The organism is Pseudomonas sp. PS01300 (genome assembly GCF_029960155.1).
Taxonomy (GTDB): Bacteria; Pseudomonadota; Gammaproteobacteria; order Pseudomonadales; family Pseudomonadaceae; genus Aquipseudomonas; species Aquipseudomonas palmensis.
Genome location: NZ_JASCPN010000018.1, coordinates 1 through 57,671 on the forward strand (window position 1 = coordinate 1; position 57,671 = coordinate 57,671).

45 protein-coding genes, 2 tRNA genes and 1 other RNA gene (1 of these 48 running past the window's edge) are annotated in these 57,671 nt (G+C 62.4%); 29 read left to right on the top strand and 19 right to left on the bottom strand.

What is annotated here, in order from left to right:
- On the top strand, window positions 1-904 hold a 904-nt coding region (locus QMX96_RS11585; protein WP_282361818.1), incomplete at its 5' end, for an IS3 family transposase.
- Window positions 905-1,046: 142 nt separating this feature from the next.
- On the opposite strand, the gene ssrA is transcribed toward QMX96_RS11585, so the two are convergent.
- The 5 genes from ssrA to QMX96_RS11610 form a co-directional block, all read right to left on the bottom strand.
- Window positions 1,047-1,438, bottom strand: a transfer-messenger RNA (tmRNA) gene (gene ssrA / locus QMX96_RS11590).
- Window positions 1,439-1,539: 101 nt separating this feature from the next.
- Window positions 1,540-1,821, bottom strand: coding sequence for a hypothetical protein (locus QMX96_RS11595; protein WP_043863844.1), 282 nt, complete (start codon window positions 1,819-1,821; stop codon window positions 1,540-1,542).
- A gap of 147 nt (window positions 1,822-1,968) precedes the next feature.
- The gene (locus tag QMX96_RS11600) at window positions 1,969-4,779 is read right to left on the bottom strand and encodes an FAD-binding and (Fe-S)-binding domain-containing protein (RefSeq protein ID WP_282361819.1); all 2,811 of its coding nucleotides are present in this window, start codon (window positions 4,777-4,779) and stop codon (window positions 1,969-1,971) included.
- A 74-nt stretch (window positions 4,780-4,853) separates the two neighbouring features.
- Window positions 4,854-5,999, bottom strand: coding sequence for an FMN-dependent L-lactate dehydrogenase LldD (gene lldD, locus QMX96_RS11605; RefSeq protein WP_043863842.1), 1,146 nt, complete (start codon window positions 5,997-5,999; stop codon window positions 4,854-4,856).
- A 68-nt stretch (window positions 6,000-6,067) separates the two neighbouring features.
- Entirely contained in the window at window positions 6,068-7,735 is a 1,668-nt protein-coding gene (locus QMX96_RS11610; RefSeq protein WP_043863841.1) for a lactate permease LctP family transporter, read from the bottom strand.
- 253 nt (window positions 7,736-7,988) lie between these two features.
- Between QMX96_RS11610 and QMX96_RS11615 the strand changes: the two genes are divergently transcribed.
- Window positions 7,989-8,756 carry a GntR family transcriptional regulator gene (locus QMX96_RS11615; RefSeq protein ID WP_043863840.1) on the top strand — a complete coding sequence of 256 codons (768 nt, stop codon included), beginning with the start codon at window positions 7,989-7,991 and terminating at the stop codon, window positions 8,754-8,756.
- Window positions 8,757-8,855: 99 nt separating this feature from the next.
- Here QMX96_RS11615 and smpB read toward each other — a convergent pair whose 3' ends face one another.
- The gene (gene smpB / locus QMX96_RS11620; protein WP_043863839.1) at window positions 8,856-9,338 is read right to left on the bottom strand and encodes an SsrA-binding protein SmpB; all 483 of its coding nucleotides are present in this window, start codon (window positions 9,336-9,338) and stop codon (window positions 8,856-8,858) included.
- 170 nt (window positions 9,339-9,508) lie between these two features.
- Between smpB and QMX96_RS11625 the strand changes: the two genes are divergently transcribed.
- Window positions 9,509-9,943: a type II toxin-antitoxin system RatA family toxin gene (locus QMX96_RS11625; protein WP_043863838.1), complete on the top strand. Its 435-nt coding sequence runs from the start codon at window positions 9,509-9,511 to the stop codon at window positions 9,941-9,943.
- Window positions 9,936-10,247 (top strand): RnfH family protein, encoded by a 312-nt coding sequence (locus QMX96_RS11630; RefSeq protein ID WP_282361821.1) that lies wholly within the window; start codon window positions 9,936-9,938, stop codon window positions 10,245-10,247. Before QMX96_RS11625 ends, QMX96_RS11630 begins: the two co-directional genes overlap by 8 nt.
- Window positions 10,248-10,304: 57 nt before the next feature.
- Here QMX96_RS11630 and QMX96_RS11635 read toward each other — a convergent pair whose 3' ends face one another.
- The gene (locus QMX96_RS11635) at window positions 10,305-10,829 is read right to left on the bottom strand and encodes an outer membrane protein assembly factor BamE (RefSeq protein ID WP_043863836.1); all 525 of its coding nucleotides are present in this window, start codon (window positions 10,827-10,829) and stop codon (window positions 10,305-10,307) included.
- 97 nt (window positions 10,830-10,926) lie between these two features.
- On the opposite strand from QMX96_RS11635, the gene fur reads away from it, so the two are divergent.
- Complete coding sequence (gene fur / locus QMX96_RS11640; RefSeq protein ID WP_043863835.1) at window positions 10,927-11,331, top strand: ferric iron uptake transcriptional regulator; 405 nt, start codon at window positions 10,927-10,929, stop codon at window positions 11,329-11,331.
- A 108-nt stretch (window positions 11,332-11,439) separates the two neighbouring features.
- Here fur and recN read toward each other — a convergent pair whose 3' ends face one another.
- Entirely contained in the window at window positions 11,440-13,113 is a 1,674-nt protein-coding gene (gene recN, locus QMX96_RS11645; RefSeq protein ID WP_054916543.1) for a DNA repair protein RecN, read from the bottom strand.
- 229 nt (window positions 13,114-13,342) lie between these two features.
- Between recN and grpE the strand changes: the two genes are divergently transcribed.
- The 8 genes from grpE (at window position 13,343) to QMX96_RS11685 (ending at window position 23,686) form a co-directional block, all read left to right on the top strand.
- Window positions 13,343-13,897, top strand: a complete 555-nt coding sequence (gene grpE, locus QMX96_RS11650) for a nucleotide exchange factor GrpE (RefSeq protein ID WP_043863833.1) — start codon at window positions 13,343-13,345, stop codon at window positions 13,895-13,897.
- 102 nt (window positions 13,898-13,999) lie between these two features.
- Window positions 14,000-15,916, top strand: a complete 1,917-nt coding sequence (dnaK, locus tag QMX96_RS11655) for a molecular chaperone DnaK (RefSeq protein WP_043863832.1) — start codon at window positions 14,000-14,002, stop codon at window positions 15,914-15,916.
- A 192-nt stretch (window positions 15,917-16,108) separates the two neighbouring features.
- Window positions 16,109-17,233 (top strand): molecular chaperone DnaJ, encoded by a 1,125-nt coding sequence (gene dnaJ / locus QMX96_RS11660; protein ID WP_043863831.1) that lies wholly within the window; start codon window positions 16,109-16,111, stop codon window positions 17,231-17,233.
- A gap of 13 nt (window positions 17,234-17,246) precedes the next feature.
- Entirely contained in the window at window positions 17,247-18,050 is an 804-nt protein-coding gene (dapB, locus tag QMX96_RS11665) for a 4-hydroxy-tetrahydrodipicolinate reductase (protein ID WP_058540555.1), read from the top strand.
- A 267-nt stretch (window positions 18,051-18,317) separates the two neighbouring features.
- Complete coding sequence (gene carA / locus QMX96_RS11670) at window positions 18,318-19,454, top strand: glutamine-hydrolyzing carbamoyl-phosphate synthase small subunit (protein WP_043863829.1); 1,137 nt, start codon at window positions 18,318-18,320, stop codon at window positions 19,452-19,454.
- A 107-nt stretch (window positions 19,455-19,561) separates the two neighbouring features.
- On the top strand, window positions 19,562-22,783 hold the full coding sequence (gene carB, locus QMX96_RS11675) for a carbamoyl-phosphate synthase large subunit (protein WP_043863828.1): 3,222 nt from the start codon (window positions 19,562-19,564) through the stop codon (window positions 22,781-22,783).
- Complete coding sequence (gene greA, locus QMX96_RS11680) at window positions 22,780-23,262, top strand: transcription elongation factor GreA (RefSeq protein WP_078481340.1); 483 nt, start codon at window positions 22,780-22,782, stop codon at window positions 23,260-23,262. The genes carB and greA overlap by 4 nt, the downstream gene beginning before the upstream one ends.
- Before the next feature lie 28 nt (window positions 23,263-23,290).
- Window positions 23,291-23,686: an MFS transporter gene (locus QMX96_RS11685; protein ID WP_282361836.1), complete on the top strand. Its 396-nt coding sequence runs from the start codon at window positions 23,291-23,293 to the stop codon at window positions 23,684-23,686.
- A gap of 12 nt (window positions 23,687-23,698) precedes the next feature.
- On the opposite strand, the gene yhbY is transcribed toward QMX96_RS11685, so the two are convergent.
- Entirely contained in the window at window positions 23,699-24,007 is a 309-nt protein-coding gene (gene yhbY / locus QMX96_RS11690; RefSeq protein ID WP_038606752.1) for a ribosome assembly RNA-binding protein YhbY, read from the bottom strand.
- Window positions 24,008-24,108: 101 nt separating this feature from the next.
- On the opposite strand from yhbY, the gene rlmE reads away from it, so the two are divergent.
- The 15 genes from rlmE to pnp all read left to right on the top strand — a co-directional run bounded on the left by rlmE (window position 24,109) and on the right by pnp (window position 39,450).
- Window positions 24,109-24,732 carry a 23S rRNA (uridine(2552)-2'-O)-methyltransferase RlmE gene (gene rlmE / locus QMX96_RS11695; RefSeq protein WP_043863826.1) on the top strand — a complete coding sequence of 208 codons (624 nt, stop codon included), beginning with the start codon at window positions 24,109-24,111 and terminating at the stop codon, window positions 24,730-24,732.
- A 212-nt stretch (window positions 24,733-24,944) separates the two neighbouring features.
- The gene (gene ftsH / locus QMX96_RS11700) at window positions 24,945-26,852 is read left to right on the top strand and encodes an ATP-dependent zinc metalloprotease FtsH (RefSeq protein WP_043863825.1); all 1,908 of its coding nucleotides are present in this window, start codon (window positions 24,945-24,947) and stop codon (window positions 26,850-26,852) included.
- A gap of 8 nt (window positions 26,853-26,860) precedes the next feature.
- Entirely contained in the window at window positions 26,861-27,712 is an 852-nt protein-coding gene (folP, locus tag QMX96_RS11705) for a dihydropteroate synthase (RefSeq protein WP_282361825.1), read from the top strand.
- Between the two features lie 20 nt (window positions 27,713-27,732).
- The gene (gene glmM / locus QMX96_RS11710) at window positions 27,733-29,073 is read left to right on the top strand and encodes a phosphoglucosamine mutase (RefSeq protein ID WP_054916542.1); all 1,341 of its coding nucleotides are present in this window, start codon (window positions 27,733-27,735) and stop codon (window positions 29,071-29,073) included.
- Between the two features lie 66 nt (window positions 29,074-29,139).
- A complete protein-coding gene (gene tpiA / locus QMX96_RS11715; RefSeq protein ID WP_282361826.1) occupies window positions 29,140-29,895 on the top strand; it encodes a triose-phosphate isomerase in 756 nt (251 codons plus the stop codon).
- A gap of 3 nt (window positions 29,896-29,898) precedes the next feature.
- Window positions 29,899-30,285 carry a preprotein translocase subunit SecG gene (gene secG / locus QMX96_RS11720; protein WP_078481335.1) on the top strand — a complete coding sequence of 129 codons (387 nt, stop codon included), beginning with the start codon at window positions 29,899-29,901 and terminating at the stop codon, window positions 30,283-30,285.
- Window positions 30,286-30,304: 19 nt separating this feature from the next.
- A tRNA-Leu gene (locus tag QMX96_RS11725) sits at window positions 30,305-30,390 on the top strand.
- A 98-nt stretch (window positions 30,391-30,488) separates the two neighbouring features.
- Window positions 30,489-30,565, top strand: a tRNA-Met gene (locus QMX96_RS11730).
- Between the two features lie 130 nt (window positions 30,566-30,695).
- Window positions 30,696-31,154 carry a ribosome maturation factor RimP gene (gene rimP, locus QMX96_RS11735; RefSeq protein ID WP_043863937.1) on the top strand — a complete coding sequence of 153 codons (459 nt, stop codon included), beginning with the start codon at window positions 30,696-30,698 and terminating at the stop codon, window positions 31,152-31,154.
- 59 nt (window positions 31,155-31,213) lie between these two features.
- Window positions 31,214-32,695, top strand: a complete 1,482-nt coding sequence (gene nusA, locus QMX96_RS11740; protein WP_043863821.1) for a transcription termination factor NusA — start codon at window positions 31,214-31,216, stop codon at window positions 32,693-32,695.
- Between the two features lie 26 nt (window positions 32,696-32,721).
- Window positions 32,722-35,226: a translation initiation factor IF-2 gene (gene infB / locus QMX96_RS11745; protein ID WP_043863820.1), complete on the top strand. Its 2,505-nt coding sequence runs from the start codon at window positions 32,722-32,724 to the stop codon at window positions 35,224-35,226.
- Between the two features lie 122 nt (window positions 35,227-35,348).
- A complete protein-coding gene (gene rbfA, locus QMX96_RS11750; protein WP_043863819.1) occupies window positions 35,349-35,750 on the top strand; it encodes a 30S ribosome-binding factor RbfA in 402 nt (133 codons plus the stop codon).
- Between the two features lie 3 nt (window positions 35,751-35,753).
- The gene (gene truB / locus QMX96_RS11755) at window positions 35,754-36,671 is read left to right on the top strand and encodes a tRNA pseudouridine(55) synthase TruB (RefSeq protein ID WP_043863818.1); all 918 of its coding nucleotides are present in this window, start codon (window positions 35,754-35,756) and stop codon (window positions 36,669-36,671) included.
- Window positions 36,672-36,824: 153 nt separating this feature from the next.
- Window positions 36,825-37,094, top strand: a complete 270-nt coding sequence (rpsO, locus tag QMX96_RS11760) for a 30S ribosomal protein S15 (protein WP_010222985.1) — start codon at window positions 36,825-36,827, stop codon at window positions 37,092-37,094.
- 250 nt (window positions 37,095-37,344) lie between these two features.
- Window positions 37,345-39,450 (top strand): polyribonucleotide nucleotidyltransferase, encoded by a 2,106-nt coding sequence (gene pnp / locus QMX96_RS11765; RefSeq protein ID WP_043863817.1) that lies wholly within the window; start codon window positions 37,345-37,347, stop codon window positions 39,448-39,450.
- A 75-nt stretch (window positions 39,451-39,525) separates the two neighbouring features.
- On the opposite strand, the gene QMX96_RS11770 is transcribed toward pnp, so the two are convergent.
- Window positions 39,526-44,598 carry a hypothetical protein gene (locus tag QMX96_RS11770; RefSeq protein ID WP_282361827.1) on the bottom strand — a complete coding sequence of 1,691 codons (5,073 nt, stop codon included), beginning with the start codon at window positions 44,596-44,598 and terminating at the stop codon, window positions 39,526-39,528.
- Between the two features lie 326 nt (window positions 44,599-44,924).
- Here QMX96_RS11770 and QMX96_RS11775 point away from each other — a divergent pair, with 326 nt between their 5' ends.
- On the top strand, window positions 44,925-45,278 hold the full coding sequence (locus QMX96_RS11775) for a BON domain-containing protein (protein WP_043863815.1): 354 nt from the start codon (window positions 44,925-44,927) through the stop codon (window positions 45,276-45,278).
- Window positions 45,279-45,415: 137 nt separating this feature from the next.
- Here QMX96_RS11775 and QMX96_RS11780 read toward each other — a convergent pair whose 3' ends face one another.
- The 9 genes from QMX96_RS11780 to QMX96_RS11820 form a co-directional block, all read right to left on the bottom strand.
- Window positions 45,416-48,352: a DUF748 domain-containing protein gene (locus QMX96_RS11780; protein WP_078481331.1), complete on the bottom strand. Its 2,937-nt coding sequence runs from the start codon at window positions 48,350-48,352 to the stop codon at window positions 45,416-45,418.
- Between the two features lie 101 nt (window positions 48,353-48,453).
- Window positions 48,454-49,470: a class I SAM-dependent methyltransferase gene (locus QMX96_RS11785; RefSeq protein ID WP_282361828.1), complete on the bottom strand. Its 1,017-nt coding sequence runs from the start codon at window positions 49,468-49,470 to the stop codon at window positions 48,454-48,456.
- A 59-nt stretch (window positions 49,471-49,529) separates the two neighbouring features.
- Entirely contained in the window at window positions 49,530-50,399 is an 870-nt protein-coding gene (locus QMX96_RS11790; RefSeq protein WP_282361829.1) for an oxygenase MpaB family protein, read from the bottom strand.
- Window positions 50,400-50,432: 33 nt separating this feature from the next.
- Window positions 50,433-52,367 carry an acetate--CoA ligase gene (gene acs / locus QMX96_RS11795; protein ID WP_282361830.1) on the bottom strand — a complete coding sequence of 645 codons (1,935 nt, stop codon included), beginning with the start codon at window positions 52,365-52,367 and terminating at the stop codon, window positions 50,433-50,435.
- A 132-nt stretch (window positions 52,368-52,499) separates the two neighbouring features.
- A complete protein-coding gene (gene pgi / locus QMX96_RS11800; protein ID WP_255001672.1) occupies window positions 52,500-54,164 on the bottom strand; it encodes a glucose-6-phosphate isomerase in 1,665 nt (554 codons plus the stop codon).
- Window positions 54,165-54,267: 103 nt separating this feature from the next.
- Window positions 54,268-55,125, bottom strand: a complete 858-nt coding sequence (gene panC, locus QMX96_RS11805) for a pantoate--beta-alanine ligase (protein ID WP_123753470.1) — start codon at window positions 55,123-55,125, stop codon at window positions 54,268-54,270.
- Window positions 55,122-55,922, bottom strand: coding sequence for a 3-methyl-2-oxobutanoate hydroxymethyltransferase (gene panB, locus QMX96_RS11810; protein ID WP_043863808.1), 801 nt, complete (start codon window positions 55,920-55,922; stop codon window positions 55,122-55,124). Before panB ends, panC begins: the two co-directional genes overlap by 4 nt.
- A gap of 250 nt (window positions 55,923-56,172) precedes the next feature.
- Window positions 56,173-56,649 (bottom strand): 2-amino-4-hydroxy-6-hydroxymethyldihydropteridine diphosphokinase, encoded by a 477-nt coding sequence (folK, locus tag QMX96_RS11815; RefSeq protein ID WP_282361831.1) that lies wholly within the window; start codon window positions 56,647-56,649, stop codon window positions 56,173-56,175.
- A 6-nt stretch (window positions 56,650-56,655) separates the two neighbouring features.
- A protein-coding gene (locus tag QMX96_RS11820) for a polynucleotide adenylyltransferase PcnB (RefSeq protein WP_043863806.1) crosses the window boundary here: on the bottom strand, window positions 56,656-57,671 show its 3' portion. It continues 370 nt past the right edge of the window; 1,016 of the gene's 1,386 nt are visible here — the last part of the coding sequence; the start codon falls outside the window, past its right edge; its stop codon occupies window positions 56,656-56,658.

The following is a 57,671-nucleotide window of genomic DNA, read 5'->3' on the forward strand; positions in this document are numbered from 1 at the left end:
AAAAGGCCACCGCGCTCTTGATGGCCGAGGAACACGAGCGTTCGCGTTAATCGATCCGCTCCGCTCTGAAGAGCCTGTTGATCTGTTGTGCTCGGTATTTGAAGTCACCCGATCTTGCTACTACGCGCACTGCCGAAAACGTCGAATTCCCGACGTTGAGCGGCTGGTTTTACGCAGTCGAGTGAACGAACTGTTCACCCAAAGCCGCAGCGCGGCGGGCAGCCGAAGCATCATGTTCATGATGCGCGAGGACGGCATAGAAATTGGGCGCTTCAAGGTGCGTAAGCTAATGAGCGAAATGAAGCTAATCAGTAAGCAACCCGGTTCACATGCCTACAAAAAAGCGACGGTCGAGCGACCAGATATCCCGAACGTGCTGGATCGAGCGTTCACCGTATCGGCACCAAACGAAGTTTGGTGCGGTGACATCACTTATGTCTGGGCTCAAGGTCGCTGGCACTATTTGGCTGCCGTCATCGATCTATTCGCCCGCCGCGTGGTGGGCTGGGCATTTTCAGCGAAGCCCGATGCCGACCTGGTGATCAAGGCATTGGACATGGCCTATGAACAGCGTGGTCGGCCACAGAGCGTGCTGTTTCACAGCGACCAAGGCAGCCAATACGGCAGCCGAAGCTTCCGTCAGCGGCTGTGGCGTTATCGGTTCAAACAGAGCATGAGTCGACGGGGAAACTGCCACGACAACGCGCCGATGGAGCGGTTGTTGCGCAGTTTGAAAACAAAATGGGTGCCAACAGGGGGATACATGAGTGCTTCCCTGGCACAGCAGGATATTGGTCGGTTTTTGATGCAGCGCTACAACTGGCAACGGCCACACCAATTCAACGGCGGACTAGCGCCCGCCGTGGCTGAAGAAAAACTTAACGCAGTGTCCGGGATTAGTTGACCACTACAGATACCACCTGGGATACCAAACCGCCTGGAACTCAGAAAACCTCGAAAGCCTCAAAAAAAAGCCCTTAAATCCCCGTATTTACTGGATTTCAGGCACAAAAAAAGACGTCCGTGGACGTCTTTAGATGTTGAATTGGTGGAGCCGGGGGGATTTGAACCCCCGTCCGCCAGTACTCCGCTGTCGGTACTACATGCTTAGCCGTGTCTATTGAGTTAATCCGCAGCCGCCCGACGGGCAGGGTGCTTTGGACGAGTTGGGTAAGTTTTAGTCGCTTTGCCCCCAACGTGCTACACGACGATCCTGTTCTGTATGACAATCACTTCGGGTTTACAGGCATCCCCTAGTGATTGCTGGAGCCGAAGCTACCAGGAGAGCGGGCTCGGCTGCTTACGCAGCGAGAGCGTAACCCTCGTAGTTTTCGTCATTGGCAACTATAGAAAGTTGCAACAGTGGATTTACGAGTTCTGTTACCAACTCGGCATGCACCTAGAGTTTCATCACCGGCGTCGAATCCTAATCGGCCCCATTTTTTACTGCTCTAGCGCTAGCACCGTTTCGGGTGCATGTGACGGAGTATACGCCATCGGTCGGGCGACGTCGACTACCGGTCCGGTCGCCCACCGAGGTTACTGACCGTTGCCGCCCTTGTCGGTCTTCTCGAGGCGCGACAGCACCTTGGCGCTGATGGTGATGCAATCCTTGTCGTTGCCCGCCGCCTGCGCGGCCTTGGCGTCAGCCACGTGCTGCTTCAGCGCATCGTCCAGCCCTTCGGAGGTCGCGCCCATGGTTGCCATCTGGTCGTCGATCTTCTGCAGGTTGCTGGTACACAGGTCTTTATCCGCCGCGAACACAGGCGAGGCTAGCAGTGCGGCGCTGAGGAACAGTCCGGTAATCGCAGTACGCTTCATGTGAATCTCCTTGGCTGGGAAGGCCTCAGGATAAGGGGCCTATTTGCATGGACTGCGGCCGATGCCAGGGGTTCAGACGGATGTTGTGGCAGATGGCCGGTTCGCCGGCAAGGCCAGCTCCTGCCGGTGTGCAGGAGCCGCCTTGGCTCACAGCGCCCTGGCTCTGGTCACCCGGTCCACCAGGTACACCAGGCCGTGATAGTCGATGCCGCCATGCTCGCTCAAGCCGATTTCACAGGTGCGGCTGGTGGAGATGCCTTCGCTGCAGTACTGCACGGCGTCCTTTAGGCTGCGCAGTGAATGTGCGTTCAGTTCGGGGGTGGTGAAGCCCTTGTCGCCGGCGAACCCGCAGCAGTGGATGCCCTCGGGTATCACCACCTCTTTGCTGCAACGCCGCGCCAGGTCGATCAGGGCCTGGCTCTCGCCCAGGTGCTGGGTGCTGCAGGTCACGTGCACGGCAATCGGTGCGTCCTGCGGGGTGAACTCCAGCTTGTCCACCAGGTGGGTGCGGATGAAGCGCACCGGGTCATACAGGTCCAGGCGCGAGTCCTTGAGGTCTTGCACCAGGCGCAAGGTGCACGGGCTGGTGTCGCAGTAGATCGGGTCTAGCCCGCCGCGGCTGGCATGCAGCAGCGCGCCGATCAGTTCCTGGCGCTTGTGCTCGGCCTGTTCGGCATAGCCCTTGGAGGCGAACGGCTGACCGCAGCACAGGCTGTCCTGGTTCTCGGGGAACACCACCTGGTAGCCGGCCTTTTCCAGCAGGCCGCGGGTCTTGTCCAGCAGCGAGGTCTGTTCGCGATCGCCAGCGGCCGGGCCCATGACGCGCGATACGCAGGCCGCCAGGTACACCACGCGGGGCCGCGCATCGTTGCTCGCCGGGCTGAACTGGATGGGCTGCAGGGGCTGCGGCATGGCCGGCGTCCAGAGCGGCAGGCGGCCGTTGCTGGCTTTGCTCAGCGATTGGCTGATGCGGGCCATACGGGGCGCGCCCAACAGGCGGCGGGCACCGTTGGCTGCGCGCAGGGTGAGGCGGGCGCCGCTTAGCGCGGTGTGGAAATGCTCCGCCAGCCAGTCGGCTGTCTTCACGTGGCTGGCAGCCTGGGCGCGCAGTTTCTTCACCAGTTCGCCGGTGTTGATGCCTACCGGGCAGCGCTGGGCGCACAAGCCGGTGGCGGCGCAGGTGTCGATGCCCTGGTACTGGTAGTCGCGTTCAAGCGCGGTGGTATCGACCCCGGCGCGCTTCTTGGCCTGGATGTCGCGCCACATCACGATGCGCTGGCGCGGGCTCAGGGTCAGCCCCTTGGACGGGCACACCGGTTCGCAGAAGCCGCACTCGATGCACTTGTCGACGATCTCGTCGGCGGCCGGCAACGGCTTGAGGTTTTTAAGGTGGATCTGCGGGTCGTTGCTGAGCACCACATCCGGGTTGAGGATACCGTTGGGGTCGAGCAGGCGCTTGAGCGTCCACATCAGCTGGTAGGCATCGTGGCCCCATTCCAGTTCGACGAACGGCGCCATGTTGCGCCCGGTGCCATGCTCGGCCTTGAGCGAACCGCCGAATTCGACCGCCACCAGGTGCGCCACGTCGTCCATGAACGCCTGGTAGCGGGCGACCTCTTCGGCACTGTTGAAACCCTGGGTGAACACGAAGTGCAGGTTGCCCTCCAGCGCATGGCCGAACAGGATGGCTTCGTCATAGTGGTGCCGCTCGAACAGCTCGATCAGGCGGTTGACGCCGATGGCCAGTTGCTCGACCGGGAAGGTCACGTCTTCGATGATGACCGTGGTGCCGGTCTTGCGCACGGCGCCGACGGCCGGGAAGGTGTCCTTGCGGATGGCCCAGAGCTTGGCGTTTTCCTTGGCGTCTTCGGTGAAGTCGACCTGTTTCTCGACCGGAAATTGCGCCAGCGAGGCCATGATCAGGCCCAACTGCTCGTGCAGCAGTGTCTGGGTGGCAGCGCGGGACTCGATCAGCAGGGCGCACGCACCCTCGGACAGCTGCTGCACGAAGGCCGGCATGCCGGGCTTGTCCTGCACCGAGCGCAGGCTGCGCCGGTCTAGCAGTTCCACGGCCGATACCGGCTGGCTTTTCAGCACGGTGACGGCGGTGCAACAGGTTTCCACGTCCGGGAACACGATCAGCGCCGACGCCTTGTGCGGGTGATCGATCACGGTGTCGTAGGTAACCGCGCTGATGAAGCCCAGGGTGCCCTCGGAGCCCACCAGCAGGTGGTTGAGGATGTCCAGTGGCTGGTCGTAGTCGACCAGCGCGTTGAGCGACAGGCCGGTGGTGTTCTTGAGCCGGTACTTGTGGCGGATTTTCGCGGCCAGTTCGGTGTTGGCGCGGGTCTCGCGACCCAGGCGCGCGAGCGATTCGAGCAGGTCGGCATGGCTGCTCTGGAAGGCCGCGACGCTGGCTGGGTCTTCGCTGTCCAGGCGGGTACCGTCGGCCAGCACCAGGCGCAGGCCGGCCAGGGTGTGGTAGGTGTTCTGGGCGGTGCCGCAGCACATGCCACTGGCATTGTTGGCAACGATGCCGCCGATCTTGCAGGCGTTGATGGACGCCGGGTCGGGGCCGATCTTGCGTCCGAACGGCGCCAGCCAGGCGTTGGCCTGGGCGCCGATCACGCCAGGTTGCAGGCGGATCTGCCGGCCTTGCTCGCGAATCTCGCGCCCGTTCCAGTTGTCGCCCAGCACGATCAGCACCGAGTCGCTGATGGCCTGGCCCGACAGGCTGGTGCCGGCGGCGCGGAAGGTCACCGGCACGCGGTCGCGCTGGGCCAGCTGGAGCAGGCCCACCACTTCGTCTTCGCTTTCCACGCGCACCACCAGCTTGGGGATCAGCCGGTAGAAGCTGGCGTCGGTACCGAAGGCCAGGGTAGACGTGGGGTCGTCGAAGCGGCGCTCACGGGGGATCAGGCGTTCAACCGAGTCGAGAAACGCGGTGGGCAGGCTCATGCAAACTCCTCGCGGGGCCACGGCGTCTATCGCGCCGCGTGCCCCGGACAATCAGGCGGTGATGGGGCAGGCGGTCAGGCGCCGAATTCGCGTACCAGCGAATCGCGAGTGATCTCGCTGATGGACTTGGCGCCGGTCAGCACCATGGCCACGCGCATTTCCTTTTCGAACAGGTCGAGCAGGTTCTTCACGCCGGCTTCGCCTGCGGTGGCGAGGGCATAGAGGAAGGCACGGCCGATCAGTACGGTGTCTGCGCCCAGAGCGATCATGCGCACCACGTCCAGGCCGCTGCGGATACCGGAATCGGCAAGGATCTTCAGGTCGCCCTTGACCGCATCGGCGATGGCCGGCAGGGCACGGGCGCTGGACAGCACGCCGTCGAGCTGGCGACCGCCGTGGTTGGACACCACGATGCCGTCGGCACCGAACTTCACGGCGTCGCGCGCGTCGTCCGGGTCGAGAATACCCTTGATCACCATCGGGCCATCCCAGAACTCGCGGATCCATTCCAGGTCTTTCCAGGAAATCGACGGGTCGAAGTTGGCGCCCAGCCAGCCGATGTAGTCGGCCAGGCCGGTGGGGCTGCCGCGGTATTTGGAGATGTTGCCCAGGTCGTGGGGCTTGCCCAGCAGGCCTACATCCAGCGCCCACTGGGGGTGGGTCATGGCCTGCCACATGCGCCGCAGCGGTGCGTTAGGGCCGCTCATGCCAGAGTGGGCGTCACGGTAGCGTGCGCCGGGTACGGGCATGTCCACGGTGAACACCAGGGTGGTCACGCCGGCGGCCTTGGCACGCTCCAGGGCATTGCGCATGAAGCCGCGGTCCTTGAGCACATAGAGCTGGAACCACATGGGCCGGTCGATGGCCGGGGCCACTTCCTCGATCGGGCACACGGACACGGTCGACAGGGTGAAGGGGATGCCCTTGGCCGCCGCGGCACGTGCCGCCTGCACCTCGCCGCGCCGGGCGTACATGCCGGTCAGGCCGACCGGTGCCAGGGCCACGGGCATGCTCAGGGTTTCATCGAACAGGCGGGTCTCGAGGCTGAGCTCGGACATGTTCTTCAGAACGCGCTGGCGCAGGGCGATGCTGGCCAGGTCTTCGACGTTGTGGCGCAGGGTGTACTCGGCGTAGGCGCCGCCGTCGGCGTAGTGGAACAGGAAGGGCGGCAGCTTGCGTTGGGCTGCGGCGCGGTAGTCGGTAGAGGCTGAAATGATCATGGTGTCTCGCAGCGTCGGTTGAAAGGGGCAGCTGCCGGGCGCCCTTGGGGCGCCCGGCCTCTTTCACTTTAGTGAACCAGCATGCCGGTCAGCCAGTACGCCTGGATCAAGGTGATCAGGCCGACGATGGTGGCGAAGAACAAGCTGTGCTTGAGGGTGAAACGGAACAGGTCCGACTCTTTGCCAACCAGCCCGGTGGCCGCGCATGCCACGGCGATGGACTGTGGCGAGATCATCTTGCCGGTAACGCCGCCGCTGGTGTTGGCGGCCACCAGCAGGGTGTCGTTGACCCCGATCTGGTGCGCGGTGGTGGCTTGCAGCGAGCTGAACAGAGCGTTGGACGAAGTGTCCGAACCGGTCAGGAACACGCCCAGCCAGCCAAGGAACGGCGAGAAGAACGGGAACGCTGCGCCGGTGCCGGCCAGAACCAGGGCCATGGTCGACGACATGCCCGAGTAGTTGGTGACGAAGGCAAAGGCCAGCACCATGCCGATCGACAGGATCGGCCAACGCAGTTCGAAGAAGGTTTCCTTCAGCGTGGTCAGGCCGGTCTTGAAGTTGATCTTCAGCACCAGCATCGACAGCAGCGCGGAGAAGAAGATCGCGGTACCGGTGGCCGAGATCGGGTCGAGCTTGAACACCGCCGGCATGGCGGTCGGGGCGGCGACGATCGGCGCGGTCTTGATCACCAGCTGGTCAAGGTGCGGGATGGCGAAGTTGAACACCCAGCTGTACATCGAACCACCGGCGGCAAAGGCTGCCTTGAATGGCTTGAGGGTCCAGATGGTGACCAGCACGGTGAGGATCAGGAACGGCGACCAGGCCTTGAAGATCTCGCCGAAGCTGTATGGCGAAGGCTGGCTGCCGCCACCGTTGACCACGGCTGCACCGACGCTGCCGGTGGCGGTGGTCATCGAGCGCTTGGGCTGCCAGACCTTGAGGAACAGGGTCAGGGAGATCAGGCTGGCCAGTGCCGAGGTGATGTCCGGCAGTTCCGGGCCGATGAAGTTGGAGGTGAAGTACTGGGTGACGGCGAAGCTCAGGCCGGCCACCAGGGCTGCAGGCCAGGTCTCCTTGACGCCGCGCAGGCCGTCCATCATGAACACCAGCCAGAACGGCACGAACAGCGACAGCAACGGCAATTGACGACCGGTCATGGCGCCGATCTTGAAGGCGTCGATACCGGTGACCTGGCCGGCCACGATGATCGGGATACCCAGGGCGCCGAAGGCCACCGGGGCAGTGTTGGCGATCAGGCACAGGCCGGCGGCGTACAGCGGGTTGAAACCCAGGCCCACCAGCAGTGCAGCGGTAATGGCCACGGGTGCGCCGAAGCCTGCCGCGCCTTCCAGGAAGGCGCCGAAGCAGAAGCCGATCAGCAGAACCTGCAGACGCTGGTCGTCGGTGATCGACAGCACCGAGCTGCGGATCACTTCGAACTGGCCACTCTTGACCGTCAGTTTGTACAGGAACACCGCCGCGACGATGATCCAGGCGATGGGCCACAGGCCATAGGCAAAACCGTACCCGGCAGCAGCCAGTGCCATGTCGGCGGGCATCTGGAAGGCGAAGATGGCGACCAGGATCGACAGCGCCAGCGTGATGCTGCCTGCCACATGACCCTTGAGGCGGAACACGGCCAGCGCCAGGAAGAAGAACACGATAGGGATGACTGCCGCCAGGGCGGACAGGCCGAGACTACCAAGCGGACTATAGAGTTGTTGCCAGGTTTGCATATGGGGTGGCCCCTAATTGTTGTTGGTCATGCAGTGGCATTGGATAATTGGTCATACCAATTTACAATGTCGAGCCGCTAGGTTAAGAGCCCTGTGGTGGGTGTGTCAATTTGCCCCGCTAAAACTTTCGTCGGACGGTTGAAAAAAGGTCGGCTGAGCGGCTTCGAAATTCGCCAACTGGTGGGTGTGACGTGGGCACCGATAGGCCAAAATAGGCGGCCCCGAACGAACTCGGGATTGTGGAGAGCATGTGATGGTTTTCAACCAGGTCCGCCAACGCCGTTTGTCCGACGATATCGTCGAGCGGCTTGAGGGGATGATTCTTGAAGGCACCTTGACCGCCGGCGAGCGGTTGCCGGCCGAGCGGCAACTGGCCGAGCAGTTCGGGGTGTCACGCCCGTCGTTGCGCGAGGCGATCCAGAAGCTGGTAGCCAAGGGCATGCTGGTGAGCCGACAGGGTGGCGGCAATTATGTTGCCCAGTCGATGGGGTCGACGTTCAGCGACCCCTTGTTGCAATTGCTGGAGAACAATCCGGAGGTCGAACGCGACCTGCTGGAGTTTCGTCATACGCTGGAGGCGTCGTGTGCCTATTACGCCGCATTGCGTGCCACCGCGGTGGATCGCGAGCGGTTGAAGGTGGCGTTCGATGCGCTGCAGGACTGTTATGCGCGTGCCGATGAGGTGAGCCGCGCCGAGGAAGGGGCGGCGGATGCGTCGTTCCACCTGGCGATTGCCGAGGCCAGCCATAACGCGGTGCTGCTGCATACCATTCGCGGGTTGTTCGACCTGCTCAAGCGCAACGTGGTGACCAACATCGGCGGTATGTACAAGCAGCGCAGCGAGACCCGCGACATGCTGATTGCGCAGCACCGGGACCTGTACCTGGCGATTGTCGAAGGGCGTGCGCAGGATGCACGGGAGGTGTCGAGCCAGCACATTCTGTATGTGCAGGAGGTGCTCGAAGAGGTGCGTCAGGAAGTGCAGCGGGTCGCGCGGGCAGAGCGGCGCAACGGGCGCTAGACAAGTGTTGCGGCTTTCGCCGGCAAGGCCGGCTCCTACAGGGTTTCGCTTGGCCTGTAGGAGCCGGCTTTGCTGGCAAAGTGGCTAGAGCAGGCGTGCCTACTCGTCGCGGCCCTTGCTGCGTACGGCGCGCTGCAACTCGCGATCGGAATCACGCTCGCGCTGGGTATCGCGCTTGTCGTATTCCTTCTTGCCCTTGCCCAGAGCAATCTCGCACTTGATCAAGTGCTTGCTCCAGTACATCGACAAGGCCACGCAGGTATAGCCCTTCTGCTGTACGCCCACGAACAGGCGCTCCAGCTCGCGGCGATTGAGCAGCAGTTTACGGGTACGGGTCGGGTCGGCGATCACGTGGGTGCTGGCTGCGGTCAGGGGGGTGATATGGCAACCCATCAGCCATGCTTCACCGTCCTTGAGCAGCACGTAGCTGTCCACAAGATGCGCCTTGCCGGCACGCAGACTTTTTACTTCCCAACCGGACAGGACCAATCCGGCCTCGAACTTGTGCTCGATGAAGTAATCGTGACGCGCCTTTTTATTCTGCGCGATGGTCCCTGTCGGATGCTTCTTTTGTTTAGCCATAGGGGCGGCATTATAGGCAGTCGTCGCGCTGTCGGCTACGGGGTAGCGGTACGCTTGAGCCGTTGGAGTGAATCCCGGACAATACGCGCTGTTTTTCCTCTTGATGCGCTATGTGGCGCCCCTCGGCATTCGCATCGTGTTTACCGCTCAGCTTTGGAAGTGACGCCTGGATGACTACCCATATTCAACGTTCGGCACTGTTGCCGTACCCCGCTCAGGCGCTGTATGACCTGGTGAATGACGTCGCCCGCTATTCGGAATTTCTGCCGTGGTGCTCCTCTAGCACGGTGCTGGAGCAGAGCGAGACCCTGATGCGAGCGCGAGTCGAGGCGGCCAAGGGCGGCATGAGCCAGAGTTTTGTAACGCGAAATGAGTTGGTGCCAGGGCAGTCCATCGAGATGAACCTTGAGGAGGGGCCGTTCAATCAGTTGCACGGGCTGTGGACGTTCAAGGCACTCGGTGACAAGGCCTGCAAGATCAGCCTGGACCTGTCGTTCGATTACGCCGGGCCGCTGGTGCGCGCCACCCTGGGGCCGATCTTCAACCAGGCGGCCAACACCCTGGTGGATGCGTTCTGCCAGCGGGCCAAGCAACTCAATGGCTGAGCCGATGCTGCCCATCGAAGTGGTCTACGCCACCGCCGAGCAGCAGCTGTTGCTGGCGCTGGAGGTGCCAGCGGGTACGTCGGTGAGCGAGGCGGTTCGCTTGTCGGGCATCGCCGGGCAGTTGCCGGGCGTGTCGATCGGGGATTGCCCGATGGGTATCTTTGGCAAGGTGGTTGCGTCGCAGCATCCGGTCGAGGCGGGTGATCGGATCGAGCTGTATCGGCCGCTGCTGATCGTCCCCAAGGAGGTGCGCAAACAGCGCGCGGCCAAGGTAGCCAGGGTGTTCAAGAAGGCCAAGCGGTGAAGCGCCGCGCATGAAAAAGCCCGGAATGATCCGGGCTTTTTATTGCCTGCGCCTTGCTTACTGCGGCGAGGTGTCCAGCGGTTCCGGCACTGGAACCGGAATGACTTCGATGGTATCGACGTCGCGCTGGATCGTGTCTTCCAGCGAGCCAGGCTTGGCGGGGGCTTCCTGCTTGGCAGGTGTCTCGCCTTCGGCAGGGCTGACAGTGGTGCCCGCTGCGCCGCCAAGGATTTCCTGATCGCGGCTCACACCCGGCATGAAGTCACCCGACAGGCTGGCGAGCTGGTCGTTCTCGTTGAAGAACACGCTCATCCGTTCCTGCTGGCGCTCGCCCCCACCTGGTTGCAGACTGTACAGGTAGTCCCAACGGTTGGTGTGGAAGGTGTCCTGGATCAGAGGGTTGCCCATGATAAACCGTACTTGCCGGCGGGTCATTCCCGGCCGCAATTGGTCTATCATGTCCTGCGTGACGACATTGCCCTGCTGGATGTCGATTTTGTAAACCCCGGGGAACGAGCAACCGGCGAGTGCGAGCAGTCCCACAAAGGTGAGGCTGGTTAGCAAGAGCTTGGTGTTTTGCATCGGTGGGCGACTTCCACTATCTTGGCTGGACAACGTAAACCCCGATCATACCCGTATTCAGAGAAGCTGCGAAGCAGCATCGGCGAGAAAGCTGACCATGGTTGAAAATAGCGAATTACGCAAAGCCGGTCTCAAGGTGACCCTGCCTCGAGTCAAGATTCTACAGATGCTCGACTCCACCGAGCAGCGCCACATGAGTGCTGAAGACGTCTACAAGGCGTTGATGGAGGCAGGCGAGGACGTCGGTCTGGCCACGGTTTACCGTGTTCTGACCCAGTTCGAGGCGGCAGGTCTTGTCGTTCGTCACAACTTCGACGGCGGTCATGCAGTGTTTGAACTGGCCGACGGCGGCCACCACGACCATATGGTCAACGTGGAGTCTGGCGAAGTCATCGAGTTCTTCGATGCCGAAATCGAAAAGCGTCAGAAGGAAATCGTGCTGGAGCACGGCTACGAGTTGGTAGATCACAATCTCGTGCTGTACGTGCGCAAGAAAAAGTAAGCACTTTGCTTTGAATTGCACGGCATTGAAGGCGACCCTGGGGTCGCCTTCGTGCTTTGTGGGGGCTGTAATGTTGTACGCCGGCAAAGCCGGCTCCTGCGGGGGCAGTCAGGCTTTGCTGGTGACGACCATCTTTCTGGCATGCGCCAGCGATTCCTTGGTCAGGTCGATGCCGCCCAGCATGCGCGCCACCTCTTCGACCCGCTCGCGTTTGCCCAGGCTCGCCACCGCCGTATGGGTCGCATCGCTGTTGCGCACCTTGTGCACGAACAGGTGATGGTGGCCCTGCGCGGCAACCTGCGGCAGGTGGGTGACCGTCAATACCTGCCCACGCTCGCCCAGGCGACGCAACAGCTGCCCCACGATTTCCGCAGTCGGCCCGCCGATACCCACGTCGACTTCGTCGAACACCAGGGTCGGAATGCGCGAGGTCTGAGCGGTAATGACCTGGATCGCCAGGCTGATCCGTGACAATTCACCCCCGGAAGCCACCTTGGCCAGTGCCTTGAGCGGCTGGCCGGGGTTGGCGCTGACCAGCAGTTCGACCTGCTCCAGGCCCTGGGGCAACAAGTCTTCGCCACTGTTGGGGCGAAGTTCGATGCTGAAGCGTCCGCCAGGCATGCCCAGGCGCTGAATCTCAAGCTCCACCGCGCCAGCCAGCTGGGTCGCGGCCTGCTGGCGCAGGCGGCTCAGCTCCGAGGCCTTTTCCTGGTAATGGCGGGCAAAGGCGGCAAGTTCGTCACCCAGTCGGGCAATGGACTCGTCGTTGGCGTTGAGGCCTTCGAGCTCCTCCATCAAGCGTTGCTGCAGGTCGGCCAGCTCGCTGGGGTGCACGCGGTGTTTGCGCGCCAGGGTGTACAGGGCGTCGAGACGTTCTTCCAGCTGCTGCAGCCGCGCGGGGTCGGCGTCGAAATGGTCGAGAAAGCGGTTGAGCTCGCCCACTGCTTCTTCTACCTGAATCTGCGCACTGGCGATCATGTTGGCCGCCTCGGCCAGCGCCTTGGGGGCATTCTGTACGGCGGTCAGGCGATTGAGGCTGACGGTCAGCGCACTGAGCACATTGCCCGAGTCGCTCTCGCTGCAATGGTCGATGACCTGGCGGCAGATACCGAACAGGGCCTCTGCATTGGTCAGGTTCTTGTGTTCCTGTTCCAGCAGCTCAAGTTCGTTTTCGCCCAGGTTGAGGTTTTCCAGCTCTTCGAGCTGATAGCTGAGCAACTGGTGCTGCGCGCGCTGTTCGTCCCCGGAGTTGCTCAGCCGCTCGAGCTCCTGGCGGGTCTGCCGCCAGCGCTGCGCCGCCAGCTGCACCTGGCGTGCAAGGTCGGTGGCGCCGGCGTATTCGTCGAGCAGACGGCGATGGGTGTCGGTCTTCAGCAGCGACTGGTGTTCGTGCTGGCTGTGGATGTCGATCAGCAGCTCGCCCAGGGCCTTGAGGTCGCCCAGCGGGCAAGGCGTGCCGTTTATATAGCCGCGGCTGCGGCCTTCGGCGGTGATCACCCGGCGCAGTATGCACGGGCCGTCGGTGTCCAGGTCGCGCTCGGCCAGCCAGGTGCGGGCCTCGGGAATGTCGCCCAGGTCGAAGGTGGCCAGGATGTCGGCCTTGTCTGCCCCGGGGCGCACCACGCCGCTGTCGGCGCGATCACCCAGGGTGAGGCCGAGGGCATCGAGCATGATCGATTTGCCGGCCCCGGTTTCACCGGTGATGACGCTCATCCCGCGGGCGAGTTCGAGGTCCAGGTGTTCGACGATGGCGTAGTTGTGTACGGAAAGATGCACCAGCATTGGGGCGGCTCCCAGGCGTAAGGTCTGGTTATTTATACAGTGTTTTTAAAACCCCTGACAATGCTTGTGCTTAGTTTGATTCGGTTGCTCGGTGAGGGTTTTGATCGCAAGGGGTTATGAGGGTAATGCTGCGGACTGTTCATCAGCCCTTGAAGCTGCATTTTCAGACCCCATATAGCCGGCAGACGTGCGAGTAAGTTCGCTGACGAAATTGCAAAGGAGAGATTTTATGGCTGACGAACAGACGCTGGATGAACAGAATCTGAACGCCGAGGCGGCCGGCGATGAGCTGAGCACGCGCGTGCAGGTGCTCGAAGAGCAACTGGCGGCGGCCCAGGATCAATCCCTGCGCACCGCCGCAGACCTTCAGAACGTGCGCCGTCGCGCCGAGCAGGATGTCGAGAAGGCGCACAAGTTCGCCCTTGAGAAATTCGCTGGTGACCTGTTGCCGGTGATCGACAGCCTTGAGCGCGGCCTGGAGCTGTCCAGCGCCGAAGACGAGAGCATCCGCCCGATGCGTGAAGGCATCGAGCTGACCCTGAAGATGTTCCACGACACCCTCAAGCGCTACAACCTCGAGGCGATCGACCCGCACGGCGAACCATTCAACGCCGAACTGCACCAGGCCATGGCCATGCAGGAGAGTGCGGACGTCGAGCCCAACAGCGTGCTCAAGGTGTTCCAGAAGGGCTACCAGCTCAATGGGCGTCTGCTGCGCCCGGCCATGGTCGTGGTCAGCAAGGCTCCGGCTCCGGTTTCGCCCTCGATTGACGAGAAGGCTTGAAATTAGCCTGGCGGCCCCCATTTAAGTGTCAAGCGTTTAAGTGCTACCGCAGTTGGCAACCACCGCTGCGGCAACCAAATCCAAAGTTTCGGGAGAGTTAACATGGGCAAAATTATCGGTATCGACCTGGGGACCACCAACTCCTGTGTCTCCATTCTGGAAAACGGCAACGTCAAGGTCATCGAGAACGCCGAAGGCGCTCGTACCACCCCTTCGATCATTGCCTACGCCAATGACGGCGAGATCCTGGTCGGCCAGTCGGCCAAGCGTCAGGCGGTGACCAACCCGCACAACACCCTGTACGCGGTAAAGCGTCTGATCGGCCGTCGTTTTGACGAAGAAGTCGTTCAGAAAGACATCCAGATGGTCCCTTACAAGATCGTCAAGGCTGACAACAACGACGCCTGGGTGGAAGTGAACGGCCAGAAGATGGCTCCGCCTCAGATCTCGGCCGAAATTCTGAAAAAGATGAAGAAAACCGCCGAAGACTATCTCGGCGAGGCAGTGACCGAAGCGGTCATCACCGTCCCTGCCTACTTCAACGACAGCCAGCGTCAGGCTACCAAGGACGCCGGTCGCATTGCCGGTCTGGACGTCAAGCGCATCATCAACGAACCGACCGCAGCCGCACTGGCCTACGGTATGGACAAGGCCAAGGGTGATCACACCGTGATCGTCTACGACCTGGGTGGCGGTACCTTCGACGTGTCGGTGATCGAGATCGCTGAAGTCGACGGCGAGCACCAGTTCGAAGTACTGGCTACCAACGGCGACACCTTCCTGGGTGGTGAAGACTTCGACATTCGTCTGATCGACTACCTCGTCGACGAATTCAAGAAAGAAAGCGGCATGAACCTCAAGGGTGACCCGCTGGCCATGCAGCGCCTGAAAGAAGCTGCCGAAAAAGCCAAGATCGAGCTGTCCTCGAGCCAGCAGACCGACGTGAACCTGCCGTACATCACTGCAGACGCCACCGGTCCTAAGCACCTGAACGTGAAGATTTCCCGCGCCAAGCTGGAATCGCTGGTCGAAGACCTGGTGCAGCGCACCATCGAGCCATGCCGCATCGCGCTGAAAGACGCCGGTATCGACGTGAGCAAGATCAACGACGTGATCCTGGTCGGCGGTCAGACCCGCATGCCATTGGTGCAGAAGCTGGTGACCGACTTCTTCGGCAAGGAAGCACGTAAGGACGTGAACCCTGACGAAGCTGTGGCCATGGGTGCTGCCATTCAGGGCGCCGTACTGGCTGGTGACGTGAAAGACGTGCTGCTGCTGGACGTCAGCCCGCTGACCCTGGGTATCGAAACCATGGGTGGCGTGATGACTGCGCTGATCGAGAAGAACACCACCATCCCGACCAAGAAGTCGCAGGTGTTCTCGACGGCCGACGACAACCAGGGCGCCGTGACCATTCACGTGCTGCAGGGCGAGCGCAAGCAAGCTGCGCAGAACAAGTCGCTGGGTAAATTCGACCTGGCCGAGATTCCGCCAGCACCACGTGGCGTACCGCAAATCGAAGTGACCTTCGATATCGACGCCAACGGCATCCTGCACGTAGGTGCCAAGGACAAGGCGACCGGCAAGCAGCAGTCGATCGTGATCAAGGCCAACTCGGGTCTGTCCGAGGAAGAAATTCAGCAGATGGTGCGTGACGCTGAAGTCAACGCCGAGGAAGACCGCAAGTTCGAAGAGCTGGCCGCTGCCCGCAACCAGGGTGACGCGCTGGTTCACTCGACCCGCAAGATGGTCGCCGACGCTGGTGACAAGGTAACCGCGGACGAGAAGGCTGCTATCGAAGCTGCCGTTGTCGCCCTGGAAGCCGCTGTAAAAGGCGACGACAAGGCTGCCATCGAAGCCAAGGTCGAAGAGCTGTCGAAGGTCTCCGCGCCAGTGGCTCAGAAGATGTACGCCGAGCAGGCCGAACAGCCTCAGGGCGGTGCTCAGCCAGAAGCTGAAGAGCCCAAGCACGACGACGTGGTTGACGCTGAGTTCGAAGAAGTAAAAGACAACAAGTAATAGCTACAGGTTGTCGCCCGGTTGACTGCTGTTCGGCAGTGACTGGTAGGATGTCGCCGCGCGGGGGCTTGCTCCCGCGTTGGCGTGTCTGGAATACCCGAATTTTTACAGCATTCGAGCGCGCTTGAATGCTGGCGGCACAGCGCGGTATGCGCCGAGGTATGCCGAACGTCCTCAAGAGTGCAAAGAATTATGGCAAAGCGTGACTATTACGAGGTTCTGGGAGTCGAGCGCGGCTCGAGCGAGGCCGACCTGAAGAAGGCCTATCGTCGCCTGGCGATGAAGCACCACCCGGACCGTAATCCTGATGACAAGGCCTCGGAAGAGCTGTTCAAGGAAGCCAACGAGGCTTACGAAGTGCTCTCCGATGCCAGCAAGCGTGCTGCGTATGATCAGTATGGCCATGCCGGTGTCGACCCGAGCATGGGTGGCGGCGGTGCCGGTTTCGGTGGCGCCAACTTCTCCGACATCTTCGGTGATGTGTTCAGCGACTTCTTCGGCGGTGGCCGGGGCGGTGGTCGCGGTGGCGCTCAGCGTGGCAGCGACCTGCGCTACACCCTCGAGCTGAACCTGGAGGAGGCCGTGCGCGGCACCACGGTCAACATCCGTGTGCCGACGCTGGTCAACTGTGCGCCGTGCGATGGCTCGGGTGCCAAGAAGGGCTCGTCGCCTTCGACCTGCCCGACCTGCGGCGGTATTGGCCAGGTGCGCATGCAGCAGGGCTTCTTCTCGGTGCAGCAGACCTGCCCGCGCTGTCACGGCCAGGGCAAGATCATCACCGACCCGTGCGATTCGTGCCATGGCGAAGGCCGTGTCGAAGAGTACAAGACCCTCTCGGTCAAGGTGCCGGCCGGCGTCGATACCGGTGACCGCATTCGCCTGTCGGGCGAAGGCGAGGCAGGTTCCCAGGGTGGCCCGACCGGCGACCTGTACGTGGTGATCAATGTGCGCGAGCACCCGATCTTCCAGCGCGACGGCAAGCACCTGTACTGCGAAGTGCCGATCAGCTACACCGATGCGGCGCTGGGTGGCGAGCTGGAAGTGCCGACCCTCGATGGCCGGGTCAAGCTGAAGATCCCCGAGGGGACCCAGACCGGCAAGCAGTTCCGTCTGCGCGGCAAGGGCGTTGCGCCGGTGCGTGGCGGTGGCGCGGGCGACCTGATGTGCCGGGTGGCGGTAGAAACGCCGGTCAACCTGAGTCGTCGTCAGCGTGAGTTGCTCGAAGAGTTGCGTGTTTCGCTGGATGGCGACAGCTGCCATTCTCCCAAGGCCAATGGCTGGTTCGAAGGCGTGAAGCGCTTCTTCGGCGATCTGTAAGAAGGAACAGGGCATGCGACGTATAGCGGTAATGGGCGCGGCAGGGCGGATGGGCAAGACCCTGATCGAGGCAGTGCAGCAGACGCCGGGGGCGGGCCTGACCGCCGCCGTGCATCGTCCGGACAGTACGCTGGTCGGGGCCGACGCCGGCGAGCTGGCGGCGCTGGGGCGTATTGGTGTGCCGCTGTCGGGTGATCTGGATCGGGTGGTCGACGAGTTCGATGTGCTGATCGACTTCACCCATCCTTCGGTGACCTTGAAGAACCTGGCGTTCTGCCGCAAGGCGGGCAAGGCGATGGTCATCGGCACCACCGGTTTCAGTGTTGAAGAGAAGCAACTGCTGGCCGAGGCGGGCAAGGACATCCCTATCGTGTTTGCCGCCAACTTCAGCGTTGGCGTCAACCTCAGCCTGAAGCTGCTGGACATGGCGGCGCGCGTGCTGGGCGACGATGTGGACATCGAGATCATCGAGGCCCATCACCGTCACAAGGTGGATGCGCCGTCGGGTACCGCGCTGCGCATGGGCGAGGTGGTGGCCAATGCACTTGGCCGTGACCTGCAGGAAGTGGCCGTGTATGGCCGGGAAGGCCAGACTGGCGCGCGGGACCGCAAGACCATCGGCTTTGCCACCGTGCGTGCCGGTGACGTGGTGGGTGACCATACCGTGCTGTTCGCCGCTGACGGCGAGCGCCTGGAGATCACCCACAAGGCCTCCAGCCGCATGACCTTCGCCAAGGGTGCGGTACGTGCCGCGCTGTGGCTGGATGGGCGTGCGCCGGGCCTGTACGACATGCAGGACGTGCTCGACCTGCGTTGATCGCTGCACCAGGGGCTGCCATGCGGCCCCTTCGCCGGCCTCCCTGGCCGAGCGTTTGGAACAAGCGACTTTCTGTCGCATTCCCATGCCTTTCAGGCACATCAGTGGTAGACCGAAAAAGCCTTTTTCTGTAAGCTACAGCTTTAGTGTGTCCACTAAAAGCGCGCAGATAATTCGACGAAGAAAGCGGGGTGACGTGTCTATACGTCATTCCGCTTTTTTGCAACCTGCGATCGCCCCTTCAGGCTTTATTTTTGGGAGGTCTTCTTGACTAAGCCAGCCATACTCGCCCTTGCCGATGGCAGCATTTTTCGCGGTGAGGCCATTGGAGCCGACGGTCAGACCGTTGGTGAGGTGGTGTTCAACACCGCAATGACCGGCTATCAGGAAATCCTGACTGACCCTTCTTACTCGCAGCAGATCGTTACCCTGACCTACCCGCACATCGGCAACACCGGCACCACGCCGGAAGACGCCGAGTCCGATCGGGTCTGGTCGGCCGGCCTCGTCATCCGTGACCTGCCGCTGATCGCCAGCAACTGGCGCAACACGATGTCGCTGTCCGATTACCTCAAGGCCAACAATGTGGTGGCCATTGCCGGTATCGACACCCGTCGCCTGACCCGCATCCTGCGTGAGAAGGGCGCGCAGAACGGCTGCATCCTGGCTGGCGACAACATTTCTGAAGAGGCGGCCATCGCAGCCGCGCGCGGCTTCCCAGGCCTGAAGGGCATGGACCTGGCCAAGGTCGTCAGCACCAAGAGCCGCTACGAGTGGCGCTCCAGCGTGTGGAACCTGAAGACCGACAGCCACCCGACCATCGACGCCGCCGAGCTGCCGTACCACGTCGTGGCCTACGACTATGGCGTCAAGCTGAACATCCTGCGCATGCTGGTCGAGCGCGGCTGCCGCGTCACCGTGGTGCCGGCGCAAACCCCGGCCAGCGAAGTGCTCGCGCTCAACCCCGATGGCGTGTTCCTGTCCAACGGCCCGGGCGACCCCGAGCCTTGCGACTACGCGATCCAGGCAATCCGCGAAATCCTCGAAACCGAAGTGCCGGTGTTCGGTATCTGCCTGGGCCACCAGCTGCTGGCCCTGGCCTCCGGTGCCAAGACCGTCAAGATGGGTCATGGTCACCACGGTGCCAACCACCCGGTCCAGGACCTGGACACCGGCGTGGTGATGATCACCAGCCAGAACCACGGTTTCGCGGTAGATGAAGCGACCCTGCCAGGCAACGTGCGCGCCATCCACAAGTCGCTGTTCGACGGTACCCTGCAGGGCATCGAGCGCACCGACAAGAGCGCCTTCAGCTTCCAGGGTCACCCTGAGGCGAGCCCGGGCCCGACCGACGTCGCGCCACTGTTTGATCGTTTCATCGATGCCATGGCCAAGCGCCGCTGAGCACCCCCGGAGGCAGCCCTGAACCGGCACAGGCCGCGTTCAGGCGCCCCTCGAGTGGATTGTTCGACACAGCTTGCCCACTGACCCGCGGATTTGAGTGACAACCCATGCCAAAACGTACAGATATCAAAAGCATCCTGATTCTCGGCGCCGGCCCGATCGTGATCGGCCAGGCCTGCGAATTCGACTACTCCGGCGCCCAGGCCTGCAAGGCCCTGCGCGAGGAGGGTTTTCGCGTCATCCTGGTGAACTCCAACCCGGCCACCATCATGACCGACCCGGCCATGGCCGACGCCACCTACATCGAGCCGATCAAGTGGCAGTCGGTGGCCAAGATCATCGAGAAGGAGCGCCCTGACGCGCTGCTGCCGACCATGGGCGGCCAGACCGCGCTGAACTGCGCACTGGACCTGGAGCGCGAAGGCGTCCTGGAAAAATTCGGCGTGGAAATGATCGGTGCCAACGCCGACACCATCGACAAGGCCGAAGACCGCTCGCGTTTCGACAAGGCCATGAAGGCCATCGGCCTGGAATGCCCGCGCTCGGGTATCGCCCACAGCATGGAAGAGGCCAATGCGGTGCTCGAGAAGCTGGGCTTCCCGTGCATCATCCGTCCGTCCTTCACCATGGGCGGCACCGGTGGCGGCATCGCCTACAACCGTGAAGAATTCGAAGAAATCTGCGCCCGTGGTCTGGACCTGTCGCCAACCAAGGAGCTGCTGATCGACGAATCGCTGATCGGCTGGAAAGAGTACGAGATGGAAGTGGTCCGCGACAAAAAGGACAACTGCATCATCGTCTGCTCCATCGAGAACTTCGACCCGATGGGCGTGCACACCGGTGACTCGATCACCGTCGCACCGGCACAGACCCTGACCGACAAGGAATACCAGATCATGCGCAACGCCTCGCTGGCGGTGCTGCGTGAAATCGGTGTCGAAACCGGCGGCTCCAACGTGCAGTTCGGTATCTGCCCGGACACTGGCCGCATGGTCGTGATCGAGATGAACCCGCGGGTTTCGCGTTCCTCGGCCCTGGCCTCGAAAGCCACCGGCTTCCCGATCGCCAAGATCGCCGCCAAGCTGGCTGTTGGCTACACCCTCGACGAACTGCAGAACGACATCACCGGTGGTCGCACGCCGGCCTCGTTCGAGCCGTCGATCGACTACGTCGTCACCAAGCTGCCACGCTTTGCCTTCGAAAAATTCCCGAAAGCCGATGCCCGCCTGACCACCCAGATGAAATCCGTGGGTGAAGTCATGGCTATCGGCCGCACCTTCCAGGAGTCGCTGCAGAAAGCCCTGCGCGGCCTGGAAGTAGGTGTATGCGGGCTGGACCCGAAAGTCGACCTGGCCAGCCCGGAAGCTGCCAGCATCCTCAAGCGCGAGCTGACCGTGCCGGGCGCCGAGCGTATCTGGTACGTGGCCGACGCCATGCGTTCGGGCATGAGCGTGGATGAAATCTTCGCCCTGACCATGATCGACCGCTGGTTCCTGGTGCAGATGGAAGACCTGATCAAGGAAGAAGAGAAGGTCAAGACCCTGGGCCTGGCCGATATCGACAAGGCACTGATGCTGCGCCTCAAGCGCAAGGGCTTCTCTGACCAGCGCCTGGCCAAGCTGCTGGGCATCACCGACAAGAACCTGCGTCGTCACCGTCACAAGCTCGAGATCTTCCCGGTCTACAAGCGCGTCGATACCTGCGCTGCCGAGTTCGCCACCGACACCGCCTATCTGTACTCCACCTACGAGGAAGAGTGCGAGGCCAACCCGTCGACCCGCGACAAGATCATGATCCTGGGTGGCGGCCCCAACCGTATCGGCCAGGGCATCGAGTTCGACTACTGCTGCGTCCATGCGGCACTGGCACTGCGTGAAGACGGCTACGAGACCATCATGGTCAACTGCAACCCGGAGACCGTCTCCACCGATTACGATACCTCCGACCGCCTGTACTTCGAGCCGCTGACCCTGGAAGACGTGCTGGAAGTGGTGCGTGTCGAGAAGCCGAAGGGCGTCATCGTGCACTACGGCGGCCAGACTCCGCTGAAACTGGCCCGCGCCCTGGAAGAAGCCGGCGTACCGATCATCGGTACCAGCCCGGACTCCATCGACCGCGCCGAAGACCGTGAGCGCTTCCAGCAGATGGTTCAGCGCCTGAACCTGCTGCAGCCGCCAAACGCCACCGTGCGCAGCGAAGACGAAGCGATTCGTGCCGCCGGCGTCATCGGTTACCCGCTGGTGGTGCGCCCGTCCTACGTACTGGGCGGCCGTGCGATGGAGATTGTCTACGAACTGGACGAACTCAAGCGCTACCTGCGTGAAGCGGTGCAGGTGTCCAACGACAGCCCTGTGCTGCTGGACCACTTCCTCAACTGCGCCATCGAGATGGACGTGGATGCGGTCTGCGACGGCACCGACGTGGTGATCGGCGCGATCATGCAGCACATCGAGCAGGCCGGTGTTCACTCCGGTGACTCGGCATGCTCGCTGCCGCCGTACTCGCTGCCTGCCCACGTGCAGGACGAAGTGCGCGACCAGGTCAAGAAGATGGCCCTGGAGCTGGGCGTTGTCGGCCTGATGAACGTGCAGCTGGCGCTGCAGGGCGACAAGATCTACGTGATCGAGGTCAACCCGCGTGCTTCGCGTACCGTACCGTTCGTGTCCAAGTGCATCGGCACCTCGCTGGCGATGATTGCGGCTCGCGTCATGGCCGGCAAGACCCTGAAAGAGATCGGTTTCACCCAGGAAATCATTCCGAACTTCTACAGCGTGAAGGAAGCGGTGTTCCCGTTCGCGAAGTTCCCGGGCGTCGATCCGATCCTCGGCCCTGAAATGAAGTCCACCGGTGAAGTCATGGGTGTCGGCGACACCTTCGGCGAAGCCTTCGCCAAGGCCCAGATGGGCGCCAGCGAAGTGCTGCCGACCGGCGGCACCGCGTTCATCAGCGTGCGTGACGACGACAAGCCGCAGGTGGCTGGCGTTGCCCGCGACCTGATCAACCTGGGCTTCGAAGTGGTTGCCACGGCCGGTACCGCCAAGATCATCGAGGCGGCAGGCCTGAAAGTGCGTCGCGTGAACAAGGTGACCGAAGGTCGTCCGCACGTGGTCGACATGATCAAGAACGACGAAGTGTCGCTGATCATCAACACCACCGAGGGTCGCCAGTCGATTGCCGACTCCTACTCGATTCGTCGCAATGCGTTGCAGCACAAGATCTACTGCACCACGACCATTGCGGCCGGTGAAGCCATCTGTGAAGCGCTGAAGTTCGGTCCGGAAAAAACCGTACGTCGCTTGCAGGATCTGCATGCAGGACTCAAAGCATGAGTATTACCAAATACCCGATGACCGTTCAGGGCGCTCGCGCCCTGGAGGAAGAGCATCTCTTCCTGAGCAAGACCGAACGCCCGCGCCTGAGCCAGGCGATTGGCGAAGCCCGTGAGCTGGGCGATCTCAAGGAAAACGCCGAGTACCACGCTGCCCGTGAAGAACAGGGCATGGTCGAGGCGCGTATCCGCGATATCGAAGGCCGCCTGCAGAATGCGGTAGTGATCGACGTTACCACCATTGCCCACACGGGCAAGGTGATCTTCGGTACCACCGTGAACCTTGAAAACACCGAAACCGGCGATCAGGTGACCTACCAGATCGTTGGTGAGGACGAGGCGGACGTCAAGAACGGCAAGCTCTCGGTCGGTGCTCCGATCGCCCGCGCCATCATCGGCAAGGAAGAGGGTGACACTGTGGTGATCAAGACGCCGAGCGGCACAGTCGAGTACGAGATTGTCGAAGTCCGTCACATTTGATCGCCCGCGCGGCTTTGCCGCGTCGGCAGTGATCTGGCAGCTGGCCCAGGTGCTCTGGGTCGGCGGCGTGTGGATGCTGCATTTTGCGGTACTGCCGGTGCTGGGCCAGATTGGCCTGGCGCCGCTGTTGATCGAAGATTTTGGCGTGCTGGCCGCGTCGCTGCTGGTCGCCTTTGCGGCGGTGGGCTGCGGCGTGCAGGTGCTGGTGCTGATTCAGGCCGAAGGGATGGTCAGCCTGTGGCGAGACATGCGTGGGCAACTGCTGCTGATGGCAGTGGCGGCGTGCGTGATGTATTTCGTCTTGCGGGTTGGCGGGGCGGGGCAGTTGCGTTGGCAGCTGTTCTGCTACCTGGTGCTGGGCCTCAGCGGTTTGCTGCTGGTGCTGCCGCCGCCGCCGGGCAGGGCGCGCAAGGCGCGCCACTGAACGGCGCGAACATCACTTGTAGCGGTGGATGTTCGACAGTTGCTTGTTGGGCTGCGGGTTGCGGCGATAGATCAGTGCCTTCTTGCCGATGGTCTGCACCAGTTCGGCGCGGCCGGCCTTGCACAGTGCGGCAATGGCGGCGGCACGTTCTTCGCGGTCTTCCGAGCGGATCTCTACCTTGATCAGTTCGTGATCGGCCAGGGCGCGCTCGAGTTCGGCGATAACCCCTTCAGTCAGGCCGTTGCCTGCCACAATCAGAACTGGTTTCAGGTCGTGGCCAATGGATTTGTACTGTTTCTTCTGCTCGTTATTGAGCGGCATAATCTGACCCTTTGTCTAGATTCTGTAAAAATGGCGGCCATTTTACCCGAGGGCCCGTGGATCCGCCCAGTTAATCACGACCCTTATCATCGAGGTGCCCAGTGGCGCGTTCCAAGACAAGCCTTGGCTGGCTGAAAGAACACTTCAACGATCCTTACGTCAAAAAGGCGCAAAAGGACGGATATCGCTCGCGCGCGAGCTACAAATTGCTCGAAATCCAGGAAAAGTACCGTTTGATCCGCCCGGGCATGAGCGTGATCGATCTGGGCGCGGCGCCCGGTGGCTGGTCGCAGGTGACCAGTCGTCTGATTGGCGGTCAGGGGCGTCTGATCGCCTCCGACATCCTCGAAATGGACAGTATTCCCGACGTTACCTTCATCCAGGGCGACTTTACCCAGGATGAAGTGCTCGCGCAGATTCTCGAGGCGGTCGGTAATTCGCACGTAGACCTTGTGATTTCCGATATGGCCCCCAATATGAGTGGTACGCCCGCTGTGGATATGCCCAAGGCCATGTTCCTGTGCGAGCTGGCCCTTGATCTGGCGACCCGGGTACTCAAGCCGGGTGGCGATTTTCTGATCAAGATCTTTCAGGGCGAGGGGTTTGACGTCTACCTCAAGGACGCCCGCAAGAAATTCGACAAGGTGCAGATGCTCAAGCCCGATTCTTCACGCGATCGCTCCCGCGAGCAGTACATGCTGGGGCGTGGCTACAAGGGCGAGTAAGGCTTCAGGCCGGCAGCTTCCAGGGTATCCGATAGCTATTTCCAATCGGATGTCCTGCCTGACCTGGATGAACATCGTGTAGTCTAGGTTTCACAAAGGGTTACAGACGGCGCCTGCAGACATGTAGGTAATGTAGTAAGTTAAGCCGGTGATTATCATGCGAGGCACGGCTGCGCCTAAGGCCTGCCTCAGAGGGTAGCTAATTGAACGACATGGCAAAGAATCTGATCCTGTGGTTGATCATCGCCGCGGTCCTGGTGACCGTGATGAACAACTTCTCCAGCCCGAACGAGCCGCAGACCCTCAACTATTCCGACTTCATTCAGCAGGTCAAGGATGGCAAGGTCGAGCGTGTGACGGTCGACGGTGCAGTCATCATTGGTAAGCGTACCGACGGCGACAGCTTCAAGACCGTGCGTCCCGCGATCGCCGACAACGGCCTGATCGGTGACCTGGTCGACAACCACGTCGTGGTCGAAGGCAAGCAGCCTGAACAACAAAGCATCTGGACCCAGTTGCTGGTCGCCAGCTTCCCGATCCTGGTCATCATCGCCGTGTTCATGTTCTTCATGCGCCAGATGCAGGGTGGTGCCGGTGGCAAGGGTGGGCCGATGAGTTTCGGCAAGAGCAAGGCGCGCCTGCTCTCCGAGGACCAGGTCAAGACCACCCTGGCCGACGTCGCAGGTTGCGATGAAGCCAAGGAAGAGGTTGGCGAGCTGGTCGAGTTCCTGCGTGATCCAGGCAAGTTCCAGCGCCTGGGCGGTCGTATTCCGCGCGGCGTGCTGATGGTCGGCCCGCCCGGTACCGGTAAGACCCTGCTGGCCAAGGCCATTGCGGGTGAGGCCAAGGTGCCGTTCTTCACCATTTCCGGTTCCGACTTCGTTGAAATGTTCGTGGGTGTCGGTGCCAGCCGTGTACGTGACATGTTCGAGCAGGCCAAGAAGCACGCACCGTGCATCATCTTCATCGACGAAATCGACGCCGTCGGTCGCCACCGTGGCGCCGGCATGGGCGGTGGTCATGACGAGCGCGAGCAGACCCTCAACCAGTTGCTGGTGGAGATGGACGGCTTCGAAATGAACGACGGCATCATCGTGATCGCCGCCACCAACCGTCCGGACGTGCTTGACCCTGCGTTGCTGCGTCCAGGCCGTTTCGACCGCCAAGTGGTCGTGGGCCTGCCCGACATCCGTGGTCGCGAGCAGATTCTCAAGGTGCACATGCGCAAGACGCCGATCGGCGACAACGTGAACCCTGCCGTGATCGCCCGTGGTACGCCTGGCTTCTCCGGTGCCGACCTGGCCAACCTGGTCAACGAGGCGTCGCTGTTCGCTGCGCGCGGCGGCAAGCGTGTGGTCGAGATGAAGGAGTTCGAGCTGGCCAAGGACAAGATCATGATGGGCGCCGAGCGCAAGTCGATGGTCATGTCCGAGAAAGAGAAGCAGAACACCGCTTACCACGAGGCGGGTCATGCCATCGTGGGTCGCGTGGTGCCCGAGCACGACCCGGTGTACAAGGTCTCGATCATTCCGCGCGGTCGCGCCCTGGGCGTCACCATGTTCCTGCCGGAAGAGGACCGCTACAGCCTGTCCAAGCGTGCGCTGATCAGTCAGATCTGCTCGTTGTACGGTGGTCGTATCGCGGAGGAAATGACCCTTGGCTTCGATGGCGTTACCACGGGTGCCTCCAACGACATCATGCGAGCCAGCCAGATCGCTCGCAACATGGTCACCAAGTGGGGCTTGTCGGAAAAACTCGGCCCGCTGATGTACGCCGAAGAAGAAGGCGAGGTGTTCCTGGGCCGCAGTGCCGGTTCCCAGCACGCCAGCGTTTCGGGCGAGACGGCCAAGTTGATCGACTCCGAGGTACGCAGCATCATCGACCAGTGCTATGCCACTGCCAAGCAGATCCTCACCGAAAACCGTGACAAGCTCGATGCCATGGCCGATGCGCTGATGAAGTACGAGACCATCGATGCCGACCAGATCGACGACATCATGGCCGGTCGCGAGCCGCGTGAGCCACGTGACTGGGAAGGTGGTTCGGGCACTTCGGGCACCTCTGCCACGCAAGGTGATCGCCCCGAGTCCCCGATCGGTGGTCCGGCGGCGCAGCTCTAAGGGTTGACATGACTTCACAGCAGTACCCAACCCGGTTGCCTTGCGGCAACCGGGTTCTCGACCTTTCCCGTACCCATGTGATGGGTATCCTCAACATAACCCCTGATTCCTTCTCGGACGGCGGTCGCTTCACCCAGCGTGATGCGGCCTTGCGCCATGCCGAAGCGATGGTGGCGGCCGGTGCTACGCTTGTCGATGTCGGTGGGGAGTCCACCCGGCCAGGTGCACCCGTGGTCACTGCTCTCGAAGAGCTCGAGCGGGTTGCACCCATTGTCGAAGCGATCAGTCGCGAGCTGGATGTCATCATCTCGGTCGATACCTCGACGCCGTCGGTGATCCGCGAGACTGCCCGCCTGGGCGCGGGGCTGATCAACGATGTGCGCTCGCTGACCCGCGATGGCGCCCTGGATGCCGCTGCAGCCACCGGTTTGCCGGTCTGCCTTATGCACATGCGCGGCGAGCCCGGCGACATGCAGAACAACCCGCACTACGACGATGTAACCGTCGAGGTGGCGATGTTTCTCGAGCAGCGCATGGCAGCCTGTGCTTCGGTGGGTATCGGCGCCGAAAAGATTGTGCTCGATCCGGGCTTTGGTTTTGCCAAGACGCTTGCGCACAACCTCAGCCTGTTCAAGCATATGCAGGACCTTTATCGCCTGGGCCGCCCCCTCCTGGTGGGCGTTTCGCGCAAGAGCATGATCGGCCTGGCGCTGGAGCGTCCGGTCGGTGAGCGGCTTTATGGCAGCCTGGCGCTTGCTGCGCTGGCGATGACCCGGGGTGCGAGCATCCTGCGGGTTCATGATGTTGCCGAGACCGTCGACGTGGTACGGATGATTGCAGCGGTTGAAGCCGCCGAATAAGAGTGACGGAGCATTTCACGATGAGCAGAAAATATTTTGGTACCGACGGCATTCGTGGCCGTGTCGGCGAATACCCGATCACGCCGGATTTCATGCTCAAGCTCGGTTGGGCCGCTGGCATGGCCTTTCGCAAGCTCGGCGCCTGCCGGGTGCTCGTAGGCAAGGACACGCGTATCTCCGGCTACATGTTCGAGTCGGCCCTTGAGGCCGGTCTGTCGGCGGCGGGCGCAGATGTGCTGCTGCTCGGCCCGATGCCGACGCCGGCCATCGCCTACCTGACCCGCACCTTTCATGCCGAAGCCGGGATCGTCATCAGTGCGTCGCACAATCCGCATGACGACAACGGCATCAAGTTCTTCTCCGGTCAGGGCACCAAGCTGCCCGACGATGTAGAGCAGATGATCGAGGAGTTGCTCGACAAGCCCATGACCGTGGTCGAGTCGAGCAAGCTGGGCAAGGTGTCGCGCATCAACGACGCGGCCGGCCGCTACATCGAATTCTGCAAAAGCAGCGTGCCGACCAGTACCGATTTCGCCGGCCTCAAGCTGGTGGTCGACTGCGCCCACGGCGCCACGTACAAGGTGGCCCCCAGCGTGTTTCGCGAGCTCGGCGCCGATGTCACGGTGCTGGCCGCGCAGCCGGATGGCCTCAACATCAACGAGAACTGCGGTTCGACCCATATCGAGTCGCTTCAGGCGGCGGTGCTGGTAGGGCATGCCGACCTGGGGATCGCGTTCGACGGTGACGGTGACCGGGTGCTGATGGTCGACCATACCGGCGCGATCGTCGATGGTGACGAATTGCTGTTCATCATTGCCCGTGACCTCCAGGAGCGTGGCAAGCTCAATGGTGGCGTTGTGGGTACGCTGATGAGCAACCTGGGCCTCGAACTGGCCTTGCAGGAGCTCTCGATACCGTTTGTGCGTGCCAAGGTGGGTGACCGCTATGTGATGGCCGAACTGCTGGAGCGCGACTGGAACATCGGCGGCGAGAATTCCGGGCACGTGGTGTGCTTCAGTCATACCACCACAGGGGATGCGATCATCGCTGCCCTGCAGGTGCTGATGGCGCTCAAGCGTCGCGGTGAAACCCTGGCTCAGGCCCGTCAGGCGCTGCGCAAATGCCCGCAGGTGCTGATCAATGTTCGCTTTGGCGAGAGCAAGGTAGACCCTGTCGAGCACCCGGCGGTCAAGCAGGCCTGCGAGCGGGTCACCGAGGCCATGGCAGGTCGTGGTCGCGTGCTGCTGCGCAAGTCCGGCACAGAGCCACTGGTGCGTGTGATGGTCGAAGGTGATGACGAAAGTCAGGTGCGCGGCTATGCCGAGGAACTGGCAAAGCTGGTAACTGAAGTTTGCGCCTGATTAGCGCTTGCCAGTGGTGATCGGGTTGGGTAACATCTGCGCCCACTTTGACCGACGAGGTACAGCATGCGTCGCCCTATGGTAGCTGGTAACTGGAAGATGCACGGTACCCGCGCCAGCGTCGCTGAGCTGATCAAGGGCTTGAGCAATCTAGCCCTGCCGAGCGGTGTTGAAGTCGCGGTGTTCCCGCCCTGCCTGTACATCAATCAAGCGATTGAAGGGTTGCAGGGCAAGTCGATAGCCGTGGGTGCTCAGGATTCTGCGGTAGAGCCCCAGCAAGGCGCGCTGACCGGTGAGGTTGCTGCGAGTCAGCTGGTCGATGCGGGATGTGAGCTGGTGCTGATCGGGCACTCGGAGCGTCGCCAGATACTGGGCGAAAGCGACGAAGTACTGAATCGCAAGTTCGCTGCGGCTCAGGCTTGCGGATTGAAGCCTGTGCTCTGTGTGGGGGAAACCCTGGAGGAGCGCGAAGCTGGCAAGACGCTTGAGGTTGTAGGGCGTCAGTTGAGCAGCATCATCGAAGCATTCGGTGTTGAGGCCTTCGCCAGTGCAATCATTGCCTATGAGCCTGTATGGGCCATCGGCACCGGCCTCACGGCCAGCCCGCAACAGGCTCAGGATGTGCACAAGGCCATTCGCGAGCAACTGGCGGCAAAGAATTCAGAGGTCGCGATGAATGTGCGGCTTCTATACGGCGGCAGCGTGAAGGCGGCCAATGCGGCTGAGCTGTTCGGCATGCCGGATATCGATGGGGGGCTCATAGGTGGAGCTTCCCTGAACGCAGACGAATTCGGTGCAATTTGTCGCGCCGCAGGAAACTGAAAAATGCTGGAAACAGTCGTAGTAGTTTTTCATCTGTTGGGCGCACTGGGTTTGGTAGTGCTGGTGTTGCTGCAACAGGGTAAAGGTGCGGAAGCAGGTGCATCTTTCGGCGCAGGGGCTTCAAATACTGTGTTCGGAAGCCAAGGTTCTGCTACCTTTCTTAGTAAGTTTACTGCTATACTTGCCGCCAGTTTCTTCATAACCGCCCTAGGGTTAGGTTACTTTGCTAAAGAGAAAGCTCATCAGCTGACTCAGGTAGGGCTTCCAGATCCAGCGGTACTTGAAGTGAAGCAGCAAAAACCGGCAACAGATGATGTACCGGTGCTCCAAGAGCAACAGGCACCCGCCAGCAACACCGGCGATGTACCTCCAGCTCAAGAGCAGAAGTAACGGGTTTCAAAGTAGTATTGCCGAGGTGGTGGAATTGGTAGACACGCAACCTTGAGGTGGTTGTGCCCATAGGGTGTAGGGGTTCGAGTCCCCTTCTCGGTACCAATTGAAACAAGACAGCCCGCTACAGCGGGCTTTCTTGTAGGTGGAGGTTAGATTGACCCCTCGCGGGGTTCGGTCGTATACTTTCGCCCCAGCTTTGACGCGGGGTGGAGCAGTCTGGTAGCTCGTCGGGCTCATAACCCGAAGGTCGTTGGTTCAAATCCAGCCCCCGCAACCAGTTTCAGCAGAGCCCCTTTTCAGGGGCTTTTTGTTAGCTGATCAGTTCTCAGCGCCGGTATTCACCCGGCGTATCAGGGATGGGCGCTTCGCCCATTTTTTATTTGCATAGCATGCACAAGGGGGTTCAGGTGTCGAGCAAGCTAGAAGAGTTGCAGGCCTTGTTGGCCCCGGTGGTCGTGGCCCTAGGCTATGAATGCTGGGGTATCGAGTTTTCGGCTCAAGGCCGCCACTCAATGTTGCGCGTTTATATCGACAAAGAAGGCGGTGTGCTGGTGGATGACTGCGCCATCGTCAGCCGTCAGATCAGCGGCATTCTGGATGTCGAAGATCCCATTTCCGTTGAATACACCCTTGAAGTTTCCTCTCCTGGCATGGAACGCCCGCTGTTCACACTTGAACAGTTTGCAAAGTATGTCGGTGAGCAGGTGAAGATTAAACTGCGCTCGCCTTTCGAAGGTCGACGTAATTTTCAGGGCCTTCTGCGCGGTGTGGAAGAGCAGGATGTCGTGGTGCAGGTAGATGACCACGAATTCCTTCTGCCGATCGACATGATCGACAAGGCCAACATTATTCCCAGTTTTGACTGAGACATGCCGGGTCCGATAGTTCGTGCGGACCCAATGGCTTGCGAAAGGCGAGGCGTACGATGAGCAAAGAAGTACTGCTGGTTGTTGAGTCGGTATCCAATGAAAAGGGTGTACCGGCAGACGTGATTTTCGAAGCATTGGAAGTGGCCCTGGCCACTGCTACCAAGAAGCGCTTCGAAGATGAAGTCGACCTGCGTGTGGAGATCAACCGCCACACCGGTAACTACGAGACCTTCCGTCGCTGGACGGTGGTCGAGGAAGAGGATCTTGACGATCCTGCGATCGAAACCTGGCCAAGCAAGATTCAGGAAACCCATCCTGAAGCCAAGGTTGGCGATGTCATCGAAGAGAAGATCGAGTCCATCGAGTTCGGCCGCATCGCTGCACAGACCGCCAAGCAGGTCATCGTGCAGAAGGTCCGCGAAGCCGAGCGCGCACAGGTGGTCGATGCCTATCGCGAGCGTCTGGGCGAAATCATCTCGGGTACCGTCAAGAAGGTTACCCGTGACAACGTGATCGTCGACCTGGGCAACAACGCCGAAGCGCTGCTGGCCCGTGAAGACATCATCTCCCGCGAGACTTTCCGTGTCGGTGTGCGTGTACGTGCACTGCTCAAGGAAATCCGCACCGAAAACCGCGGCCCGCAGCTGATCCTGTCGCGTACCGCGCCCCAGATGCTGATCGAACTGTTCCGCATCGAAGTGCCGGAAATCGCCGAGGGCCTTATCGAGGTCATGGCGGCTTCCCGTGACCCGGGTTCTCGCGCCAAGATCGCTGTCCGCTCCAAGGACAAGCGCATCGACCCGCAAGGCGCCTGCATCGGTATGCGCGGTTCGCGCGTACAGGCAGTGTCTGGCGAGTTGGGCGGCGAGCGAGTGGATATCGTCCTGTGGGACGACAACCCGGCCCAGTTTGTCATCAACGCCATGTCGCCGGCAGAAGTCGCGGCGATCATCGTTGATGAAGATGCCCACGCGATGGACATCGCTGTAGCCGCGGACAACCTGGCGCAAGCCATTGGCCGTGGTGGTCAGAACGTACGTCTGGCCAGCCAGTTGACCGGCTGGACCCTGAACGTGATGACCGAGTCGGACATCCAGGCCAAGCAACAAGCTGAAACCGGCGACATTCTGCGTAACTTCATCGAAGAGCTGGAAGTCGACGAAGAGCTGGCGCAGGTTCTCGTTGACGAAGGTTTCACCAGCCTGGAAGAAATTGCCTACGTACCGCTGGAAGAAATGCTCAACATCGATGGCTTCGACGAGGAGATCGTCAACGAACTCCGCGCGCGTGCCAAGGACCGCCTGTTGACCAAAGCCATCGCTACTGAGGAAAAACTGGCAGACGCCCATCCGGCCGAAGACCTGCTCTCGCTTGAGGGTATGGACAAGGATCTGGCGGCGGAACTGGCGGTGCGCGGCGTGGTTACCCGCGAAGACCTGGCCGAGCAGTCGATTGATGACCTGCTCGACATCGACGGCATCGACGAAGAACGTGCCGGCAAGTTGATCATGGCCGCCCGAGCCCACTGGTTCGAGTAAGTAGGCTGGCCTGAGGAGAGAAGTGCATGACGCAAGTCACGGTGAAAGAATTGGCCCAAGAGGTCGCTGCACCGGTAGAGCGCCTGCTGCAGCAGATGCGTGAGGCAGGTCTGCCGCACACCGACGCCGGTCAGGTAGTGACCGACAGTGAGAAGCAGGCTCTGCTGACCCACTTGAAAAGCAGCCACAAGGCGAAGGTGGAAGAGCCGCGCAAGATTACCTTGCAGCGCAAGACCACCAGCACCCTGCGTGTTGCTGGTAGCAAGAGCATCAGCGTAGAAGTACGCAAGAAGAAAGTTTTCGTACAGCGCAGCCCCGAAGAAATCCAGGCTGAGCAGAATCGCGAGCTGGAAGAACGTCGTGCCGCTGAAAACGCAGCACGCGACAAGTCTGAAGCTGAAGCGCGTAAACGTGCCGAAGAATCCGCCAGCCGTCAGCCGGCCAGCGCACCTGCGCCAGCCGCTGCAGCACCAGCCGTGACGGCTGCGCCTGCAGCTGCCGAGCCGGTTGCAGCTCCGGCCCCGGGTGTCGAGCGCAAGAAAGCCGAAGACGCCCGTCGCAACGACAAGTCGCGTGACGACGACCGCCGTGGTGGCGAGCGCCGCAACGAGGCCCCGCGCGTATCGGTCAAGGTCAAGGAAAAGGAAAAGGCGCCAGCTCCACGTGCCGCCCCACGTACCACCGAAGAGGAAAGCGACAGCTTCCGCCGTGGTGGCCGTGGCAAGGGCAAGATGAAGAAGCGCAATGCCCACGGCTTCCAGAGCCCGACCGGTCCGGTTATCCGCGACGTGGCCATTGGCGAGACCATCACCGTTTCCGAGCTGGCACAGCAGATGTCGGTCAAGGCCGCTGAAGTCGTCAAGTTCATGTTCAAGATGGGTACTCCGGTCACCATCAACCAGGTGCTCGATCAGGAAACTGCTCAGCTGATCGCCGAAGAGCTGGGCCACAAGGTCACGCTGGTCAGCGACAACGCGCTGGAAGATTCCCTGGCCGAGTCCCTGAAGTTCGAAGGCGAGTCGTTCTCCCGTGCGCCGGTCGTGACCGTAATGGGCCACGTTGACCACGGTAAGACTTCCCTGCTCGACTACATCCGTCGTGCCAAGGTAGCTGCCGGCGAAGCCGGTGGTATCACCCAGCACATCGGTGCGTACCACGTGGAAACCGACCGTGGCATGGTCACCTTCCTCGACACCCCGGGTCACGCCGCGTTTACCGCAATGCGTGCCCGTGGTGCCAAGGCGACCGACATCGTGATCCTGGTGGTCGCGGCGGACGACGGCGTGATGCCGCAAACCCGTGAAGCGGTACAGCACGCCAAGGCGGCAGGTGTTCCACTGGTCGTTGCAGTGAACAAGATCGACAAGCCAGGTGCAGACCTGGACCGCATCCGCAACGAACTGGCCGTCGAAGGCGTGACCTCCGAGGACTGGGGTGGCGACACGCCATTCGTCAAGGTTTCGGCCAAGATGGGTACCGGCGTCGACGAACTGCTCGAAGCCGTTCTGCTGCAAGCCGAGATCCTCGAGCTCAAGGCCACCCCATCGGCCCCTGGCCGTGGTGTCGTGGTCGAGTCGCGCCTGGACAAGGGCCGTGGCCCGGTGGCTACCGTGCTGGTTCAGGACGGTACCCTGCGTCAGGGCGACATGGTGCTGTGCGGTTCGAACTACGGCCGTGTACGGGCCATGCTCGACGAGAACGGCAAGCCTGTTAAGGAAGCCGGCCCGTCGATCCCGGTCGAGATTCTCGGCCTGGATGGCACCCCGGATGCCGGTGACGAACTGAGCGTGGTTGCCGACGAGAAGAAAGCCCGTGAAGTGGCTCTGTTCCGTCAAGGCAAGTTCCGCGAAGTCAAACTGGCACGTGCCCACGCTGGCAAGCTCGAGAACATCTTCGAGAACATGGGCCAGGAAGAGAAGAAAACCCTCAACATCGTACTCAAGTCCGATGTGCGTGGTTCTCTGGAGGCCCTGCAGGGCTCCCTCAGCGGTCTTGGCAACGACGAAGTGCAGGTTCGCGTGATCGGCGGCGGTGTCGGTGGTATCACCGAGAGCGACGCCAACCTGGCCCTGGCTTCCAATGCAGTACTGTTCGGCTTCAACGTGCGTGCCGATGCCGGCGCGCGCAAGATCGTCGAGCAGGAAGGTCTGGATATGCGTTACTACAACGTGATCTACGACATCATTGAAGACGTCAAGAAAGCCCTGACCGGCATGCTCGGCAGCGATGTTCGCGAGAACATCCTGGGTATCGCCGAAGTGCGTGACGTGTTCCGTTCGCCGAAGTTCGGCGCCATCGCCGGCTGCATGGTCACCGAGGGTGTGGTTTACCGCAACCGTCCGATTCGCGTACTGCGCGACGACGTGGTGATCTTCGAAGGCGAACTGGAGTCGCTGCGTCGCTTCAAGGACGATGCGTCCGAAGTACGTGCCGGCATGGAGTGCGGTATTGGCGTCAAGAGCTACAACGACGTCAAGGTCGGCGACAAGATCGAAGTCTTCGAGAAAGTCCAAGTGGCTCGCACGCTCTAAGCCGCGAGCTTGGGAGCCGCAGACCGCCCGCCGCAAGGCGCAGGTCGGCGGCTCTGAACGCAACGCCCGGTCAGGCCCAAGCCTGGCCGGGCGTTTGCCGCTTTAGTTACAGGTAGCAAAACATGGCAAAAGAATACAGCCGTACCCAACGTATCGGCGATCAGATGCAGCGCGAACTGGCGCAACTGATCCGTCGCGAAGTCAAAGATCCGCGCGTCGGCCTGGTGACCATCACCGCCGTCGACGTCAGCCGCGATGTCGGCCACGCCAAGGTGTTCATCACCGTGATGGGCGAGGACAGCGCAGAAGACATCAAGCAAAGCCTCAAGGTGCTCAACAGCGCCGCCGGTTTCCTGCGCATGCAACTGGGCAAGGAAATGAAGCTGCGCAGCGTGCCGCAACTGCACTTCCACTACGACGAGAGCGTGACCCGCGGTGCCCATCTGTCGGCACTGATCGAGCGCGCGGTCGCCGAGGACAGCCAGCACAAGTCCGACGATACCCCCCTGGACACCAAGGAGTAAGCGGTGGCTCAGGTCAAGCGTATCCGTCGTAACGTCAGCGGCATCATCCTGCTCGACAAGCCGTTGGGGTTCACCTCCAATGCTGCCCTGCAGAAGGTGCGCTGGCTGCTCAACGCCGAGAAGGCCGGACATACCGGCAGCCTCGACCCGCTGGCCAGTGGCGTGCTGCCGCTGTGCTTCGGCGAGGCGACCAAGTTCTCGCAATACCTGCTCGAGTCCGACAAGGGCTACGAGACGGTGATGCAACTGGGGCAGACCACCAACACGGGCGACGCCGAAGGCGAAATTCTGCAAACCCGCGAAGTGACCGTTGGTCGTAGCGACGTTGAAGCCGTACTGCCACAGTTTCGTGGTCCAATCAGCCAGATACCGCCGATGTACTCGGCGCTCAAGCGCGATGGCCAGCCGCTCTACAAGCTGGCACGTGCAGGCGAAGTAGTGGAGCGTGAAGCGCGTTCTGTTACTATTAACCGCTTGGAGCTGCTCGAGTGCGAAGGCACCCGGGTACGCCTCTCGGTAGGCTGCAGCAAGGGCACCTACATCCGTACGCTGGTAGAGGACATCGGTGAGCAGCTGGGCTGCGGCGCCTATGTTGCAGAACTGCGCCGTACGCATGCCGGCCCCTTCGAGCTGGCCCAGACCGTCACCCTCGAAGAGCTCGAGCAGGTGCACGCCGAAGGTGGCAACGAAGCGGTCGACCGCTTCCTGATGCCATCGGACAGCGGGTTGCAGGACTGGCCGTTGCTGCACTTCTCCGAGCACAGCGCGTTCTACTGGCTGCATGGTCAGCCAGTGCGTGCACCGGATGCGCCGAAGTTCGGCATGGTCCGCGTGCAGGATCACAACGGTCGTTTCATCGGTATCGGTGAAGTGAGCGAAGACGGGCGCATTGCGCCACGTCGACTGATTCGGTCGGAATGATCGAAACCTTCAGTGTCGGGTTCAGGCCCGGCACTGGCGGGCAAGAGGATGGCTGTCAATAGGCACGGTCACGCCTCACTTTTAAATACAGGGATCTGTCCCTGGCCTATTGGAAACCGTGTGTACGGTTTCCCTTGATATTGGAGAAGCCAGATGGCACTCAGCGTTGAAGAAAAAGCAAAGATCGTTGGCGAATACCAGCAAGCAGCCGGTGACACCGGTAGCCCGGAAGTGCAGGTTGCCCTGCTGACCGCCAACATCAACAAGCTGCAAGGCCACTTCAAGGCCAACGGTAAAGACCACCACTCCCGTCGTGGTCTGATCCGCATGGTAAACCAGCGTCGCAAGCTGCTGGACTACCTGAAAGGTAAAGACACCACTCGTTACAGCGCCCTGATCGGTCGTCTGGGCCTGCGTCGCTAATAGCGGCCTGGTCAGTGGTGTGCACGGCGTGCTGCTGTCATCCGCCGAGGGCTTCGGCCCCCGCGCGGGTGAGCACGCCGCGCGTATCTATGAGGTTGGCTGTCTGCCTCGCCCGCGCGGTTTACCGCAAGGGCAGGGCAGGCTCCCAACCTCTAGTTTTATCTGGACTGCCAACAGGGCCGATTCCCTGTGCTGCCCAAGAATTCGCAAGAACCAGTTCCCCCAGAGCCACTGAAGAAGGTAGGAAACCGTGAACCCGGTAATCAAGAAATTCCAGTTCGGTCAATCGACCGTTACCCTCGAGACGGGCCGTATTGCTCGTCAAGCGTCCGGCGCCGTATTGGTCACCGTCGACAACGATGTCACCGTGCTGGTGACCGTGGTCGGTGCCAAACAGGCCGATCCAGGCAAAGGCTTCTTCCCCCTGTCCGTTCACTATCAGGAAAAGACCTACGCCGCCGGCAAGATCCCTGGTGGTTTCTTCAAGCGTGAAGGCCGTCCTTCCGAGAAAGAGACCCTGACCTCGCGTCTGATCGACCGTCCGATCCGTCCGCTGTTCCCTGAAGGCTTCATGAACGAAGTGCAGGTTGTCTGCACCGTCGTTTCCACCAGCAAGAAAACCGATCCGGACATCGCAGCCATGATCGGTACCTCGGCTGCGCTGGCCATCTCCGGCATTCCGTTCGAAGGCCCTATCGGCGCCGCCCGTGTCGCTTTCCACGAAAGCACCGGCTACCTGCTGAACCCGACCTACGAGCAACTGGCTGCCTCGAGCCTGGACATGGTCGTTGCCGGTACCTCCGACGCCGTGCTGATGGTCGAATCGGAAGCCAAGGAGCTGACCGAAGACCAGATGCTGGGCGCCGTGCTGTTCGCCCACGACGAATTCCAGGCCGTGATCCAGGCTGTCAAGGAGCTGGCTGCCGAAGCCGCCAAGCCTACCTGGGACTGGACTGCCAAGGCCGAGAACACCCCGCTGCTGAGCGCCATTCGTGGCGAATTCGGTGCCGCGGTGTCCGATGCCTACACCATCACCGTCAAGGCCGACCGTTATGCTCGCCTGGGCGAGCTGCGCGAGCAGGTCATCGCCAAGTTCTCCGGCGAAGAAGGCCAGCCGACTGCCGCTGAAGTCAAAGAGATCTTCGGTGAAATCGAATACCGCACCGTTCGCGAAAACATCGTCAACGGCAAGCCACGTATCGATGGTCGCGACACCAAGACCGTGCGCCCGCTGAACATCGAAGTCGGCGTGCTGCCGAAAACCCACGGTTCGGCCCTGTTCACCCGTGGCGAAACCCAGGCCCTGGTCGTTGCGACCCTGGGTACTGCACGTGACGCACAGCTGCTGGACACCCTGGAAGGCGAGCGCAAAGACCCCTTCATGCTGCACTACAACTTCCCGCCGTTCTCGGTGGGCGAGTGTGGCCGCATGGGCGGTGCTGGTCGTCGCGAAATCGGTCACGGCCGTCTGGCCCGTCGTTCGGTCCAGGCCATGCTGCCGGCCGCCGACGTGTTCCCGTACACCATCCGCGTGGTGTCGGAGATCACCGAATCCAACGGTTCGAGCTCGATGGCTTCGGTCTGTGGCGCTTCCCTGGCCCTGATGGACGCTGGTGTACCGATGAAGGCGCCGGTAGCCGGTATCGCCATGGGTCTGGTCAAAGAGGGCGAGAAGTTCGCCATCCTGACCGACATCCTGGGTGATGAAGACCACCTGGGCGACATGGACTTCAAGGTAGCCGGTACCGCCAAGGGTGTGACCGCGCTGCAGATGGACATCAAGATCAACGGCATCACCGAAGAGATCATGGAAATCGCCCTGGGCCAGGCCCTGGAAGCGCGCCTGAACATCCTCGGCCAGATGAACCAGATCATTGGCCAGTCGCGTACCGAGCTGTCGGAAAACGCACCGACCATGATCGCGATGAAGATCGACACCGACAAGATTCGCGACGTCATCGGCAAGGGCGGCGCAACCATCCGTGCCATCTGCGAAGAAACCAAGGCGTCGATCGATATCGAAGACGACGGTTCGATCAAGATCTTCGGCGAAACCAAGGATGCTGCAGAAGCTGCGCGCCAGCGCGTTCTGAGCATCACTGCCGAAGCCGAGATCGGCAAGATCTACGTCGGCAAGGTCGAGCGCATCGTCGACTTCGGTGCATTCGTCAACATCCTGCCGGGCAAGGACGGTCTGGTTCACATCTCCATGCTGAGCGATGCTCGCGTTGAGAAAGTGACCGACATCCTGAAAGAAGGCCAGGAAGTCGAAGTACTGGTACTGGACGTGGACAACCGCGGCCGTATCAAGCTGTCGATCAAGGACGTTGCCGCCGCCAAGGCGTCGGGCGTCTGATGATGCAGCAGGGCAGGTAACTGCCCGGTAGTGCCAATGCCCCGTATCGCAGGATACGGGGCATTTTTTTTGCTTTCAGCCGGCAGCGCCGGCAAAGCGCCTGCGCCCCAGGTTGGTGATGATCAGGCTCAGCGAGTCGGCGTTGGCCAGGATCAGGTCGGTGCGTACCTGCGGATCGCTGTAGAACGCAGTGCGTGCAGCTGCCAGGGTGTTTGTCTTGCTTAGCCGAAAGATCGCGGGCAGGGCTCGTCCATCCTTTTTCCTGATATCTCTCCAGGTCTGGCTCGAGGTGTCGAAGGTTCTGAACAGCGCCTGGGCGGGGGTGTTGATCGAGAGCCCGTTCTGTTTGTAGCCAAGGATCGTCTGATAGGCGATACGCCCGCCCCGCGTGTGCTGGCTGATCTGGTCCGGGAAGGGGGCCGCGGCTTCCACGTAGGCGATATCCACGGTTCGAAGTACCTGGTGTGACAGCTCGTGTATCAGCGTCGTTGCTTGCTGGTGGGCGAGCAGCTCGATGGCCGGTGGCGTTGCGTAAATCGAAACGTCCCATGGCAGGGTGAACACGCGCTCGGTGAGAAAGATCCGCTTGCCGGGGTCGTTGTGGTAGGTGAAACCGTAGGTATCGCGCTGATCGGGCATGTTCATGCCCACTACGAGGCGTTTGGAGGTGACCGTGTCCATCGAGGCCGACAACAGCTCGTCCAGTATCCGCTGGGTATAGTCACGCAGCAGGCGTACTGTCTGGTCGGAGGGAGGGTGGTCGAACACGTTTTGCAAGATGCTCAGTGTCTCGGGCGGCAGGGGCGCCTGGGGCGAAGACAGGTTGAGGTTCTTCAGGCAGGTGTCCAGATAGTGGCGGCTCAAGGCATGGGCACGCAGTAGCATCTGGTACTTGGTCGGCTGGAGCGCGGCAATGTTCTTCATTCCCGAAGCCAGCGTGGTGTAGCGCAGGGATATGTCTTCGTCGGCCAGGGCCGTTTCGAAACTGCTGTAGGCCGCGCCGCCGCCACGCAAGCCTTCCTGCAGATCAACCTGCCACTGATTTCCCGTTCTTTGCAGCGTGGGCCCGAGTCGGCCCTGCTTGATGATCTGCCACTGCTGTGCTGGCTTGGCCACTTCATAGACGTGGCCCGCGATCACGCAATAGAAACGCTCGGTACCCGGGGCGAAATAAAGCCCCAGGGTGGTGTTGCGGACCATGTCCTTGAGTTGCACGTTCTGCGCCTGCAGGTCACTCAGCCGGTTGGGTACCAGGGGGTTGAGCAGTACCTCGTTCCAGGCAGGGTCCAGTTCCAGTGCAGGCGTGACGGGTGAAGGCTCGTCAGGGGTCTTCCTGCTCACGCTCGAGCCACCTGGGCGCATCATGACCAGGCCACTCAGGGCGGTGACGAACTCCGCAAGCGATTCGCCCCAGTTGTGCTGCAAAGCGGCGTTACCGGATGCCTGCAACCACTGGACACTCTGTAGCGAGCTGAGCATGGCTGCCAGCTTTCCAGGCAGGAAAAACGAACTCTGCTCGATGGCAAGGCCCATTACATAGCGCAGCACATTCCAGTATTCCTCGGCGGTAGTTACCGTGCGTGCCTTGGTCAGTGCCCGCAGGAATGCCACGTTCTCGGTGAACAGGTAGTCAAGGGCATTGCCTTCGATCTCGCTGCGCACCAGTTGAACCGCACCGGGGGTGGGCGAGAAATCGAACAGGTCCGATGAGGACCAGAACAGATGGGGGTGAAGAAAGCCGTTGTGGTCGTATCGCGACTGCACCGTGTCGGGAAGCCGGTTCAGAATATCTCGTTGCAGCTCTGGGTCCGAGAGGATGGCACTGCGCAGTGCGCCCTGGTCCTTGAACTCGAGCAACATCTTGTGTGGCCGGTAGGCGCAGTACAACACCAGGGGCCCGTCCTGTTCGCCCTGCGGGCCGATCACATACATGCCCCTCACGGTATCGGGGGCGAACCCTTGCTCGGCCCGTAGCTGCAATTGGCACAGGGTGATCTTCCTGCCCTCGACCAGGTCGCGGGCGAGGGCATCCGGCTTGGCCAGCACGTGGGAAAAGTAGTAAAGCGCCTTTGCCGATAGTTTGTTGTCCAGAAAATGCTGATACCCCTCTTCCATCAGGTAGGCGGTGGATACCAGCGTGTAGCGATGACGGCGTTCGAGGTAGTCGGGATCCTGCGGGGTTAACTTCTTCTCGAGCAGGGCACGGTATGCACTGGCCACGTCGAGGCGGTCGATCATGTTGCGGATGGTGGCTGCTTCCAGCGCTTCAGGTGCCATGCCTGGTCGCGTGACGCTGACCTTCATGCTTGTCGCTGTGCCGGTCAACCGGCTGTGGGTCAGGGCGTACTCGCTCAGTGTCTTGGTGGTGGTGGCCAGGTCCGAGGAAATCGGCGAGGGCGTCTGGCCGGGCATTACCGGGTTGGGGGTGAAGTGCGTGAAGGTGACGGTAATCAGGTCGGGATCGTCCGGTGCGCTCGGGTAATCCTGGGCGAGCCCTGCCTTGAGCTGCTGGTTGGCGAAGTCGTTGAGCGTTGGGATCGAGAACAGGTAGTTGAACTTGGGGTTGCTGACACGGGCGCAGGCCTGCACCAGTTGCGCGTAGTTTTTCATTTGCTGCGGTGTCGCGTTGCATAGCCATGCCGGTAGAAGGGTGCGCAAATACTGAACCTCGAGGCTGTCGCGTACCCGCTGCAAGGCCCCTTCGAACGGGCGCCTGGCGGCCTGGTTATCGATGAAGCGTTGCAGCAATGAGGTGCCGAGCCTGCTGCGCAGGGCATAGCCCAGGTAGTAACGCCGGGTTGCAGCACGAAAGCGTGCCGCACTGTGTTCAACAAACGCGAACAGCTCGCTTTGTTCGATGAGGCGTACGCTGGGCTGACTGGCACCTGGAAGCTGCGCCAGGGTGTGCCAGTTGCGCAGGTCTTCGGCGTTCACCAGGCTCAGCCACTGATGAAGCTTCTCCGGGTCGTCGAAAGCGCTGTTCATTTCAGAGCGCAAGGCTGCTTCGCTGCTGAATTGACTCAGTGGCTCCAGCGGTGACCAGAGCAACAGGCTGTCGTTGTCGGCCGTTGCCCGCTGCAGCACGAATGCATCGGCCAGTGGCAGCAGCCCGGCCTTGCCGGGTACCGACAAGCTCAGGCTGTGCAGGCGAATGGCACTGTGCCCCGGCCGGTCCAATGCTTGCTGCAGCAGGTCGAGCAGCGCGTCATCGATCACGCCGTTCTCGCGGGCTTGCTCCAGTTCGATGCGCAGCAGCGCTTCGTACAAGCTGCGCATGCTCGTGAGCGGGGACACCACACTGTCCTTCAGGCGCAACCGACCCGTGTCGAACGCCTCGAGTTGTTCAAGGTAGGTCGAGGCAAAGCCCGCTTTAAGGGTGTCGATCTGTTGCCGGATCACGGGTGCCGACGGCCACGACAGTGGCAAGCCTTGCCGGTCCTGCACCTGCACCTGCACCTGATCCTGCGGCGCGTGCTGGTTGCCTGTTTCGCCCAGCTGTTCGAGAAACCTGTCGACCACCGTGCCAGTCTTTTCTGCCCATTTGAGCTGGATGTCCAAGGGGTGCAACTGGCCGTCGCTGATGGCGTCGAGGCTGGGGGCAAGCATGTCCAGAACACAGGACTGCACCTTCGGCTGGGCGGTGGCCAGGGATTGAAACAGCTGATGCAGTGCCCTGGCACGGGTGAGGCGCTCTACCAGCGTAACGCTCTGGCTGGGTGGCACGGGCAGCCTCATGGCGACTGCTGGCTGTGCATCGGGCAACCATCGACCGTTGACCCCCAGGTGGGTCAGGCGCCTGTCCACCAGCGCGCGCATGTCCAGTGCATCTTCGACCCCGGCCATGGCCGTGCTGCTCTGGGCACCGGGGAAGCGTAGTGCGTGGGCAAGACGCCGGTTGACCAGTGCGATCAGCGCATCAGCAAGTGCGAGGAACATCGGTTGGCCGACCTCGACCAGCCTGACCACAGGCGTCGCGCTGGTTTGCAACTGCTCCCAGTCATCGCGGCTGATCGAGGCGGGGCAAGCAGGTTGTGTGAGCAGGGCCTGGCAATGCCGTTCAAGGGCGGCCTGATCGGCGAAGTATTGGAACCCGGTTCGTGTGCTGAACAGGAACACCCCCTTGCTGGTATCGGTCGGTTGCTGCAGGGCCAGGCTGTCGGCCAGCAGCACCGTCCTACCCATGTCCTGAGCCGCTGGCACCAACGCCAGGCTACACACCCGCAAGGCGCCCAGGTCGGGGATCAGCGCTTCACGCAGCCATTGCAGCTGAGGGGTGTCGATGCGTTGTTCATTGGCCGCTCGCAACAGCGTACGACAGTAGTTGTCGGCAAGGCCAAGTGCCAGGGCTTCGCGGTTATCGCTGCCCACGTCGTTGTCGACACTGCTCCAATAGCTTCGCAGGGCCTGTGCAAAGGCCCCCGGAACGGCCTTGGCAGTGCTGGCAAGGGCCTGCTCGCAGGCGAGCGGGTCGGGCGTGTCGTGCGTTGCGGTGCCATCGCGTACGAAACGGCGCTTCAGGTCGATGCCCAGCGGCTGGCCGCTGAACGCGTCCAGTGCAACATCGGCCAGGGCCTGCGTGCGCACCACGCTGGCGTTACTGGCAATGACCTGGACCCGTTGTTGCGCGATGTCGTCGACGCCCTCCAGCAGCGTCGAGAAGGCTGTGCTCAAGCAACTGTCGAGAACACCGGTCAGGGTGGGCAGTTTGGCCAGCCCGCCGGATTGCCCCCGCAGCAGATCGATTTGCTGTTGCATCAGGTGGTGTGACCACCGGGTGAACACGGCATCGCTCAGGTTCACGAACTGCAGCGGTTCGCTCGGCACGCCCAGGTGAGTCAGCTGGGCCTGCAGGGCACTTTCAAGCTGTTGCAGCGTGTTGAAGCCCTGTACGCCATGCAATGGGCTGTACAGGTAGGTCGCCTCAAGCAGTGGGTCGCGCTGATGAATGATCAGGCAATTGGCAGACAGTGGCTGCAGGTTGCCTGTCACCTCCACCCGCATGCTCGCCGGCAGGGACGTTTGATCGGCCAGGCGACGCAGCCACCGCGCTTCGATGATGCTCAGGCTCAGGTCGCGCTGTGCGGTCTCCAGCGCGGTGATGAAGCCTGCGCGCAAGGTGCCGGGCTCAAAGTAGGGCATCACGATCATGGCGTTTCCTGCAGCGGGGGACCCGGTTCATCCGGCTCACGACGCCTGCCACGTTAGAGGGTGCCCTGTTGAAGGCAGTGGTACATATTGCAACGCCCGTTGGATTCCCGGGCATGGGTGCGGCGGTATTTTGTGAACATGCAACTTGCACGCGCATCCATCGCAAAGCATGCAATGTGCACGATGGGCTATTTTTTGGTGATTTTTAACCTGTTGATTTTTAAAGGTTTTATTTTTTATTCGGGTTGGCACAGCTTCTGCAATATCCCTGTTACCTGCTGCCAGGAATGACGGCGCAGACCTTTCGAAAAACAGGAGTGTCTCGTATGAAGAAGTTCGCTATTGCTGCTGCTACTGCCACCGCGCTGACCCTGACCATGGCTAACGCCGCCTTCGCAGCCCAACCTGCATCGCAAGCACCGATGATGCTGGCTGCTGGTGAAATGACCAAGGCCAAAGAAGAAACTTCCGATACCTGGATCACCACCAAGGTCAAAGCCGACCTGGTCACCGAGAAAGGCATCCCGGGTACCGACATCAAGGTCGAAACCAACAAAGGTGTGGTTTCCCTGTCCTCGACCACCGCGATCACCGAAGCGCAGAAAACCACTGCGGTGAACATCGCCAAGAAAATCAAGGGCGTGAAAGCCGTTTCGGCTGATGGCCTGAAAGCCGAGTAAGCGTTTCGCTCGCTGATCCTGACGGTTCATGCGAAAGGCCACACGGAGGTGGCCAACCCTAAAGCCCCGGCGCAGTCAGCCGGGGCTTTTCTTTGTGCGCTGGAACACTGGCCTGGCGTCAGTGCTCCCCGCCAGCCCTACTCGGCGTCCAGGTGCAGGGGCGAGATCACCCGGCCATCCGCTTCGGCCTGGCCCAGCGTGGCGTCGATGAAGTACACCCGGTCGTCTTGCAACTGACCCTTGTCGACCAGGTAGTCCTTGATGCTGCTGGCGCGTGCCTGACCGAGCTGACGCAGCAGCACGGTGCTCTCGGCCCATGACTTGATCACCGCTTCCTGCAGCTTGGCAGTGCGCTGTGCACGGTCCAGCTGCTCCCACTCGGCCGGTGGCTGCTGCTTGAGACGGGTACGGTAGATGCCCTCGAGCATGGCCGGCTTGTCGCCATCGGGCACCTGCAGTTGCGAGGCCTGTGCCGGCACCTTGTCGCCGCGACGCTGAAGGATCTTGTAGTAGGTGCTCTGGTACTCACGATCCAGACGCTGTGCGGCAATCAGTGGCCCGTCGCTGCTCTGGGCGCTGGTGCCTTCGATTTCCAGGCGCAGGGCAGGGCGTTCCTTGAGTGCTGCCGCCAGCTTGTCCAGCGAGCCCTGGGCATCGCTGCTCAGCTCGCTTGAGCCGGGGGCGAAGGACACGGTGCCCAGGTCTTCGGAACCGCCACCACTGACCAGCCCGCCGATGAACTTGAACGGCGCCTGGGCGGCGCGCAGCACCAGGTTGCGCAGGGTCTGCCACACGATCGGCATTACGCTGAACTGCGGGTTGTTGAGGTCGCCCGACACCGGCAGCTCGATGGAGATCTTGCCCTCGGTGTCCTTGAGCAGCGCGATCGCCAGGCGAATCGGCAGGTTGACGGCGTCGGGGCTGTCGACCTTCTCACCCAGTTGCAACTGCTCGACCACCACCTTGTTCTCGGCCTTGAGCTGGCCCTTGGTGATCAGGTAGTGCAGGTCCAGGTTCAGGCGGCCCTTGCGAATCCGGTAGCCGGCGAACTTGCCCGAGTACGGCGTCAGGGTCGTCAGCTCGACACGCTTGAAGCTGGTGGCGATGTCCAGGCTGGCCATCGGGTCGAACGGGTTGAGCGCGCCCTTGATGGTGACGGGCGCATAACGGTCCACCTTGCCCTTGATATCGACCTTGGCCGGGTGTGGCTGGCGGTTGTCGATGGTGCCGATCTGGCCGTTGAGCTGCTGGATGGCGGTGGCGAAGTTGGGCGTCAGGCTGAAGTCGGCGAAGTTGGCCGAGCCATCGTTGATGTCGATGCCACCGATACGGATACCCAAGGGCTTTTCATTGCTGGCCGTGCGCTTGCCCTGGGGCTTGGCGGCGCCGTTGGCCGGCTGCGGAATCAGCAGGTCATCCACGCTGGTGGTGCGGTCTTCGTTGATCATGAAGCGGGCATAGGGCTGCTGCAGGGTCACCTTGGCAATGCTCAGCGCATCGCCGTGGCGATAGTCCAGGCCGTCCACGTTCAGTTGCTGCCATTTGACGAAGTCACGGCCCTTGATGGTGTCCAGGGTATGCAACTGATTGACCTGCGCCTTGCCGGTGACGCTGAACGCCAACGGGGCGGTGTTCTTCAGGTCCACGTTCAGGTCGCTGCCGAGCATGCCGCTGCGCAGCTCCAGGCGAATGAACGGGCTGATGTAGGCCTGGGCTACCCGCAGGTCGATGTCCTGTGTGCTGACCTTGAGTCGGGCGCTGACCGGTGCCAGGTTGACCTCACCCGATGCCTGCAGCTTGCCCTGGCGGCCGACGCCGCTGTCGAGCTTGAGGGTGAAGGGGCTCTTGTTGAGGCTGTCGAAGTTCTGCAGGTCGAGGTTGAGCGGGCCGACATCCAGCGCCACCGCTTCTTTCTGCGAGCGATCGGCCAGATGAACCTGGTAGTTGCGCAGTTGCACGTCGCGCAGCAGCACCTGCCACGGCTTGCCGGGCGCGGCCTTGGCGCTGGCTTCCTGCGGCGCGGCCCCGGCAGTGGCCGGCTCGGCCTTTTCCTTGGGGGTGGCCTTGGCAGGCTGGCTGGCGAAGAGTTTTTGCCAGTCGAGCTGGCCGTCGGCTTCCAGGGCAGCCCAGGTTTCCAGCTTTTCACTGCGGATCTTGCCGACCGTGACCAGCTGTTTGGCCAGGTCGACCGTGGTTTCACTCACGTCCAGCCTGGCCAGGCGGGCCAACGGGCGACCGTCCGGGGCCTTGATCGCGAAGGGGGCGATGCTGAGCGAGGCGTTGTCCAGCAGCAGCTCGGTTTCCTTCGACAGGTTGAGCTTGTAATGGGTGTCCAGGTTGAGCACGCCGTCTTCAAGCACCAGCGGCAGGGCGTCGCGCACGTACGGCCACCACACCTTCATCTTGCCGTCGGTGACCTTGAGGGTGCCTTCGGAGGCGATCGGTACCAGGCTGATGGTGCCGGCCCAGTCGATGCGCCCGCCCTCTGGCCCGGCAGCCACCAGGGTCATGTCGGCGTTGTCGTCGGGCAGGGTGCTGAGGTTCTTCAGCTCCAGGTTCATCGAGTCGTAGAGGAATTCGATCGGCTCGCTCGGGCGCAGGTCCTGGAAGTGCAGGTAGCCCTCGCTCAGCTTGATGCTGCCGATGCGCAGCGGGAACGGTTCGCTTGCCGGCGTCTCGGGCTTGGGCTCGCTGGGCGGCAGCTTGAACAGCTGGGTCAGGTTCAGGCTGCCGTCCTTGGCGAACAGCAGCTCGGTGCGCGGCTTGTCCAGCTCGACGGCTGCCAGGTGCAGGGCACCGGACCACAGGCTGTCGAGCTGCAGGTTGGCGTAGAGGCGTTCGAAGCCGACCTGCTCCTTGCCGGTCTCGCCGATCTGCAAGCCCCATAGCGTCAGCTCGAGGCTGAACGGATTGAGCTCGATACGCTGGATGTGCGCCGGCACGGTGGCGTAACTGGCCAACTGCTGATTGGCGATGCGCAAGGCTACGCCAGGCAGGATCAGGAAACCGAGGAGGCTGTACAGGGCCAGGCCGGCCAACAAGGCGCCGAGGGCGCGTTTCAATCCTTTGGGCATGTGCGGCGTCGTCTGTCTAGAGCGGGAGTGCTTGGAGTATGGCACGTTAATTCGGTTCCGAAGGTAGTCCGAAATACCGGACTACCTGCGGTTTTTTCCACTTACAGCTGCAGGATCAAGCACTTCAGGGGCGGCTGTCCGTCCAGTGACGGGAAGTCGTCTGCCGGCTTGAGCACCTGCCATTCCCGCACCGGGCGGCCGATCTTCTGTGCGCAACGCAGCACCTGCTCGCGCCAGTCGTCGAGGCCGACCTTGGCCAGGTTGTTGCAGCAGATCAGCACGCCGCCTTCGGCCGTGCTCAGCAGGGCGGGCTTGAGCAGGCTCTGGTAATCACGCAGCAGGTCGACGGTGCCGAACGCGCTCTTGGCCCAGGCAGGCGGGTCGAGCAGTACCAGGTCGAACTCGCGCGGCTCCAGGCGCGGGTAGGCCGGCAGCTTGTGCCCGCGACGCTGGCTGACCGGCAGGCCTGCCAGCTGGCGAATGGCCGGAAAGTAGTCGGACTGGATGAACTCCATGGGCGCCAGTTGCGGGTTGAGTGCGCCGTTCTCGCGGCCAACGGCCAGGTTGCCTTCGGCGAAATCCAGGTTGCACACCGCGCTGGCACCTCCGGCGGCAGCGCTCAGGCCTACCCCGCAGGTATAGGCGAACAGGTTGAGCACGCGTTTGCCGGCACTGTGTTGCTTGACCCAGCCACGGGCATTGCGCAGGTCCAGAAACAACAGCGGGTCCTGGCCGGCATGGCGACCGCGCACGCGGTAGTTCAGGCCCCACTCGTGACCGACCAGGTCGGCCAGCGCGCCCTCGCTGGGCTGGTAGACCGGGTCGCGCCGGTCGATGCGGCTGTTGCCCTGGGAGCGGTCGTTGTACACCAGCAGCAGTGGCAGGCCCAGTTCGCGCTCGATGTGCCCATGCAGGTCCAGCAGGGCATCGCGCTCGAGGGTGTGGTGAAAGCTCTGTACCAGCAACTGCGGGCCATAGCGGTCGACGGTCAGTCCGCCCGCGCCTTCCTGGCTGCCGTGGAACAGCCGGTAACAGTCGGTGCCCTGGGCGTGCAGCTCACTTAGAAGCTGCTGGCGGGCGTCGAGGGCGGCGCGCAGCGCCTGATTCAAGGAGGACATGCACGTAGCCTTGGTTTGCGGGCGTGCAGTTTAACAGCAGGCGGGTGCCTTGCACCTGTTCAGGCGCAGCCCACTCGCCGCCTGGCCCGGTGCAGCGAACTGTCGCGCATGGCCCAGCGCAGCACCGGCGCCGTGCTGTCGATGCCCAGGCCTACCAGCCGCCGCTTGAGCGGGTGCGGCGTGCGCTCGAGCAGTTCGCCGGCCCAATCGGGCAGCAGGTTGATCCCCGCCTGCATCATCAGGTTGGCCACCGGTTTGGCCAGGCGGCTCGGCGCCGGGGCCTCCAGCAACACACGCACCACTTCGCGGCTGCGCTCGTCGCATACCAGTTGCGGGCGCATGGCTTGCAGGTAGTGCGCCACCGCCTGGCGCGAACGCGGCACGTTGCGAGCCCCCAGGCGTTCGGCCACCAGGGCGATCTCGGCGTAGTAGGCGTCCTGGTCGGCCAGCGAGAGGGGCGGGTTGCGGTAGCGCAGGTGCGCGGCCATGAAGCTGCTGACTTCGGCCACGTGCACCCAGGTCAGCAGGTCCGGGTCACTGGCGGCATACGGGCGGCCATCGGCCGCGGTCCCCACCACCTGCAGGTGAATGGTGCGTACCTTGTCGATCAGCCATTCGGCGTCGCGGGTGGAGCCGAAGGTGGTGCCGGAGATGAACTGGCTGGTGCGGCGCAGGCGGCCGATGATGTCCTGGCGAAAGCTGGAATGGTCCCACACCCCGGCCAGGGCCAGCGGGTGCAGCACCTGCAGCAGCAAAGCGCTGATACCGCCGATGAGCATGCTGGGGAAATCCCCGTGCACCTGCCAGCTGATGCTGCGCGGGCCGAACAGCCCGGGGTCGCCCTTGGGCTGTTCGAGGTCGAGTTGGCCCAGGGCCAGGCCCGTGAGGCTCAGCAACTGTGTTTCGATACGGCGGCGTAGCGCTTCCATGGATACCTTGAGGCACCGTCGCCGCGGTGCCGTTCATTGATTCAGGCGTTTGTCGATCAGGCCTTGGACCACGCTCGGGTCGGCCAGGGTCGAGGTGTCGCCCAGGTTGTCCAGCTCGTTGCAGGCGATCTTGCGCAGGATGCGGCGCATGATCTTGCCCGAGCGGGTCTTGGGCAGTGCTGGCGCCCACTGGATCAGCTCGGGTTTGGCAAAGCTGCCGATCTCCTTGCTGACCAGCGCCAGCAGTGCCTGCTTGAGGTGGTCGTCCGGGGTCACGCCGTTCATGGGCGTGACGAAGGCATAGATGCCCTGGCCCTTCAGGTCGTGAGGGTACCCGACCACGGCGGCTTCGGCGATGCTGTCGTGCAGCACCAGGGCACTTTCCACCTCGGCAGTGCCGATGCGGTGCCCGGACACGTTGATCACGTCGTCGATGCGCCCGGTTATCCACAGGTCGCCATCGGCATCGCGGCGCGCGCCGTCGCCGGTGAAGTAGTAGCCCGGCAGGGGTTTGAAGTAGGTGTCGATCATGCGCTGATGATCGCCGTATACGCTGCGGATCTGCCCCGGCCAACTGGCCTTGATCGCCAGCAGCCCGCTGCCGGGGCCCTCGATCAGCGCGCCCTTGTCGTCCAGCAGCACCGGCTGCACGCCGAACAGCGGACGGGTGGCACAACCGGGCTTGATGTGGCGGGCGCTGACCAGCGGGCTGAGCATGATGCCGCCGGTCTCGGTCTGCCACCAAGTGTCGACGATCGGGCAGCGCTTCTCACCGACCTTCTCGAAGTACCATTCCCAGGCTTCCGGGTTGATCGGCTCGCCCACGCTGCCCAGCAGGCGCAGGCTCTTGCGCGAGGTACCGTCGAGCGGCGCCGAACCTTCGCGCATCAGTGCCCGCAGAGCGGTGGGGGCGGTATAGAAGATGTTCACCTGGTGCTTGTCGACCACCTGCCAGAAGCGCGAGGCATCGGGGTAGTTGGGCACGCCTTCGAACATCAGGGTGGTGGCGCCGTTGGCGAGCGGGCCGTAGACGATGTAGCTGTGGCCGGTTACCCAGCCGACATCGGCGGTGCACCAGAACACCTCGCCGTCGCGGTAGTCGAACACCACCTTGAACGTCAGGGCGGCCTGCAGCAGGTAGCCGGCGGTGGTGTGCAGCACGCCCTTGGGCTTGCCGGTGCTGCCGGAGGTGTAGAGGATGAACAGCGGGTCTTCCGCATCCATCGGCTCGGGCGGGCAGTCGTCGCCCACCTGGCTGATTGCCTCGTGGTACCAGAGGTCGCGGGCTTCGTTCCAGTCCACCGGGCCGCCGGTGCGGCGTACCACCACCACGCTGCTGACGTCCGGGCAGCTTTGCAGGGCCTTGTCGACGTTGTTCTTCAGGCCAATGCTCCTGGCGCCGCGCACGCCTTCGTCGGCGGTAATCACCGTGCGGCAGTCGGCGTCGAGGATGCGGTCGCGCAGGGCGTCGGGGGAAAAGCCGCCGAACACCACCGAGTGAATCGCGCCGATGCGGGTACAGGCCAGCATGGCGAAGGCAGCTTCGGGAATCATCGGCATGTAGATGCACACCCGGTCGCCCTTTTTCACCCCGCGCTGCTTGAGCACGTTGGCCAGGCGGCACACCTGCTGATGAACCTGGCGGTAGGTGAGGGTGGTGGACTGCTGCGGGTTGTCGCCTTCCCAGATGATCGCCGGCTGGTCGCCGCGCTGAGCCAGGTGGCGGTCCAGGCAGTTGTAGCTGACGTTGAGCTTGGCATCCTTGAACCAGGTTGCCTGGCCCGTGCGCAGATCGCTCTGCTGAACAGCCGACCAGGGGCTGATCCAGTCCAGGCGCCTGGCTTGTTCGGCCCAGAAGGTGTCGGGATCGTCTACGGACTGGCGATACAGGCGCTGGTAGTCGGCCTGGGAGAGTTGTGCCGCCTTGCTGACGGCATCGGCTTCGGGGTAGTCGCTGATATCGAACATTGGGGGGCCCTTTCCTGTTGGATAGGTGTCGCTCCCATCGCGGGCCAAGCCCGCTCCCACGCGGTGTGCATCGTACCTGTGGGAGCGGGCTTGGCTCGCGATGGGGATAACAACATCCCGACAGTGTAGCCCTTAGCCCCGGTGACGCCCGCGGAAGTAGTTGATCAGGCCCTGGGTCGAGGCATCTTCGGCCGGCTCTTCGATACCGCCGGTCAGGCGCTGGTACACGCCCTTGCCCAGTTCCTTGCCCAGCTCCACACCCCACTGGTCGAAGGCATTGATGCCCCACACCACGCTCTGCACGAACACCTTGTGCTCGTACATCGCCACCAGCGCGCCCAGGCGCCGCGGGCTGATACGCTCGACCACCAGGGTGTTGCTCGGACGGTTGCCCGGGATCACCTTGTGCGGCGCCAGGCGCTGCACCTCGGCTTCGGCCATGCCCTTTTCGCGCAGCTCGGCCTCGGCCTCGGCGCGGGTCTTGCCGAGCATCAACGCCTGGCTCTGGGACAGGCAGTTGGCGTACAGCCACTGGTGGTGGTCTGCCACCGGGTTGAAGCTCACCACCGGCACGATGAAGTCGGCCGGGATCAGCTGGGTGCCCTGGTGCAGCAACTGGTGATAGGCATGCTGGCCGTTGCAGCCCACGCCGCCCCAGATCACCGGCCCGGTGTCGTGGTCGACCGGGGTGCCGTCCTGGCGCACGCTCTTGCCGTTGGACTCCATGTCCAGTTGCTGCAGGTGCTTGGTGATGTTGCGCAGGTAATGGTCGTACGGCAGGATCGCGTGGCTCTGGGCGCCCCAGAAGTTGCCATACCACACGCCCAGCAAGGCCAGCAGTACCGGCATGTTCTGCTCGAACGGTGCGGTCTGGAAGTGCTGGTCCATGGTGTAGGCACCCGACAGCAGCTCCTTGAAGTTGGCGGTGCCGATGGCCAGGGCGATCGGCAGGCCGATGGCCGACCACAGCGAATAGCGTCCGCCTACCCAGTCCCACATCGGGAAGATGTTCTCTTCACGGATACCGAAGGCCACCGCAGCGGCCTTGTTGCTCGATACGGCGATGAAGTGCTTGTACAGCTCGGCTTCCGAACCACCCTGGGCCAGGTACCAGACCCGAGCCGCCTGGGCGTTCTTCAGGGTTTCCAGGGTATTGAAGGATTTGGACGACACGATGAACAGCGTGGTCTCGGCACGCAGCTTGGCCGACAGCTCGTGGAATTCGCTGCCGTCGATATTGGCCAGGTAGTGGCAGCGCACGCCGCGCTGGGCGTAGGGCAGCAGGGCCTCGGAGACCAGCTCCGGGCCGAGGAACGAGCCGCCGATGCCGATGTTGACCACGTCGGTGATCGGCTTTTCGCTGTAGCCGCGCCACAGGCCGTCGTGGATGCGCCCCACCAGCTCGGTGACCTGATTCAGCACCTTGTGCACGTCGGGCATGATGTTCACGCCATTGACGCTCAGTTTGTCGCCCACCGGGCGCCGCAGCGCGGTATGCAGGGCCGGGCGGCCTTCGGAGGCGTTGACGATTTCGCCGGCAAACAGCGACTTGATCGCGTCCTGCAGGCCCACTTCATTGGCCAGCCCCACCAGCAGGTCGCGGGTCTGGTGGTCGATGAGGTTTTTCGAATAGTCCAGAAACAGCCCGCAGCTGCTCAGGCTGAACTGCTCGAAGCGCTGCGGGTTGGCGTTGAACGCATCGCGCATGCTGAAGCCCTGCATGGCGCTGCGGTGTTGCTGGAGCGCCTGCCAGGCGGGCAGCGTAGTGACATCGTGGGGGGTGCGGTAGTACGCCATCGCTGCAGGTTTCCTTGGTACGTGAACTGCCTTTGACACTGGAAAGACGGGCCCGTTTCCAGTGTGGCAGGTTAATTGCCCGGCAGCCCGGCCGGGTGCGTTGTCACTGTTCGTCGAGGTTCAGGTGCAGGTTGTCGATCAGGCGCGTGGCGCCCAGTACCGCTGCTACCAGAATCACCAGGTCGCGGTCGTGCGCCGCTGCCGGGCGCAGGTTCAGCGCCTGACGGATTTCCAGGTAGTCGGGCTTGAAGCCGGCCTCCACCAGTTGTTGCCGACCTTCGGCGATCAGCACCTCGAAGTCACGGCGGCCCTGGCCGATTGCCTGGGCGATCCGGCTCAGGGTGCGGTAGATCGTGGGCGCAGTGGCACGTTGTGCGTCGGTCAGGTAACCGTTGCGCGACGACAGGGCCAGGCCGTCCTCGGCGCGCACGGTCGGCTCGCCGATGATCTGGATGGGCAGGTTGAGGTCGCGCACCAGCGCGCGGATCACCGCCAGTTGCTGGAAGTCCTTCTGGCCGAACACGGCCAGGTCGGGCTGGACCATGTTGAACAGCTTGCTGACCACCGTGGCAACACCCTCGAAGTGCCCGGGACGGCTGGCGCCACACAGCCCTTCGGACAGGTGCGGAACGCTGACCAGGGTCTGGGACGCCATGCCGTCGGGGTACATTTCTTCGACGTTGGGGGTGAACAGCAGGTGGCAGCCGGCCTGCAGGAGTTTTTCCTGGTCGGCGGCGAGGGTGCGCGGGTACTTGTCGAGGTCTTCGTTGGCGCCGAACTGCAGCGGGTTGACGAAGATGCTCGCCACCACGAAATCGGCCCGCTGCGCGGCCTTGGTCACCAGCGCGGCATGCCCGCTGTGCAGGTTGCCCATGGTGGGCACGAAGCCGATGCGCTTGCCCTCGCTGCGTGCGCGGGCGACCGCAGCGCGCAGTTCAAGGATGGTCTTGACGGTATTCATGCGCTGAACCCATGTTCGGTGCCGGGGAAGGTCACGCCCTTGACGGCTTGCACGTAGGCACCGAAAGCACCGGCAATGTCGGGCTGGCCGAGCATGAAGTTCTTCACGAACTTGGGCACGCGGCCGCTGAGCGACAGGCCGAGCATGTCGTGCATCACCAGTACCTGGCCATCGGTGGCGCTGCCGGCACCGATGCCGATGACCGGAATGGTCACGGCCTGGGTGATTTCCGCCGCCAACTCGCTGGGCACGCATTCGAGCAGCAGCATGGCTGCGCCGGCCTGCTCCAGGGCGATGGCGTCGGCACGCATCTGCCGTGCCTGGTTCTCCTGGCGGCCCTGGACCTTGTAGCCGCCCAGGATGTTCACGGTCTGCGGCGTGAGGCCCATGTGCGCACACACCGGCACGCCGCGTTCGGCCAGCAGGCGAATGGTCTCGGCCAGCCAGGCGGCGCCCTCGACCTTGACCATGTGCGCGCCGGCCTGCATCAGTGCGCCGGCATTGGCGAAGGCCTGCTCGGTGGTGGCGCAGGCCATGAAGGGCAGGTCGGCCAGAATCAGCGCACCCTGGTTGCCGCGCTTGACGCAGGCGGTGTGGTAGGCCATTTCGGCGTTGGTCACCGGCAAGGTGCTGTCATGGCCCTGCAGGACCATGCCCAGGGAGTCACCCACCAGCAATATTTCCACGCCGGCCTGACTCGCCACCTTGGCAAAGGTCGCGTCATAGCAGGTCAGCATGGTTATTTTCTCGCCCTTGGCCTTGAGGCCTTGCAGGGTGGTCAGGGTTACTTCTGGCATGAAAGGAATCCTCGTTCAGGCGCTGTGAAAAACGACTGCGTACAACGCGTGTATTCATCTACTGGAACAGCACATCATCGATTGTGGTGTTTGGAGTACAACCCTGTTCCAGGCCTATATACGCCTTATGCGGCGCCGGGGCGCTGCGGGACGCCTATAGTCGTGAGCACGAAGACTGAAGTCAATTACCCTGTTACCGCATTGTTACGAAGGCGCTGTTACGGGCGTTACCGCGTGGGGGAGCGCCCGGTTACAGGCGCTTGAGGCCAACGAACGGGCATTCTGCCAGCCATTGCGCGAGGGGGCGCTGGTCGGGCAGGCAGAAGTCGCCGGGCACCAGCTCTGCCAGGGGGTACAGCACGAACGGGCGTGCGTGCATGTGGTAGTGGGGAACCTTCAGGCGCGGCTCGTCGAGCACCTGATCGGCATACAGCAGGATATCCAGGTCCAGGGTGCGTGGGCCCCAGCGTTCCTTGCGTTCGCGGCCCTGGTCGGCCTCGATGGCCTGCAGGGCATCGAGCAGCGCCAGCGGCGCCAGCGAGGTATCGAGCGCCGCAACCGCGTTGGTGTAGCGCGGCTGGCCAGGCGACAGCGAGTCGCTGGCGTAGAACGACGACACACCGGCCAGTTGCGAACCCGGCAACCGGCCCAGCGCCTCGAGGGCGCTGCGCAGTTGCTGTTGCGGGTCGGCCAGGTTGCTGCCCAGGCCGATGTAGGCACGCACCATGCGGCGTTACTCGCCTGCGCCGTCGGCGCGCTTGCGCTTGCTCGGGCTGCGCTTGCGTTTGCGCGGGCCCGCGCCGGCGCCGTCGTCGCGGCTGCCCAGGTCACGGATCATGTCGCGGCGCTCGCTGTCGTTGCAGTCCTGGTAGTCGGTCCACCATTGGCCCAGGCCGTCGGTTTCCTCGCCCGCGCTCTCGCGCAGCAGCAGGAAGTCGTAGCCGGCGCGAAAGCGCGGGTTGTCCAGCAGCAGGTCGGCACGTTTGCCGCTGCGCCGTGGCAGGCGCTCCTGCATGTCCCAGATCTCGCGGATCGGCATCGTGAAGCGCTTGGGGATCGCAATGCGCTGGCACTGTTCGGCGATCAGCTCGTGGGCGGCTTCCTGCAGGGCCGGGATCGGCGGCATGCCGCGGCTCTGCAGGCGCAGGGCACGCCCTGGCAGCGCCGGCCAGAGCATGGCGGCGAACAGGAAGGCCGGGGTGACCGGCTTGCCTTGCTTGATGCGCAGGTCGGTGTTGATCAGCGCCTGGCTGATCAGGGTGTGGGTGTAGGTCGGCTGGTCTTCCAGCGCCTGGGCACTGGCCGGGAACAGCGGGTCGAACAGTTGCAGGTCGACCAGCATCTCGAAGGTGTCGGCCGCATAGCCGGACAGGAACAGCTTCAGGGTTTCTTCGAACAGGCGTGCGGCAGGGATTTCACGCAGCATCGGGGCCAGCTCGCGGATCGGTTGCACGGTGTGCTTTTCGATACCGAAGTTGAGCTTGGCCGCGAAGCGCACGGCCCGCAGCATGCGTACCGGGTCTTCCTGGTAACGCTGCACAGGGTCGCCGATCAGGCGGATCAGACGGTTGCGGATATCGTGCACGCCGTTGGCGTAATCGAGAATGCGCTCGCTGACCGGATCGTAGTACAGGGCATTGATGGTGAAGTCGCGGCGCTGCGCGTCTTCTTCCAGGGTGCCGTATACATTGTCACGCAGGATGCGCCCGCTCTCGTTGCGTGAAGAGGTGTGGCTGTTCTCTTCCTCGA

Bases quoted from the DNA above. Each gene is read 5' to 3' on its own strand.
- glmM (WP_054916542.1), top strand. From the start codon at position 27,733: ATGAGCAGAAAATATTTTGGTACCGACGGCATTCGTGGCCGTGTCGGC.
- infB (WP_043863820.1), top strand. From the start codon at position 32,722: ATGACGCAAGTCACGGTGAAAGAATTGGCCCAAGAGGTCGCTGCACCG.
- secG (WP_078481335.1), top strand. From the start codon at position 29,899: ATGCTGGAAACAGTCGTAGTAGTTTTTCATCTGTTGGGCGCACTGGGT.
- dapB (WP_058540555.1), top strand. From the start codon at position 17,247: ATGCGACGTATAGCGGTAATGGGCGCGGCAGGGCGGATGGGCAAGACC.
- lldD (WP_043863842.1), bottom strand. From the start codon at position 5,999: ATGATCATTTCAGCCTCTACCGACTACCGCGCCGCAGCCCAACGCAAG.
- panB (WP_043863808.1), bottom strand. From the start codon at position 55,922: ATGCCAGAAGTAACCCTGACCACCCTGCAAGGCCTCAAGGCCAAGGGC.
- fur (WP_043863835.1), top strand. From the start codon at position 10,927: ATGGTTGAAAATAGCGAATTACGCAAAGCCGGTCTCAAGGTGACCCTG.
- rbfA (WP_043863819.1), top strand. From the start codon at position 35,349: ATGGCAAAAGAATACAGCCGTACCCAACGTATCGGCGATCAGATGCAG.
- QMX96_RS11610 (WP_043863841.1), bottom strand. From the start codon at position 7,735: ATGCAAACCTGGCAACAACTCTATAGTCCGCTTGGTAGTCTCGGCCTG.
- QMX96_RS11780 (WP_078481331.1), bottom strand. From the start codon at position 48,352: ATGCCCAAAGGATTGAAACGCGCCCTCGGCGCCTTGTTGGCCGGCCTG.
- QMX96_RS11775 (WP_043863815.1), top strand. From the start codon at position 44,925: ATGAAGAAGTTCGCTATTGCTGCTGCTACTGCCACCGCGCTGACCCTG.
- carB (WP_043863828.1), top strand. From the start codon at position 19,562: ATGCCAAAACGTACAGATATCAAAAGCATCCTGATTCTCGGCGCCGGC.
- panC (WP_123753470.1), bottom strand. From the start codon at position 55,125: ATGAATACCGTCAAGACCATCCTTGAACTGCGCGCTGCGGTCGCCCGC.
- QMX96_RS11625 (WP_043863838.1), top strand. From the start codon at position 9,509: ATGACTACCCATATTCAACGTTCGGCACTGTTGCCGTACCCCGCTCAG.
- folK (WP_282361831.1), bottom strand. From the start codon at position 56,649: ATGGTGCGTGCCTACATCGGCCTGGGCAGCAACCTGGCCGACCCGCAA.
- yhbY (WP_038606752.1), bottom strand. From the start codon at position 24,007: ATGCCGCTCAATAACGAGCAGAAGAAACAGTACAAATCCATTGGCCAC.
- QMX96_RS11635 (WP_043863836.1), bottom strand. From the start codon at position 10,829: ATGCAAAACACCAAGCTCTTGCTAACCAGCCTCACCTTTGTGGGACTG.
- tpiA (WP_282361826.1), top strand. From the start codon at position 29,140: ATGCGTCGCCCTATGGTAGCTGGTAACTGGAAGATGCACGGTACCCGC.
- recN (WP_054916543.1), bottom strand. From the start codon at position 13,113: ATGCTGGTGCATCTTTCCGTACACAACTACGCCATCGTCGAACACCTG.
- ftsH (WP_043863825.1), top strand. From the start codon at position 24,945: ATGGCAAAGAATCTGATCCTGTGGTTGATCATCGCCGCGGTCCTGGTG.
- grpE (WP_043863833.1), top strand. From the start codon at position 13,343: ATGGCTGACGAACAGACGCTGGATGAACAGAATCTGAACGCCGAGGCG.
- smpB (WP_043863839.1), bottom strand. From the start codon at position 9,338: ATGGCTAAACAAAAGAAGCATCCGACAGGGACCATCGCGCAGAATAAA.
- QMX96_RS11600 (WP_282361819.1), bottom strand. From the start codon at position 4,779: ATGAGCCTGCCCACCGCGTTTCTCGACTCGGTTGAACGCCTGATCCCC.
- nusA (WP_043863821.1), top strand. From the start codon at position 31,214: ATGAGCAAAGAAGTACTGCTGGTTGTTGAGTCGGTATCCAATGAAAAG.
- QMX96_RS11595 (WP_043863844.1), bottom strand. From the start codon at position 1,821: ATGAAGCGTACTGCGATTACCGGACTGTTCCTCAGCGCCGCACTGCTA.
- QMX96_RS11630 (WP_282361821.1), top strand. From the start codon at position 9,936: ATGGCTGAGCCGATGCTGCCCATCGAAGTGGTCTACGCCACCGCCGAG.
- pgi (WP_255001672.1), bottom strand. From the start codon at position 54,164: ATGGCGTACTACCGCACCCCCCACGATGTCACTACGCTGCCCGCCTGG.
- QMX96_RS11770 (WP_282361827.1), bottom strand. From the start codon at position 44,598: ATGATCGTGATGCCCTACTTTGAGCCCGGCACCTTGCGCGCAGGCTTC.
- folP (WP_282361825.1), top strand. From the start codon at position 26,861: ATGACTTCACAGCAGTACCCAACCCGGTTGCCTTGCGGCAACCGGGTT.
- QMX96_RS11615 (WP_043863840.1), top strand. From the start codon at position 7,989: ATGGTTTTCAACCAGGTCCGCCAACGCCGTTTGTCCGACGATATCGTC.
- greA (WP_078481340.1), top strand. From the start codon at position 22,780: ATGAGTATTACCAAATACCCGATGACCGTTCAGGGCGCTCGCGCCCTG.
- QMX96_RS11785 (WP_282361828.1), bottom strand. From the start codon at position 49,470: ATGTCCTCCTTGAATCAGGCGCTGCGCGCCGCCCTCGACGCCCGCCAG.
- acs (WP_282361830.1), bottom strand. From the start codon at position 52,367: ATGTTCGATATCAGCGACTACCCCGAAGCCGATGCCGTCAGCAAGGCG.
- QMX96_RS11790 (WP_282361829.1), bottom strand. From the start codon at position 50,399: ATGGAAGCGCTACGCCGCCGTATCGAAACACAGTTGCTGAGCCTCACG.
- dnaK (WP_043863832.1), top strand. From the start codon at position 14,000: ATGGGCAAAATTATCGGTATCGACCTGGGGACCACCAACTCCTGTGTC.
- dnaJ (WP_043863831.1), top strand. From the start codon at position 16,109: ATGGCAAAGCGTGACTATTACGAGGTTCTGGGAGTCGAGCGCGGCTCG.
- rpsO (WP_010222985.1), top strand. From the start codon at position 36,825: ATGGCACTCAGCGTTGAAGAAAAAGCAAAGATCGTTGGCGAATACCAG.